This window comes from Microbacterium sp. LMI12-1-1.1 (genome assembly GCF_040676455.1).
Lineage (GTDB): Bacteria > Actinomycetota > Actinomycetes > Actinomycetales > Microbacteriaceae > Microbacterium.
The window spans coordinates 342441-399309 of the sequence record NZ_JBEGIA010000001.1; the positions used below are offsets into that span (position 1 = coordinate 342441).

50 protein-coding genes and 1 pseudogene (2 of these 51 only partly in view) are annotated in these 56869 nt (G+C 69.9%); 26 read left to right on the plus strand and 25 right to left on the minus strand.

The window, feature by feature from the left end:
- Window positions 1-1257, plus strand: the 3' portion of a protein-coding gene (locus tag MRBLMI12_RS01540; protein ID WP_363353308.1) for a GAF domain-containing protein. The gene continues 471 nt to the left of window position 1, outside the view; the window shows 1257 of its 1728 coding nt (coding positions 472-1728); its start codon lies off the left edge, out of view; its stop codon occupies window positions 1255-1257.
- The gene (locus tag MRBLMI12_RS01545; RefSeq protein WP_363353310.1) at window positions 1254-1889 is read left to right on the plus strand and encodes a response regulator transcription factor; all 636 of its coding nucleotides are present in this window, start codon (window positions 1254-1256) and stop codon (window positions 1887-1889) included. The genes MRBLMI12_RS01540 and MRBLMI12_RS01545 overlap by 4 nt, the downstream gene beginning before the upstream one ends.
- A 39-nt stretch (window positions 1890-1928) precedes the next feature.
- Here MRBLMI12_RS01545 and MRBLMI12_RS01550 read toward each other — a convergent pair whose 3' ends face one another.
- Window positions 1929-2828, minus strand: a complete 900-nt coding sequence (locus MRBLMI12_RS01550) for a universal stress protein (protein WP_363353312.1) — start codon at window positions 2826-2828, stop codon at window positions 1929-1931.
- A 178-nt stretch (window positions 2829-3006) separates the two neighbouring features.
- Between MRBLMI12_RS01550 and MRBLMI12_RS01555 the strand changes: the two genes are divergently transcribed.
- The gene (locus MRBLMI12_RS01555; RefSeq protein ID WP_363353314.1) at window positions 3007-3759 is read left to right on the plus strand and encodes an SDR family NAD(P)-dependent oxidoreductase; all 753 of its coding nucleotides are present in this window, start codon (window positions 3007-3009) and stop codon (window positions 3757-3759) included.
- 65 nt (window positions 3760-3824) lie between these two features.
- On the opposite strand, the pseudogene ppsA reads toward MRBLMI12_RS01555, so the two are convergent.
- A pseudogene (ppsA, locus tag MRBLMI12_RS01560) lies at window positions 3825-6209 on the minus strand (phosphoenolpyruvate synthase).
- Between the two features lie 229 nt (window positions 6210-6438).
- Here ppsA and MRBLMI12_RS01565 point away from each other — a divergent pair.
- Both MRBLMI12_RS01565 and MRBLMI12_RS01570 read left to right on the plus strand, forming a co-directional pair.
- A complete protein-coding gene (locus MRBLMI12_RS01565; protein ID WP_363353316.1) occupies window positions 6439-6963 on the plus strand; it encodes a flavodoxin family protein in 525 nt (174 codons plus the stop codon).
- A gap of 79 nt (window positions 6964-7042) precedes the next feature.
- On the plus strand, window positions 7043-8068 hold the full coding sequence (locus MRBLMI12_RS01570) for a CPBP family intramembrane glutamic endopeptidase (RefSeq protein ID WP_363353318.1): 1026 nt from the start codon (window positions 7043-7045) through the stop codon (window positions 8066-8068).
- A 511-nt stretch (window positions 8069-8579) separates the two neighbouring features.
- On the opposite strand, the gene MRBLMI12_RS01575 is transcribed toward MRBLMI12_RS01570, so the two are convergent.
- Entirely contained in the window at window positions 8580-9503 is a 924-nt protein-coding gene (locus MRBLMI12_RS01575) for a LysR family transcriptional regulator (protein WP_363353320.1), read from the minus strand.
- 77 nt (window positions 9504-9580) lie between these two features.
- Here MRBLMI12_RS01575 and MRBLMI12_RS01580 point away from each other — a divergent pair, with 77 nt between their 5' ends.
- Both MRBLMI12_RS01580 and MRBLMI12_RS01585 read left to right on the plus strand, forming a co-directional pair.
- Window positions 9581-11314: an L-aspartate oxidase gene (locus MRBLMI12_RS01580; protein WP_363353322.1), complete on the plus strand. Its 1734-nt coding sequence runs from the start codon at window positions 9581-9583 to the stop codon at window positions 11312-11314.
- A gap of 139 nt (window positions 11315-11453) precedes the next feature.
- Window positions 11454-11807 carry a hypothetical protein gene (locus tag MRBLMI12_RS01585; protein WP_363353324.1) on the plus strand — a complete coding sequence of 118 codons (354 nt, stop codon included), beginning with the start codon at window positions 11454-11456 and terminating at the stop codon, window positions 11805-11807.
- A gap of 84 nt (window positions 11808-11891) precedes the next feature.
- Here MRBLMI12_RS01585 and MRBLMI12_RS01590 read toward each other — a convergent pair whose 3' ends face one another.
- The 4 genes from MRBLMI12_RS01590 to MRBLMI12_RS01605 all read right to left on the minus strand — a co-directional run bounded on the left by MRBLMI12_RS01590 (window position 11892) and on the right by MRBLMI12_RS01605 (window position 19613).
- Window positions 11892-12320 carry a VOC family protein gene (locus MRBLMI12_RS01590; RefSeq protein ID WP_363353326.1) on the minus strand — a complete coding sequence of 143 codons (429 nt, stop codon included), beginning with the start codon at window positions 12318-12320 and terminating at the stop codon, window positions 11892-11894.
- A 67-nt stretch (window positions 12321-12387) separates the two neighbouring features.
- The gene (locus MRBLMI12_RS01595; protein ID WP_363353328.1) at window positions 12388-16068 is read right to left on the minus strand and encodes an error-prone DNA polymerase; all 3681 of its coding nucleotides are present in this window, start codon (window positions 16066-16068) and stop codon (window positions 12388-12390) included.
- A gap of 664 nt (window positions 16069-16732) precedes the next feature.
- Window positions 16733-18889 (minus strand): DNA polymerase Y family protein, encoded by a 2157-nt coding sequence (locus MRBLMI12_RS01600; protein WP_363353330.1) that lies wholly within the window; start codon window positions 18887-18889, stop codon window positions 16733-16735.
- Window positions 18771-19613: a hypothetical protein gene (locus MRBLMI12_RS01605; protein ID WP_404907145.1), complete on the minus strand. Its 843-nt coding sequence runs from the start codon at window positions 19611-19613 to the stop codon at window positions 18771-18773. The genes MRBLMI12_RS01600 and MRBLMI12_RS01605 overlap by 119 nt, the downstream gene beginning before the upstream one ends.
- Window positions 19614-19739: 126 nt before the next feature.
- On the opposite strand from MRBLMI12_RS01605, the gene ppk2 reads away from it, so the two are divergent.
- A complete protein-coding gene (gene ppk2 / locus MRBLMI12_RS01610; RefSeq protein ID WP_363353332.1) occupies window positions 19740-20546 on the plus strand; it encodes a polyphosphate kinase 2 in 807 nt (268 codons plus the stop codon).
- Between the two features lie 51 nt (window positions 20547-20597).
- Here the strand turns inward: ppk2 and MRBLMI12_RS01615 are convergent, their stop codons facing one another.
- The 3 genes from MRBLMI12_RS01615 to MRBLMI12_RS01625 all read right to left on the minus strand — a co-directional run bounded on the left by MRBLMI12_RS01615 (window position 20598) and on the right by MRBLMI12_RS01625 (window position 23416).
- Window positions 20598-21095 (minus strand): HNH endonuclease, encoded by a 498-nt coding sequence (locus tag MRBLMI12_RS01615; protein WP_331910360.1) that lies wholly within the window; start codon window positions 21093-21095, stop codon window positions 20598-20600.
- A 359-nt stretch (window positions 21096-21454) separates the two neighbouring features.
- On the minus strand, window positions 21455-22261 hold the full coding sequence (locus MRBLMI12_RS01620) for a M23 family metallopeptidase (protein WP_363353334.1): 807 nt from the start codon (window positions 22259-22261) through the stop codon (window positions 21455-21457).
- A 453-nt stretch (window positions 22262-22714) separates the two neighbouring features.
- On the minus strand, window positions 22715-23416 hold the full coding sequence (locus tag MRBLMI12_RS01625; protein ID WP_308869867.1) for a metal-dependent transcriptional regulator: 702 nt from the start codon (window positions 23414-23416) through the stop codon (window positions 22715-22717).
- A 140-nt stretch (window positions 23417-23556) separates the two neighbouring features.
- Between MRBLMI12_RS01625 and MRBLMI12_RS01630 the strand changes: the two genes are divergently transcribed.
- Window positions 23557-23919: a DUF5655 domain-containing protein gene (locus MRBLMI12_RS01630; RefSeq protein ID WP_363353336.1), complete on the plus strand. Its 363-nt coding sequence runs from the start codon at window positions 23557-23559 to the stop codon at window positions 23917-23919.
- 459 nt (window positions 23920-24378) lie between these two features.
- Here the strand turns inward: MRBLMI12_RS01630 and MRBLMI12_RS01635 are convergent, their stop codons facing one another.
- Window positions 24379-25212: an endonuclease domain-containing protein gene (locus MRBLMI12_RS01635; RefSeq protein ID WP_363353338.1), complete on the minus strand. Its 834-nt coding sequence runs from the start codon at window positions 25210-25212 to the stop codon at window positions 24379-24381.
- Between the two features lie 685 nt (window positions 25213-25897).
- Between MRBLMI12_RS01635 and serC the strand changes: the two genes are divergently transcribed.
- The gene (serC, locus tag MRBLMI12_RS01640; RefSeq protein ID WP_363353340.1) at window positions 25898-27013 is read left to right on the plus strand and encodes a phosphoserine transaminase; all 1116 of its coding nucleotides are present in this window, start codon (window positions 25898-25900) and stop codon (window positions 27011-27013) included.
- Here serC and MRBLMI12_RS01645 read toward each other — a convergent pair.
- Window positions 26989-27666, minus strand: coding sequence for a TetR/AcrR family transcriptional regulator (locus tag MRBLMI12_RS01645; protein WP_363353342.1), 678 nt, complete (start codon window positions 27664-27666; stop codon window positions 26989-26991). The genes serC and MRBLMI12_RS01645 overlap by 25 nt on opposite strands.
- 202 nt (window positions 27667-27868) lie before the next feature.
- Here MRBLMI12_RS01645 and MRBLMI12_RS01650 point away from each other — a divergent pair, with 202 nt between their 5' ends.
- The 6 genes from MRBLMI12_RS01650 to MRBLMI12_RS01675 all read left to right on the plus strand — a co-directional run bounded on the left by MRBLMI12_RS01650 (window position 27869) and on the right by MRBLMI12_RS01675 (window position 35697).
- Window positions 27869-29521 carry an ABC transporter substrate-binding protein gene (locus MRBLMI12_RS01650; protein WP_363353344.1) on the plus strand — a complete coding sequence of 551 codons (1653 nt, stop codon included), beginning with the start codon at window positions 27869-27871 and terminating at the stop codon, window positions 29519-29521.
- Window positions 29522-29596: 75 nt separating this feature from the next.
- On the plus strand, window positions 29597-30421 hold the full coding sequence (locus MRBLMI12_RS01655) for an ABC transporter ATP-binding protein (RefSeq protein ID WP_363353346.1): 825 nt from the start codon (window positions 29597-29599) through the stop codon (window positions 30419-30421).
- Window positions 30418-31227, plus strand: coding sequence for an ABC transporter ATP-binding protein (locus tag MRBLMI12_RS01660; protein WP_363353348.1), 810 nt, complete (start codon window positions 30418-30420; stop codon window positions 31225-31227). Before MRBLMI12_RS01655 ends, MRBLMI12_RS01660 begins: the two co-directional genes overlap by 4 nt.
- Complete coding sequence (locus MRBLMI12_RS01665; RefSeq protein WP_363353350.1) at window positions 31224-32303, plus strand: ABC transporter permease; 1080 nt, start codon at window positions 31224-31226, stop codon at window positions 32301-32303. The genes MRBLMI12_RS01660 and MRBLMI12_RS01665 overlap by 4 nt, the downstream gene beginning before the upstream one ends.
- A gap of 2 nt (window positions 32304-32305) precedes the next feature.
- Window positions 32306-33358, plus strand: a complete 1053-nt coding sequence (locus tag MRBLMI12_RS01670) for an ABC transporter permease (RefSeq protein ID WP_363353352.1) — start codon at window positions 32306-32308, stop codon at window positions 33356-33358.
- The gene (locus MRBLMI12_RS01675; RefSeq protein ID WP_363353354.1) at window positions 33355-35697 is read left to right on the plus strand and encodes a glycoside hydrolase family 3 N-terminal domain-containing protein; all 2343 of its coding nucleotides are present in this window, start codon (window positions 33355-33357) and stop codon (window positions 35695-35697) included. Before MRBLMI12_RS01670 ends, MRBLMI12_RS01675 begins: the two co-directional genes overlap by 4 nt.
- An 81-nt stretch (window positions 35698-35778) precedes the next feature.
- Here the strand turns inward: MRBLMI12_RS01675 and MRBLMI12_RS01680 are convergent, their stop codons facing one another.
- Window positions 35779-36636 carry a DUF3027 domain-containing protein gene (locus tag MRBLMI12_RS01680; protein WP_363353356.1) on the minus strand — a complete coding sequence of 286 codons (858 nt, stop codon included), beginning with the start codon at window positions 36634-36636 and terminating at the stop codon, window positions 35779-35781.
- Complete coding sequence (locus tag MRBLMI12_RS01685) at window positions 36620-37003, minus strand: cold-shock protein (RefSeq protein WP_194413393.1); 384 nt, start codon at window positions 37001-37003, stop codon at window positions 36620-36622. Before MRBLMI12_RS01685 ends, MRBLMI12_RS01680 begins: the two co-directional genes overlap by 17 nt.
- A gap of 144 nt (window positions 37004-37147) precedes the next feature.
- Here MRBLMI12_RS01685 and MRBLMI12_RS01690 point away from each other — a divergent pair, with 144 nt between their 5' ends.
- The 3 genes from MRBLMI12_RS01690 to MRBLMI12_RS01700 are packed head-to-tail and all read left to right on the plus strand — an operon-like array spanning window position 37148 to window position 40830.
- A complete protein-coding gene (locus MRBLMI12_RS01690; RefSeq protein ID WP_331910384.1) occupies window positions 37148-37411 on the plus strand; it encodes a multidrug ABC transporter ATPase in 264 nt (87 codons plus the stop codon).
- Between the two features lie 5 nt (window positions 37412-37416).
- Window positions 37417-39138 carry a helicase-associated domain-containing protein gene (locus MRBLMI12_RS01695; protein ID WP_363353358.1) on the plus strand — a complete coding sequence of 574 codons (1722 nt, stop codon included), beginning with the start codon at window positions 37417-37419 and terminating at the stop codon, window positions 39136-39138.
- A 51-nt stretch (window positions 39139-39189) separates the two neighbouring features.
- Complete coding sequence (locus MRBLMI12_RS01700; protein ID WP_363353360.1) at window positions 39190-40830, plus strand: DNA repair helicase XPB; 1641 nt, start codon at window positions 39190-39192, stop codon at window positions 40828-40830.
- A 60-nt stretch (window positions 40831-40890) separates the two neighbouring features.
- Here the strand turns inward: MRBLMI12_RS01700 and MRBLMI12_RS01705 are convergent, their stop codons facing one another.
- Window positions 40891-42684, minus strand: coding sequence for a bifunctional metallophosphatase/5'-nucleotidase (locus MRBLMI12_RS01705; protein ID WP_363353362.1), 1794 nt, complete (start codon window positions 42682-42684; stop codon window positions 40891-40893).
- A gap of 284 nt (window positions 42685-42968) precedes the next feature.
- Here MRBLMI12_RS01705 and MRBLMI12_RS01710 point away from each other — a divergent pair, with 284 nt between their 5' ends.
- Complete coding sequence (locus tag MRBLMI12_RS01710; protein WP_363353364.1) at window positions 42969-43796, plus strand: SDR family oxidoreductase; 828 nt, start codon at window positions 42969-42971, stop codon at window positions 43794-43796.
- Window positions 43797-43856: 60 nt separating this feature from the next.
- A complete protein-coding gene (locus tag MRBLMI12_RS01715; RefSeq protein WP_363353366.1) occupies window positions 43857-44405 on the plus strand; it encodes a TetR/AcrR family transcriptional regulator in 549 nt (182 codons plus the stop codon).
- 26 nt (window positions 44406-44431) lie between these two features.
- Here the strand turns inward: MRBLMI12_RS01715 and MRBLMI12_RS01720 are convergent, their stop codons facing one another.
- The 3 genes from MRBLMI12_RS01720 to MRBLMI12_RS01730 are packed head-to-tail and all read right to left on the minus strand — an operon-like array spanning window position 44432 to window position 47282.
- The gene (locus tag MRBLMI12_RS01720; RefSeq protein ID WP_363353368.1) at window positions 44432-45139 is read right to left on the minus strand and encodes a pyrimidine reductase family protein; all 708 of its coding nucleotides are present in this window, start codon (window positions 45137-45139) and stop codon (window positions 44432-44434) included.
- Window positions 45139-46047, minus strand: coding sequence for a dihydropteroate synthase (folP, locus tag MRBLMI12_RS01725; protein ID WP_414686156.1), 909 nt, complete (start codon window positions 46045-46047; stop codon window positions 45139-45141). Before folP ends, MRBLMI12_RS01720 begins: the two co-directional genes overlap by 1 nt.
- Window positions 46044-47282, minus strand: a complete 1239-nt coding sequence (locus MRBLMI12_RS01730) for an NAD(P)/FAD-dependent oxidoreductase (RefSeq protein WP_363353370.1) — start codon at window positions 47280-47282, stop codon at window positions 46044-46046. Before MRBLMI12_RS01730 ends, folP begins: the two co-directional genes overlap by 4 nt.
- 228 nt (window positions 47283-47510) lie before the next feature.
- Between MRBLMI12_RS01730 and MRBLMI12_RS01735 the strand changes: the two genes are divergently transcribed.
- The 3 genes from MRBLMI12_RS01735 to MRBLMI12_RS01745 all read left to right on the plus strand — a co-directional run bounded on the left by MRBLMI12_RS01735 (window position 47511) and on the right by MRBLMI12_RS01745 (window position 50403).
- Entirely contained in the window at window positions 47511-48203 is a 693-nt protein-coding gene (locus tag MRBLMI12_RS01735; RefSeq protein ID WP_308869889.1) for a response regulator transcription factor, read from the plus strand.
- Window positions 48204-48430: 227 nt separating this feature from the next.
- On the plus strand, window positions 48431-49975 hold the full coding sequence (locus MRBLMI12_RS01740; RefSeq protein ID WP_363353372.1) for a sensor histidine kinase: 1545 nt from the start codon (window positions 48431-48433) through the stop codon (window positions 49973-49975).
- 140 nt (window positions 49976-50115) lie between these two features.
- Window positions 50116-50403 carry a WXG100 family type VII secretion target gene (locus MRBLMI12_RS01745; protein WP_349428162.1) on the plus strand — a complete coding sequence of 96 codons (288 nt, stop codon included), beginning with the start codon at window positions 50116-50118 and terminating at the stop codon, window positions 50401-50403.
- Between the two features lie 86 nt (window positions 50404-50489).
- Here the strand turns inward: MRBLMI12_RS01745 and groL are convergent, their stop codons facing one another.
- The 5 genes from groL to MRBLMI12_RS01770 all read right to left on the minus strand — a co-directional run bounded on the left by groL (window position 50490) and on the right by MRBLMI12_RS01770 (window position 54545).
- Window positions 50490-52109: a chaperonin GroEL gene (groL, locus tag MRBLMI12_RS01750; RefSeq protein WP_349428163.1), complete on the minus strand. Its 1620-nt coding sequence runs from the start codon at window positions 52107-52109 to the stop codon at window positions 50490-50492.
- Between the two features lie 189 nt (window positions 52110-52298).
- Window positions 52299-52499, minus strand: a complete 201-nt coding sequence (locus MRBLMI12_RS01755; protein WP_045298154.1) for a cold-shock protein — start codon at window positions 52497-52499, stop codon at window positions 52299-52301.
- A 130-nt stretch (window positions 52500-52629) separates the two neighbouring features.
- Window positions 52630-53199 (minus strand): LytR C-terminal domain-containing protein, encoded by a 570-nt coding sequence (locus tag MRBLMI12_RS01760; protein ID WP_363353375.1) that lies wholly within the window; start codon window positions 53197-53199, stop codon window positions 52630-52632.
- A gap of 68 nt (window positions 53200-53267) precedes the next feature.
- Window positions 53268-53516 (minus strand): DUF3263 domain-containing protein, encoded by a 249-nt coding sequence (locus MRBLMI12_RS01765; protein ID WP_308869894.1) that lies wholly within the window; start codon window positions 53514-53516, stop codon window positions 53268-53270.
- 9 nt (window positions 53517-53525) lie between these two features.
- A complete protein-coding gene (locus MRBLMI12_RS01770; protein WP_363353378.1) occupies window positions 53526-54545 on the minus strand; it encodes a DUF2332 domain-containing protein in 1020 nt (339 codons plus the stop codon).
- Window positions 54546-54736: 191 nt separating this feature from the next.
- Between MRBLMI12_RS01770 and msrB the strand changes: the two genes are divergently transcribed.
- Together msrB and MRBLMI12_RS01780 are read left to right on the plus strand one after the other, a co-directional pair.
- Window positions 54737-55153 carry a peptide-methionine (R)-S-oxide reductase MsrB gene (gene msrB, locus MRBLMI12_RS01775; protein ID WP_363353380.1) on the plus strand — a complete coding sequence of 139 codons (417 nt, stop codon included), beginning with the start codon at window positions 54737-54739 and terminating at the stop codon, window positions 55151-55153.
- A complete protein-coding gene (locus MRBLMI12_RS01780; protein ID WP_363353382.1) occupies window positions 55153-55689 on the plus strand; it encodes a nitroreductase family protein in 537 nt (178 codons plus the stop codon). The genes msrB and MRBLMI12_RS01780 overlap by 1 nt, the downstream gene beginning before the upstream one ends.
- Before the next feature lie 117 nt (window positions 55690-55806).
- Here MRBLMI12_RS01780 and bcp read toward each other — a convergent pair whose 3' ends face one another.
- Both bcp and MRBLMI12_RS01790 read right to left on the minus strand, forming a co-directional pair.
- Complete coding sequence (gene bcp / locus MRBLMI12_RS01785; RefSeq protein WP_363353384.1) at window positions 55807-56280, minus strand: thioredoxin-dependent thiol peroxidase; 474 nt, start codon at window positions 56278-56280, stop codon at window positions 55807-55809.
- A 38-nt stretch (window positions 56281-56318) separates the two neighbouring features.
- Window positions 56319-56869: the 3' portion of an HpcH/HpaI aldolase/citrate lyase family protein gene (locus tag MRBLMI12_RS01790; RefSeq protein ID WP_363355705.1), read on the minus strand. 301 nt of this gene lie beyond the right edge of the window; 551 of the gene's 852 nt are visible here — the last part of the coding sequence; its start codon lies off the right edge, out of view; it ends in the stop codon at window positions 56319-56321.

A 56869-nucleotide genomic window follows, 5' to 3' on the forward strand; every position in this document is an offset into this window, starting at 1 on the left:
TTCGGAAATCTCTATCTGACGAATCACCGCGACGGCGGCTTCAGCGAAGAGGATGAACAGCTGCTGGAAGCACTGGCAGCGACGGCGGGATTCGCGATCGGGAACGCGCGGCTCCTCGCAGAAGCGAAGGTACGTGCGCACTGGATGACGGCTGCGGCCGAGCTGTCCGCCGCCATCCTGTCGACCTCGACCACGACCGCTCTGGATCTCCTCGTGACACGGGTGCGCGAGGTCTCCGGGGCCGAGCAGGTCACCATCCTCCTGCCGAGCGAGGACGATGGCCGGTTCCGTGTGGCCGCGACGAACGGCGAGGCGGAAGCCGTCCTGCGTGCCACGGAGATCGACCCCAGCACGGTGTTCGCCGGCCGGGTGCTCGACGACCCTCGGCCGCACACGCAGCCGCGGCGGCCCATCGACGCAGACGACCCCCTTCTCATCGTCCGGGAGGGAGTGAGCGGTCCGGTGATGGCGATCCCGCTGCAGAACGGGCCGCTGTTCTGGGGAGTGATGTGCATCTCTCGCGGTCCCGACGACAGCCGGTTCTCGCCGGCGGAGACCGAGGGTGCCGTGGATCTCAGTTCGCGAGCGAGCATCGCGCTCGAGCTCGCACGCGCCGGAGAGGAGGCCCAGCGCGCGCTCCTCGCCGACGATCGACGCCGGATCGCGCGCGACCTGCACGACCACGTCATCCAGCAGCTCTTCGGTGCCGGACTCGGACTGCAGGCCCTCGCCAGCAGCGTGGGTCCAGGCCCTGCGGCGGACGGAATCAGCGAGACGATCGACCAGCTCGACGACGCGATCGCCCAGATCAGAACCGTCATCTTCGCGCTCTCGCACCGCGACGACACATCCGTTCGCCATCGCGTCCTCGACGTGGTCGGCGAGGTCTCGAGCGGGGCGCGCCGGCCGCCCGCGATCCGATTCAACGGTCCCGTCGACCTCCTCGTCCGCGACGAGCTCGCAACCGACGTCGTCGCCGTCGCCCGCGAGCTCCTCTGCAACGCGATCCGCCATGCTCAGGCGGACCATGTCTCGCTCGACGTCACGGCGTCCGATGACCGGGTGGCCGTCGTCGTCGAAGACGACGGTGGAGGTATCCCCGCGGACGCCGCACTCAGCGGACTGGACAACCTCCGCCAGCGCGCAGAGCAGCGGCGGGGCGCCTTCGTCGTGGAGTCCTCGCCCGTGGGTACGACGGTTCGCTGGATCGCCCCGACCGGGTCGGCATCCGGCACCAGCCTGAAGGAGAGCGGATGATCACCGTCTTTCTCGTCGACGATCACGAGATCGTCCGCCGCGGACTGGCGGGGCTCGTCGGCGCGCAGCCCGACATGGAAGTGATCGGCGAAGCCGGCACGGCGCGTCAGTCCCTGGGCAGGATCGAAGCGACCCAGCCCGACGTGGCGGTGCTCGATGTGCGGCTGCCCGACGGCAGCGGCATCGACGTCTGCCGGGACGTGCGCTCGCGTCTGCCGTCGGTGGCGTGCTTGATCCTCACTGCCTACGACGACGACACCGCCGTCTCGGCCGCGGTGCTGGCGGGTGCAGCCGGCTACGTACTGAAGAACATCGGCGGATCCGGCCTGGTGGATGCCATTCGCGCCGTGGCCGGCGGGCGCACTCTGCTCGACCCGGACGCCGTCACGCGTGCGAAGGCCGGCATGCATGATCGAGCGGACGAGGATCCGCGTCTGGGCTCACTGGGGCTGCGGGAGCGGCAGACGCTCAAGCTGATCGCCGACGGTCTGACGAACCGGCAGATCGGCGAACGGCTCGGCATCGCGGAGAAGACGGTGAAGAACTACGTCTCGTCGATGCTGAGCAAGCTCGGTCTGGAGCGCCGGACCCAGGCCGCGATCTTCCAGCTCGAGCACCCCGATCCGGATTAGCCCCGTCCTGCGCCTCCTGTGCCGGACACCGCGATGAGCTTAGAGCGCCTGTTGCAATCCTGAGCCCGGACCGTCCGCCGAGGCGGCAGACGGCGTGAGATCCCGCTCGATCCTCCCCGCCCGCACCGGCGGCACGACGCACACCGGGCAGTCCGCCCTCCACAGCACCTCCTGCGCGACCGAGCCGAGCAGCGTTCCGGCCAGCACTCCCCTGCGATGCGTTCCGATGAGCAGCAGAGACGATCTCGAGGCGAATCGGAGAAGGCCCGCAGATCGGCTGTCGCGGATCAGCTCCTTCGTGACCGAGAGGGTGGGGCGCCGGCGCGCCACCTCTCGGGCGGTGTCGTCGAGTATCCGACGGTGTCCATCGATCACCACCGCCGGGTCCACCGTGAGCGCGGTGCCGTAGTCGAAGGTGGGGCTGGGCATCAGCCACGAATGCACCAGGCGCAGCCCCGTCCCTGTCGTGCTCGCTTCCCCGATGCCGAAGTCCAGTGCAGCGTCCGAGGAATCGTCGTCCGCGATGCCCACCGTCACGGGATCATCGCCCTCGGTCCACCCGGCAGGAACGATGCACACCGGCGTCTGGACACGCAGGCTCAGACGCAGCGGTGTCCAGCCGTTCGCGGCGGCTCGTATCGGGTGCCCGGTGTGGATCCCGATCACGACGAGGTCCGCTCCTTGCGCGGCCTCCGCGAGCGACGCGGTCACCTCCCCGTCGAGGCGATGCAGTTCGACCTCGAGGCCGGGAATGCGCTCCCGCAGGGCGGCCTCCGCCTCCGCGAGGCGCTCGACGCCCGGAGTGCGGTCCTTCGTCGAAGGCGAGGCCACCAGGACGACATCGACCTTGGTCATCCCGCGAGCCGAACGCGCCGCCGTCCAGTTGAGCGCCGAGACCGCCGCGGGGCTGCCGTCATAGCCGAGGACGATGCGTTCCATGGGAGTCTCCCTTCCCCGGTGCCGGAGTGGCTCCTCTCTTGAACGTAGCCAGGCCGATCTCGCGGGGCCGGGACGTAGGTCCCGCCGTGCGGACGCCCGCCGCCGCCACGCAGGACCAAAGCCCCGCGAATGGTCCTGCGGACGCGGTCGACTGTGGGGACAGGGAGAGGACGACATCATGTCTCATGTGGCGAACCGTTTCACCGGATGCACCATCATCGTCACGGGCGGAGGGGCGGGCATCGGCAGGGCCACGGTCGAGCGACTCGTCGCAGAGGGTGGTCGAGTCGTCGCGGTCGACGTGTCGGCGGACCGCCTGACCGCCCTGACCGACGAGGTCCAGGGCGACGTCACGACCGTCGCCGCCGACATCACCGATCCGGCGTCGACCGCTCGAATCCTGGATGCCGCCGGACCGAGGATCGACGGGCTTGCGAACGTCGCGGGGATCATGGACGGCTTCGAACCGACCGCCGAGATCGCCGACGCGACATGGGATCGTGTGCTGGCCGTGAATCTGACGGCCATGATGCGGCTGACGCGCGCCGTGCTCCCTCCGATGCTCGTGCGGGGCATGGGAAGCATCGTCAACGTCGGCTCCGAGGCGGGTCAGCGCGGCTCCGCCGCCGGCACGCCGTACACGACGTCGAAGCACGCCGTGAACGGATTCACCAAGAGCACCGCTTTCTTCTACACGCCGAAGGGCATCCGCTGCAACGCCGTCGCGCCCGGACCCGTCGCAACCAGCATCGAGGCGCCGTTCCACTCCGAGTGGGCCGGGGAGCGTCTCGGACCGCTGTTCCAGACCAATATCCCGCGCGTCGCTCGTCCCGAGGAGCTCGCCGCCGCCATCACCTGGCTGCTGAGCGACGACGCGTCGAATGTGTCGGGCGCCATCCTCTCGGTCGACGGCGGCTGGGCCTCGATCTGACCAGCCGCCTCCGGGCGATCACGACCACGACCACGAGTGCGGCCGTGGTCGTGGTCGGCTGCGTGTCAGACCTTGACCGCGGACAGTTCCGCCAGCCGCAGCCATGTCGCGACGATGGCGTCGGCGTTGAGCGACATCGAATCGATGCCGCGTGCCAGCAGCCACTCGGCCAGGTCGGGGTGGTCCGAGGGACCTTGGCCGCAGATCCCGATGTACTTGCCACGCCGAGTGCACGCTTCGATGGCGCGTTCGAGCAGATCGAGCACCGCCGGGTCGCGCTCGTCGAAGGACGCGGCGACCAGGGCGGAGTCGCGGTCGACGCCGAGGGTCAGCTGGGTCAGGTCGTTGGAGCCGATGGAGAACCCGTCGAAGTGATCGAGGAAGGCATCCGCCAGCAGCGCGTTGGAAGGGATCTCGCACATCATCACGACCTCGAGCCCGTTCTCGCCACGGCGAAGGCCGTTCTCCGCGAGGAGGGCGACGGTCGCCGCAGCCTCGTCGACGGTGCGGACGAACGGGATCATGATCTTGAGATTCGTGAGCCCCATCCGATCGCGGACGTGGCGCAGCGCCTCGCATTCCATGTCGAAACAGGCCCGGAAACTCGGGGTGGTGTAGCGGGATGCCCCGCGCCATCCGAGCATCGGATTCTCTTCGTGGGGTTCGAAGAGGTCACCACCGAGAAGACCGGCGTACTCGTTGGTCTTGAAGTCGCTCATCCGGACGATGACAGGCTTGGGCGCGAACGCGGCGGCGATGGTCGAGACGCCCTCCGCCACCCTCTGGACGAAGAAGTCACGGGGTGAGGGGTAGGCAGCCGTCCGCTGCGCGACCTCGCTCTTCAGCGGCTCCGCCAGCGAATCGAACTCGGCGAGCGCGCGCGGGTGGATGCCGATCGCGCGGTTGATGATGAACTCCAGCCGCGCGAGGCCGACGCCGCGGTTGGGCAGCTGCGCGAGAGTGAACGCCTGGTCGGGCACGCCGACGTTCAGCATGAGGTCCACCGCGAGCTCTGGGATCCGATCCAGCGGAGTCTCCTCGATGGCGTAATCGAGGATGCCTCGGTACACGAGCCCGTCGTCGCCCTCCGAACAGGCCACGGTCACGCCGGTCCCGTCGGTCAGCGTCTCGGTTCCCGTCCCCGTTCCCACGACGGCGGGGATCCCCAGCTCGCGCGCGACGATGGCGGCGTGACAGGTCCGGCCGCCGCTGTCGGTGACGATCGCCGAAGCCATCCTCATGATCGGCTCCCAGTCGGGGTCGGTGCGGTCGGCCACCAGCACGTCGCCGGTCTGGAAGAGATGCATCAGGCTGAGGTCGTGCATCACCCGCACCGGGCCGTGGCCGATCTTCTCACCGACGGCGCGACCGGATGCGAGCACATCGCCACGCGCTCGGAGCACGTACCGGCGCAGCACACTGCTGTCTCTCCGCGTGACGACGGTCTCAGGCCGGGCCTGAACGATGTACAGCGAGCTGTCCACGCCATCGAGCGCCCATTCGATATCCATCGGGTGGCCATAGTGGGATTCGATGGCGAGGGCGCCGCGCGCCAGCTCCTCGACCTGCTCGTCCGTGAGGCTGAATCGCGAACGGTCGCCGGCGGCGACGTCGGTGAGGACCGTGCTATCGCCGACTCGCGTGCCCGCCGCATATCGGAGCGCGACCGCCTTGGTCCCCAGCTCACGGCGGAGGATCGACGGCCGCGCCGCGCGGAGAGCCGGCTTGTACACGTAGAACTCGTCGGGATTCACGGCCCCCTGCACCACGGTCTCGCCCAGACCGTAGGCGCCCGTGATGAAGACGACATCGTCGAAGCCGGACTCGGTGTCGATCGTGAACATCACGCCCGAAGCGCCGACATCGGATCGAACCATGAGCTGCACGCCGGCGGAGATCGCGATGTCGTCCTCATCGAATCCCCGTTGCGCCCGCTAGACCAGCGCACGGTCGGTGTAGAGGGAGGCGAAGACGCCTCGAATGGCCTCGAGCACGTTCTCGATGCCGTCGATGTTGAGGAACGTCTCCTGCTGTCCTGCGAAGGAGGCGTCGGGCAGGTCTTCCGCCGTCGCAGAGGATCGCACCGCCCAGGTGACCTGGTCGGGATGGGCCTGCTCGGCGACGAGCGTCGCGTACGCCGCGCGGATGTCGTCGTTCAGGCCGGCCGGGAACGGCTGACCCTCGATCCAGGTGCGGATGCGCGCCGCCACCACCGCGAGTTCACGGACGTCGCTGGTATCCAGGTCCGCCAGCTGGGCGCGGATCCGTGCCGAGAGATCGCCGTGCGCGAGGAAGGCGCGGTACGCGTCAGCAGTGGTCGCGAAGCCCCCTGGGACACGGACGCCCGCGCTGTGGATACGCGAGACCATCTCGCCGAGCGATGCGTTCTTGCCGCCGACTCGTGGCAGGTCCGACATCGTGATGTCTCGGAACCAGAGCAGATTGGACATGTCGTGCGTCTCCTATGACTAGAGCCGTGAGCCGAGCGCGGGAGGAGGCGGCCAGAAGCCAAACCTGACCGCGGCGCGATCACAGCGTGTGCGCTCCTGTGGCCATGCTCTTCACGCGCCCACGGGAGCGCAGGGTCGAAGGTCCCGCCGCGGACGGCGGGACGTTCGGCCCAGTCATCGCCGAGCCGATCCCGGAGTCTGGGTGCATCAACGACGGAAGGAGCGGACGGTGAACGCACTGATCGTGTACGAGTCGATGTTCGGGAACACGCGCAAGCTCGCGGAGGCGATGGCAGGGGCGCTGGAGACGACGGGGGCCGAGGTCACCGTCTCACCCGCCTGCGAGGCACCGGCCGACCTGAGCGACTACACGCTGGTCATCGTCGGAGCGCCCACCCACGCGCACAGCCTCCCCCGGCCGAAGTCTCGTGCCGAGGCCGTGGAGTGGGCGGTCGATCCGACGAAGAAGCTGAGCCTCGAGGAAACGGCCCGCTCAACGGGAGTGCGCGAGTGGCTCGAAGGGATCATGCTCGTCGGCAACCCCCGATTCGCCGTGTTCTCGACGCGAGCCGACATACCTCGGATCTTCTCGGGGGATGCGACCGCGGCGATCACGAAGGGGCTCCGCCGCCGTCTCGCCGACGCCGACGCCCACGCCGACTTCCTCGTAGGTCTGGACAACCGGCTCCTCGAGGGCGAGGAGAGTCGGGCGAGCGAGTGGGCCGGCGGACTGGTCGCCGTCCCCAGCGCATAGCGCGGCGCCATCATGAGCACCCTGCGTGCACTCGGCATCCTGCGTCCCCCTGCCCTCCCCACGCGGTGAGGGACGCCGGATGAGCGCGTACGGCACGATCGAGCGCGGTGCGGCCGCGCGAACGGTCGCATTCGTGACCATCGCGTTCGGGATCTCGTGGAGCCTGTGGTTCCTGCATCCGGTCGTCGCTCACGACCAGACCCTCGCACTCACTCTGGACCAGCTCGCGACCTTCGGGCCGGCGGTCGCGGCATTGCTGGTGGCCGGCCACCGGGTCGCCGCCGGCGGCACGGATGCTCAGCCCCCGCGACTGCGCGTCATCGTCGCGGCGCTCGCAACCTTGACAATCACTGTTCTGCTCCTCTCCCCGCGATGGGCGGATGTGTCATCCCCGATGGCGGCCGCGCTGCTGGTCGTGCTGATCACGATTCCCGCAGCGCTCGTCTGGATCGCGGGAAGCCGCAACCCTGGCTTCGCGAAGCTGCTGTCCAGCATCCTGTCGCCGCGTTCGCCGTGGTGGACATACCTCGTCGCCGTCCTGCTGTTCCCCGTGGCGAGCGCGCTGGGCAGTGGCCTGGTCACCCTGCTCGGCGCGGACGTCGGCTCGCAGCCGCTGGTGCTCGCGGAGGGGTCGTGGACCGGCATCCTGATCGTCTTCGGCGTCACTCTGCTCTTCGGCGGGCCGCTCGGCGAGGAGATCGGATGGCGCGGATGGCTGCTTCCGACGTTGCAGGCGCGCCTGAGCCCGCTCCTCGCCAGCCTGATCGTGGGTGTCGTCTGGGGACTCTGGCACCTCCCGCTGCACCTGCGAGGCGTGTACGACGCCGGCATGGGCACGGGTCCGGCAGGCTTCGCCCTCCGCGTCGCCAGCAGCTGCCTGCTCGCGGTGATCTTCACCTGGCTGTACAACCGGTCGCGCGGCGGCCTGCTCGTCGTGATCCTGCTGCACACCTCGGTGAACAACACCTCGGGATACTGGCTGCCGGTGAATATCGGTCTCACGGCGGTGCTGCTCGTCATCGCCACCCTCATGGTGGTCACCGACCGGATGTACGTCCGTCCCCCGCAGGCGTCGCAACGCCGCAGCACTTGGATCCCGGCATGACCGGGCACGAGCCTCACCGCCCTCACGACGGGCGAAGGCCTGCGGCGGAGGCTGCGAGGCGGCGGGGCCGGACTCGCGCAGCGCAGACGCGATCGCCCTGCGCGCGCTGACGTCGACTCACCCACGGCGGGCCCGAGCGTGCGGCCCGCGAGGTTCGACCGGCCAGGATCGCGTTGTGGGATCGGGCGGATGGCGGCTCGGAGGATCGGGACCTTCGACCCTGTTCGCCGGCGGGATCCGGGAGTGGAATGGGATCGACGGAACGAGGTTGGACAGGTCGACAGACGACAAGCACGGTGTGGAGCGGGGTCAGAGGTGGACGCCATGCGCGACCTCCCCCGTTCTCTCCGAGGGCGTCGAGGGCTTCGGTGTCCTGGACGCGGCGCTATGCGCACCTCGACGACCTGTGCGGCATCCGGGGGGATGCCGCACAGGTCGCAACTCCGGCATGAACGCGCGGCTGAGGCGACCCGGCTGTACTGGCGGCCGCTGAGGACGCGGGCCGATCGCGTCACGCCAGGCGGGTGGTCGCCTCTGGCCGCGCTGCGAGGGCGGCGGCGGTGCGGACGATCGTCTGCTGCATGACATCGACGGCCGGCGTGGGGGCGATGTCGGTGACACGCGCGATGCTGATCGTGCGCGTCAGCGTCGGCTCCGCGAGACGCACCGCCCGCAGCCCCTTGCGCTCGATCATCACCATCGCCGGGACGATCGCGACGCCGATCCCGCGCTCCACGAACCGGAGCACGGCATCCATCTCCGCGCCCTCGATGACCGCGCGGGGCGACAGTCCCGCCGCCTCGAAGGCGGCATCGGTGGTGCTGCGGAGATCGTACGTCGAGCTGAAAGCGACCTGCGGCAGATCGGCGACCTCACGGAGCGTGATGCTGTCGCGCGCGGTCAGCGGCGGTGCGTCGCCGGACGAGATGACGACGAGCTCCTCGAGCAGAAGGGGGGTCACGGTGAATCTCTCGGTGGATGCACCACCCGACGTCGTGACCAGCGCGAGGTCCAGCTCGCCGCCGGCGAGAGCGTCGAGCAGCCCGCGCGAACCCCGTTCGGTGATGTGCAGCTCGATCGCGGGGTGCGCGGCGTGGAACGCCCCCAGCACCTCGGCGACCAGGCTGATGCAGAGCGTCGGCGTGGCGCCGAGGCGCACGCGCCCGCGCCGCAGCCCGGCCAGCGCATTGAGCTCCCGGCGGACGGATTCCGCGTCGGCGAGCATGCGGCGCGCCAACGGGAGGAGCGACTCACCGGCCGAGGTGAGCGTGCTGCCCGCACGCGCACGGTGGAACAGCTCCGCGCCGAGATCCTGCTCGAGCGTGCCGATCTGACGGCTGAGGGACGGCTGAGCGAGGTGCAGCTGCTCGGCGGCCCGCGTGAAGTTGCCGAGCTCTGCCACGGTGACGAAGGCGCGGAGCTGTTCGAGATTCACGTTTCATAGCGTAGTGCTATGGATGCGAGCAGAAAGATGCATTGGAGTAATCGTCTCGATGTTCTTACCGTGGAGGGGTGAGCACTTCAGAGCGCCAGCTTTCCACCACCGTCCTCGTCATCGGCACCGGGGGCTCCGGACTCCGCGCTGCCATCGAACTCGCCGAGGCAGGCGTCGACGTCATCACCCTCGGCAAGCGTCCCAAATCGGACGCCCACACCTCGCTGGCCGCCGGTGGCATCAACGCCGCCCTCGGCACCATGGATGCCGACGACAGCTGGCAGCAGCATGCGGCCGACACCCTGAAGGAGAGCTATCTGCTCGCCAACCCCCACACCGTCGAGGTCGTCACCTCGGGCGCCGCCCGCGGCATCGAAGACCTCGAGCGGTACGGCATGCCGTTCGCCCGCGAGGACGACGGACGCATCTCGCAGCGATTCTTCGGCGCGCACACGTACCGTCGCACCGCCTTCGCGGGCGACTACACCGGCCTCGAGATCCAGCGCACACTGATCAACCGCGCGGCACAGCTGCAGGTGCCCATCCTCGACACCGTGTACGTCACGCGCATCCTCGTCAACGACGACGGCGCGGTCTTCGGCGCATACGGCTTCGACCTCGAGGACGGCACGCGCTACCTCATCCACGCGGATGCCGTGATCCTCGCGGCGGGGGGACACAACCGGATCTGGCGGCGCACCTCCTCGCGACGCGACGAGAACACCGGCGACTCGTTCCGTCTCGCCATCGAAGCCGGCGGCCGCCTGCGCGACCCGGAGCTCGTCCAGTTCCACCCGAGCGGCATCATCGAACCCGAGAACGCGGCGGGCACCCTCATCTCGGAGGCTGCACGCGGCGAGGGCGGCATCCTGCGCAACGGCCTCGGCGAGCGCTTCATGCACCGCTACGACCCGGAGCGGCTCGAGCTCTCCACACGCGACCGTGTCGCACTGGCCTGCTACACCGAGATCAAGGCGGGGCGCGGCACCCCGAACGGCGGCGTGTGGCTGGATGTCTCGCACCTGCCGCGCGAGACGATCATGACCCGTCTGCCTCGCGTGTACCAGACGATGCTCGAGCTGCAGATGCTCGACATCACCCAGGAGCCGATCGAGATCGCGCCCACCGCCCACTACTCGATGGGCGGCGTCTGGGTGCGGTCCTCGGATCACTCCACCGACGTCCCCGGTCTCTACGCCATCGGCGAGGCCTCCTCGGGCCTGCACGGCGCGAACCGCCTGGGCGGCAACTCGCTCATCGAGCTTCTCGTGTTCGGGCGCATCGTCGGGCAGGCCGCCGCGGACTACTCCGCGTCGCTGCCGGCACAGCGTCGTTCCGCGTCCGCGGTCGCCGCGGCTCGCTCGGAGATCTCCGACCTGCTCGCCGCGTCGGGGACCGAGAACGTGCGCGCGCTGCAGCGTGCCATCCGCGACACGATGACCGAGCACGCCGGGGTCGTGCGTGACGAGCAGGGCCTTCAGACCGGTCTCGCGGAGCTCGACGCCATCGAGGCACGCATGGCCGACATCGGCGTGCACCCCGACATCGCGGGCTACCACGACCTCGCCCACGCGTTCGACCTGAAGTCGGCGGCTCTCGCCGCACGCGCGACCCTCGAAGCGGCGCTCGAACGCCGGGAGACCCGCGGCTGCCACAACCGCAGTGACTACCCCGACATCGACCCGGAGCTGCAGGTCAACCTCGTCTGGTCGCCGACGACCGGTGTCGTCCGCGAGCCGATTCCCCCGATCCCGGCCGAGATCGCGGCGCTCATGCGCGAGGTGTCGGTCGCCGGGAAGCTCGTCGAGTAGCGCCGTACGGCGGCCACCGCGGCACGCCTCCACTCTTCACACCCGCAGGGTCAGGGGAACTCTCGGTCAGCTGTAGCCCGTTCGCCGACATGCTGCAACCCCCAGAGGCGTCTGGGGGGCATGCGAGTAGAAAGGCAGAGTGAAGAGAGTGACGTACGCGGGAAGCGAATTCGTGACCGGGGATGACATCGCGTCGGCACTGCTCAGCTGCGGTCGGGCGCTGGCGGAGGCCGGCGAGGCCGAGGCCGTGACAGTTCCGTCATGGGAGGAGGGCGGCACGATCACCGGAGTGATGATACTCATCGGCCCGGCGAGCCAGATCGTCGTCCAAGACGCCCATGTCGACGCGGATGAACTCGTCGACGCCACCGCCATAGCGCGGCTGAGCGCGATCGAGCGCCGTCTGAGGCCGGTTGCGGCCTTCGACGTCGACGGCCGGACTGACGGCTGGGACGGCGACAACCGCAGTCAGGCCTGGGACGGCGAGATCTGACGGCTTGAGCATCCCGCTCCCGCAGCGAGCGGGATGCCGACGCGTGCGAAGGCACGGACGTTGTGGTGCGCCGTCGACCACACGCTACTGCAGACAGAATTCGTTGCCCTCGGGGTCCCTCATCTGGAAGTAGGTCTCGGGCCACGGACCCCAGGTCTGGTCGACAAGGCGCACGACCTCGGCCCCCAGGGCGACGAGTCGATCCTTCTCGGCGTCGAGCTCTTCGCGCGTCGGATGCCGGCCGGGTGTGGCACTGATGTCGAGATGCAGCCGGTTGCGCCCGCGTTTCGCGTCGTCGGCGTGGTGGAAGAACAGCCTCGGTCCCACACCTTCGGGATCCTCGGCCAAGCCGCGCTTGGCGAGGTCCGTCTCCGTCAGTCCGGCGGCGAGCAGCTCGTCCTTCAGCGGGTCGTCCCAGGTTGCCTCGGGATAGCCGAACACGGCGGCCCAGAAGCGGGCGAGCGCCGGAGGATCGTCGGCGTAGAACGTGATGTTCCCGAGTTTGCCGGCCATGACGACCTCTCTCCCGCGGCGTCGGCGCCGCGACATCCGTCACGCTATCCCTCCCCCCTGACACGCCTCAGCGGAAGTCCCTCGCGCGGTGCTGCACGCCCACGCGGAGGTCTTCGAACCGGTCGGCGATGAGGTTCGTCACCCCCTCGGCCGAACGCTCCAGAATGCCGCGGGCGATGAGCGCCGGCGAATCGCGCACGACCCGGCGATACCTGTTCCAGACCCCGAGCGAGCACACGACGTTCACGAGGCCATGCTCGTCCTCGAGGTTGAGGAAGGTGATTCCGGATGCCGTGGCCGGCCGCTGCCGGTGGGTCACGAGTCCGGCGACCTCGACGCGGCGACCGACCTCGTGGCTGCGCAGTTCGCGAGACGTCAGGACGCCGCGACCGTCGAGCCCGGAGCGGTAGTGCGTCAGCGGGTGGTCGTCGGTCGAGATGCCGGTGGCCCAGAGATCGGCGGCCAGCCGCTCGTAGCTGGTGGGATCGGTGAACAGCGGCGGCTGCACCGCGATGAGGGAGTCCGGCAGGAACTCGGGGCGATCCTGCGCTGCGGATCCGGCCAGCCAGATCGCCTCGCGTCGGCTGAGGCCGAGGCACTCGAACGCCCCCGCGGTGGCGAGCGCCTCGACCTGCGTCGCCGTGATGCTGGTGCGCCGCACCAGGTCGCGCTGGTCGCGGAACTGGCCACCGGCCTCGCGTGCCGCGACGATGCGCTGCGCGACGGTCGCGCCGATCCCCTTGACCCCGGCGAGGCCGAGTCGCACCGCGTACCCGCCGTCGCGCCGATGCGCCGCCGACTCGTCGGGTGCGTCGAGGTCGAAGAGCCCGACCGGCGGCTGGTCGCGTTCGAGGCAGGAGTCCAGGCCGGTGGGCTCCGCTCGTTGAGCGGAGGGCGCTCTAGCGCCCGCAGACGAAACGCCTCGGACATCCGCAGACCTCGGGTCGGTGGATTCCGGTCGTTGAGCGAAGGGCGCTCTGGCGCCCGCAGACGAAACGCCCTGGACACCCGCAGACCTCGGGTCGAGGTCGTCCGCGTGCTCGCTGCGTTTCGTCTCGCTCGTTCCTCGCTCGCTCAACGACCGGGGGGAGGATGGCGCTCCTTGGCTCGACGACCGGGAGGAGGATGGCGCTCCATCGCTCAACGACCGGGAGGCGGGCTCCACGCCCTCGAGCACGGCCTCGGCGCCCGACAGGTGCAGGTCGGGGCGACGCACCTCGACCCCGTGGTGGCGTGCGTCGCCCACGAGGGTCGCCGGCGAGTAGAAGCCCATCGGCTGCGCCCGCAGCAGCCCGGCGAGGAACGCCGCCGGGTAGTGCAGCTTGATCCACGAGCTGGCGTACACGAGCAGCGCGAACGACAGCGAGTGCGACTCGGCGAATCCGAAGTTCGCGAACGCCTGGATCTTGGCGTAGATCGCGTCGGCCTCCTCCCCCACGAGTCCGTTCTCGGCCATGCCCGCGTACAGCTTCTCTTTCAGCGAATCGATGCGCTCCACTCCGCGCTTCGATCCCATAGCCCGTCGCAGCAGGTCGGCGTCCTCGCCGGTGAGCCCGCCGACGGCCATGCCCATCTGCATGAGCTGCTCCTGGAACACCGGGATGCCGAGCGTGCGCTCGAGCACCGGCACGAGCTTGGGGTGGGCGTAGATCACCTTCTCCTGCCCGAGCTTGCGCTTGACGAACGGGTGCACGGCCCCGCCCTGGATGGGCCCGGGGCGGATGAGCGCGATCTCGATGACGAGGTCGTAGAACCGCCGCGGCTGCAGGCGCGGGAGGAGGCCCATCTGCGCACGCGACTCGACCTGGAAGACGCCGATCGAGTCGGCGCGGCACAGCATGTCGTAGACCGCCTTCTCCTCCTTCGGGATCGTCGACAGCTCCCAGTCCTCCCCCGTCGAGGCGCGGATCATGTCGAAGCAGTACTGCAGGGCCGCCAGCATCCCGAGCCCCAGCAGGTCGAACTTCACGAGGCCCATCCAGGCGGCGTCGTCCTTGTCCCACTGGATCACCGTGCGGTTCTCCATGCGGGCGTGCTCGATCGGCACGACCTCGCCCACCGGCCGGTCGGTGAGCACCATGCCGCCGGAGTGGATGCCGAGATGCCGCGGCGCCTTGAGGAGCTCGGACGCGAACTCGAGCACCTGATCAGGGATGTCGTGGCCGGCGCCCGTCTCCAGGAGCGCCCCCCACCCTTCGATCTGCTTCGACCAGGCGTCCTGCTGCCCCGGCGAATGCCCCAGCGCCTTGGCCATGTCGCGCACGGCGTTCTTGGGCCGGTACTGGATGACGTTCGCGACCTGCGCGGCGCGGTCGCGCCCGTACTCCTGGTAGACCCACTGGATGATCTCTTCCCGACGATCGGAGTCGAAGTCGACGTCGATGTCGGGCTCCTCCTCGCGCAGGCTCGACAGGAACCGCTCGAAGGGCAGGTCGTAGCCGATCGCGTCGACCGCCGTGATGTCGAGCAGATAGCAGATCGCACTATTGGCCGCCGACCCCCGCCCTTGACACAGGATGCCGCGGCGCCGCGCCTCCTGGACGATGCCGTGCACGATCAGGAAGTAACCGGGGAAGTCCTTCAGCTCGATGACACCGAGCTCCTTCTCGATGCGCGCCCGGTTCTCCTCGGTCAGGTGGGGGTACTTGCGCGGCACGGCATCCCACACGAGCTTGCGCAGCCACGACATCGGCGTGTGCCCCTCGGGCACCTTCTGCTTCGGCAGCGCGGGCTTGGCCTTGCGCAGCGGAAAGGCGAGCTCGTCGGCGAGCGTCACGGTGCGGGCGACGGCATCCGGGAACCTCACGAACCGCTCCGCCATCTCGGCGCCCGACCGCAGGTGCGCCCCGGCGTGGGCCGGAAGCCAGCCGTCGAGCTCGTCGAGTCCGCGGTTGGCACGCACCGCCGCGACGGCCGCGGCGAGCAGCTGCCGCTTCGGGACGGCGTAGTGCACGTTGTTCGTCGCCAGCAGCGGCAGCCCGCGCTCGCGCGCGAGCCCCGCGAGCACGTCATTGTCGCGGGAGTCGAGCGGGTTGCCGTGGTCGATGAGCTCGACGTGGACGGCGTCGCGCCCGAACAGCGTCACGAGGCGGTCGAGCTCGTGAGCCGCGGCATCCGCCCCCGCCTTCCCCGGCGCGGATGCCAGCGCGCGGCGCACGGCGCCCTTGCGACAGCCGGTGAGCACCGCCCACTCCCCCGCCGCCTGCGCGGCGAGCTCGTCGAGGCCGTAGACCGGACGCCCCTTCTCGGCCCCCTGCAGCTGCGCGTGCGTGATCGCGCCGGCCAGCCGGTGGTAGCCCTCCTCGCCGCGGGCGAGCACGAGCAGATGCGCGCCGGCCGGGTCGGGCTCACCGTTCTGCGGCTTCGGCAGCTCGAGCGACAGCTCGGCGCCGAACACGGTCTTCAGCTGCAGCGCCTCGGCGGCCTCGGCGAACCGGACGATGCCGTAGAAGCCGTCGTGGTCGGTGATCGCGAGGGCGTGCAGTCCCAGGCGCTCGGCCTCTTCGGCGAGCTCCTCCGGAGAGGAGGCGCCATCGAGGAACGAGTACGACGAGTGCGCGTGCAGCTCGGCGTACGGGATGGCGTCCGCCGGACGCTCGATCTCGGGTGCGACATACGGCCCGCGCTTATGCGACCACGCCGGGCTGTCACCGCCGTCCGCACCGACCGGCGGTGCCTCGGGCCTGCGACGGCCGCTCAGCACGCGCTCCATCTCGGACCACGGAACGCCCGGGTTGTTGAAGCCCATCAGCCCTCACCCCGATCCCGGTCGTTGAGCGAGGGAGCGCCCGCGACCGAGACGAAACGCCTCGAACCTCACTGCTACGCCCGGCCCGGAGCGTTTCGTCTCTGCGTTTCGACTCGCAAGCTCGCTCAACGACCGGGACAACGATCTCGGTCGTTGAGCGAGGGAGCGCCAGCGACCGAGACGAAACGCCGCGAGCCTCACTGCGACGCCCGGCCCGGGACGTTTGGTCTCTGCGTTTCGACTCGCAAGCTCGCTCAACGACCGGGACAACGATCTCGGTCGTTGAGCGAGGGAGCGCCAGCGACCGAGACGAAACGCCTCGAGCCTCACTGCGACGCCCGGCCCGGAGCGTTTCGTCTCTGCGTTTCGACTCGCAAGCTCGCTCAACGACCGGGACAACGATCTCGGTCGTTGAGCGAGGGAGCGCCAGCGACCGAGACGAAACGCCTCGAGCCTCACTGCGACGCCCGGCCCGGAGCCTTTCGTCTCTGCGTTTCGACTCGCAAGCTCGCTCAACGACCGGGACAACGATCTCGGTCGTTGAGCGAGGGAGCGCCAGCGACCGAGACGAAACGCCTCGAGCCTCACTGCGACGCCCGGCCCGGAGCCTTTCGTCTCTGCGTTTCGACTCGCAAGCTCGCTCAACGACCGGGAGCCAAGCTCCCTAGTCATAGGTGGCCTCCGCGGTCCACGCGTCGCCGTCGCACACCAGCAGCCACGCCGATCCGTCGGCGTCGACGACCTGGAACCGGTACGCACGCCGCGAGCGCGCGGCATCCCATCCCCGCTCGACCACGGGCCACGGCCCCGCCCAGGCCTCGATCGCCCGCCGGCGCCCGCTCTCGATGAAGAACGCGGGGACGGCTGCGACGTTGCCCCGCTCGTCGACATCGACCAGCTCGCCCCCGAGCGCGCGCACGTCGACCGGCACCGGATCGGCGAACACCGTCGTCGGCAGCGGATCGGGCAGGCTCCCCGGCCATGGTCGCGCACGCTGCGCCGCGAGGCCGCCGGCGCCTGTCGCCTGCCGGTCGCGCTCGTCGCGGTCGCCCCAGGGCACGAGCACCTGGCGCTCCGCCAGCCATCGCCCGCCGCCGATCGCGGGGGTCAGCACACCCCGGTGCCCGAGCATCGCCTGCACGCGCGACAGCGCATGGTGCACCCGCTCCTCGGGGCCGCCCCCGAACAGCGCGGGGGCGTGATGGGATGCCGCGTCCACAGTCTCGGGCGAGATCCGCACCAGGGCGACCCCGCTGCGCAGCCCGCGCCCCGCGGCGTCCCCGGTGCCGACGTCTTCGGCGAGCTGCCACCGCACGCGGTCGACGACCGCGGCGGCATCGAACGAGCCGGGATGCAGCCACACCCGCTCGCTGCGCTCCCCGCGGTCGCCGACGAGTTCGACCCGCAGCTCGGTGCACACGAGGTCCACCGCGCCCAGACCTGCGATGAAGTCGTCGGCGGTGACGCGCATGGCGAACGCCACCTGATCGGCGATCTCGAGCGGCGGCTCGAACGCGACCTCGCGCTGCAGCTCGGGCGGCGGCGTGCGCGGCTGCACCGGCCGCGAGTCGTGCCCCGCGGCGAGGGCGTGCAGCCGGACGCCCCGCTCGCCGAACCGCTCGCGCACGCGGTCGGGCTCCATCGCGGCGAACCCGCCGAGCGTCTGCACGCCCAGCCGCGCGAGGAGTCCCACGAGGTCCGCTGCATCCTTCGTCCCGGCTGCGCCCGCACCGATCATCGCCGACGCGTCGAGCACGGCGACCGACAGCGGCGCGAGGAACCCCGCCGCCCCACCGGCGGGCACGACGAAGACCGGGTCGTCGGCGCTCGTGCCGCCGCGCGCCGCCTGCTCCGCGGTGAACGGGCCGTCGGCGATCCCCGCCCGGACTCCGTCGAGGCCGGCATCGCGCAGCGCGCCGATCAGCATGCGGGCGGCCTCGGTCTCGCCGCCGTAGTACCGCGCCGGGCCGCGGGCGCGCAGTGCGCACAGCCCCGGCCGCACCAGCTGGACGCCGGGCGCCCGCTCCTCGATCAGCGACACGATGGGCGCGAACGCGCGGTGATCGCGCGCGGCATCCGCGTCCACCAGCGTCAGCCCCGGGCATCGCGCCTGCGCGTCGCGCCGTCGCTGCCCCCGGCGCACCCCCTCGGCACGCGCGGACGCCGAGCATGCGACGACGAGATTGCGCTCAACGACGGCGATCGGATGCCGCGACCTGTGCTCCGCACCCGACGGCGACCCGCCAGACGCGGCCGCTCCAGAACCGGCCGCACCCGACGGCGACCCACCAGACGCGGCCGCTCCAGAACCGGCCGCACCCGACGGCGACCCACCAGACGCGGCCGCTCCAGAACCGGCCGCGCCCGGCAGCGCCGCGCCAGACACTGCCCGCCCAGACGACGCCGCGCCAGACGACGCCGCGCCAGGCAGCGCCGCGCCAGACAGCGCCCCGCCCGACGGCGGCCTGCCGGACCGAGCGCCCCGCCTTGTACCTGCCCGCGCCTCCGGACCCGCGCCCGGCCGATCCCCCGTGTCGCGCTGCTCCGCGACCTCGTCCGACTCGGAGCCCGGACGCTTCCCGGACGCGGCCGACTGCGTGCCCGGCCGCTGCGCGGCCGCACCCGCCTCCCGCTCGAGAGCCGTGACCGGCCAGTCGGGAAACCACAGCACGAGGCTCCGAACGGGCGTTCCCGGCGTCATGTCACCCCACCGCCCTGACCCGATGACCGAGCGAGACCTCGTACGCCGAGGCGGCGGCCGGATGCAGCGACTCGACAGGACGCATCCGCTCGGGCGCGGCGGAGACGTGGCCCGCCGCATCCGGGAGCATCACGCGAGCTCGCCGGGATCGCGGCCAGCGGCGGCTCGAGGAGGTGAGCGTCACCTCGCGACCCGAGAGATAGCCGTACCCGCGGCCGACGCCCTCCCATGCCGGCTCACCCACCTCGATCACGGCCTCTGCCTGCGGCCACGGCCCCTGCACGAGCAGCACCGCACCGCGATCGCGCAGCCGCGCCGCCAAGCGGGAGATCTCGCCGTCGGCGGCGCGCCCGGACGGACGCACCGCGACCACCGGCAGCACCTCGGCGACGGTCGAGGTCACCGCGAGCCAGCGCGCCCCCGGATCGGGGATGAGCACGAGCCGCGACAGATCGACCCCCAGCCCCTCGGCCGCCTCGGCGCCGAGCCGCGGCATCCCGACCACACCGCACCAGGACCCGGACTGCGACGGCTGGGCGAGCAGCGCCAGCAGCACCGACGTCGACCGCGGGAGGGAGTAGGCCGATCCGGGACGCAGGCCGCCCCCGGGAAGCAGCGAGGCGAGGGCGGGATGCACCGGCAGCACCGGCGCGTCGAGCCGGCGTCCCTGCACCCGCTCGAGCTGAGCGCGCAGCTGTGCGACGGTGTTGGTCGATCCTTGGCCCATGCCCGCGTCTGCCGAAGCCGTTCTCCCCGCGCGGAGGGCGGCAGGTTCGGGGGCCGTCGGCTCATGCCCGACGGTCTCGTGCACGTGCTGTGCCGTGAGCTGCACGATCGCCCCCATTCCCACATTCTAGAACAGATGTTCTAGTCATTCAACCGCTGGGAACGAGCGTACCTTCCACTTCCGACAGTTATGTTCGATTCCACCACCCGTTCCACCGCGAATGCAGCGTGTAGCCTCAGGGCCATGAGCGAACCGAGGATCCCACGGAAGGCCTACGAACAAGAGCTCCGTCGCCTGCAGGCTCGACTGGTCGACATGCAGGCATGGGTGCAATCCAGCGGAGCGCGCATCGTGGTGATCTTCGAGGGGCGCGATGCCGCCGGCAAGGGATCCACGATCAAACGCGTATCGGAGTATCTCAACCCGCGCGTCACCCGCATCGTCGCTCTGCCGACGCCGACCGAACGCGAGCGAACCCAGTGGTACTTCCAGCGCTATGTGCCTCACCTGCCGGCCGCTGGCGAGATCGTGCTGATGGATCGCTCCTGGTACAACCGCGCCGGCGTGGAACACGTCATGGGCTACTGCACGAACGCCGAGTACCACCGCTTCCTCCACCAGGCGCCCATCTTCGAGCGCATGCTCGTCGAAGACGGCATCCTTCTCCTCAAGTACTGGTTCAGCGTGTCGGCCGCCGAACAGCTGCGACGGTTCCGCTCTCGCGCCGACGACCCGACACGACGGTGGAAACTCAGCCCCAACGACGTGCTGTCGATCACGAAATGGGAGGACTACTCCCGCGCGAAAGACAGCATGTTCGTGCACACCGACATCCCGGAGGCGCCCTGGCACGAAGTGCCATCGGTGGACAAGCGCCGCAGCCGGATCAACATGATGTCGCATCTGCTCTCGCGCATACCGTACGAGGTCGTCGAGCGCGACGAGGTCATCATCCCGCCGCAGGCCCCCTCGCACGGATACGAACGACCGCCGCGCAATATCGAGAACTACGTTCCCGACGTCGCGTCCACACTCCTCGACGAGAGTTGACCCGCCGGGGCATCCAGCGGCGCGCTCTTGCCCGCGCGCTCCGCCCTAGGATCACGCCGCCAGTGCGAGATACGGCTCCCACCGCGGATCGGTCCGCTCGGTGCCCCGCACGGTCCACTGCCCTCCACGCGGCGGGCGCGGGAGGAAGCGCAGCTCCCAGTTCATCTCCTGCGGTGTGCGATCGCCCTTGACGTTGTTGCAGCGCAGGCAGCATGCGACGAGGTTCTCCCACGAGTCCGCTCCGCCGCGCGAGCGCGGAAGCACGTGGTCGATCGTCGACGCCGCCTTGCCGCAGTAGCCGCAGCGGTGGTTGTCACGCCGCAGCACGCCGCGCCGCGTCACCGGCACATGGCGACCTCCTGGTACCCGCACATAGCGGGTCAGGATGATCACGGCGGGGCGCTCGTACGAGCGTCTGGTGCCCCACACCGGATCTGTCTCGGTGTGTTCCACGACGGTGGCCTTCTCGTTCATCACGAGCACGAGCGCCCGTTTGAACGACACGACCGCGAGCGGTTCGTAGCCCGCATTCAGCACCAGAGTGCGCATTGATCATCCTCTCGAATGGCCGGGACGGCTTCTCGGTTATTCGACATGCGACGATCAAGGGCGCAGGGGCATGAAAAAAGGCGCTGTCTTATAGACAGCGCCTTGGCGCCACGGCAATGCCGCGGCATCCACTCGTGCAATGCCGAAGGACGAGGCGTCCAAGCGCATCCATGGTTCGGATGCGTGGTGTGCAGCCCATCGGCTCCCTCCGCTCTCTCAGCGTCGGGATTCAGGCTAACGCACCCAGCGGACACCGGGGCGGTGAAGCCGGTGAACGATGGCGGGCGTGTCGAACAACGAATGCCCACTCCCCTGAAGGGCAGTGGGCATTCGCGGTGATGCGACCGCAGGGATCAGCGTCAGCCGGCGTTGGCCTGCAGCCACGCCCAGGGATCGACGACCGAGCCGTTGATGTGGACCTCGAAGTGCAGGTGGTTCGCCGTGGAGCTTCCGGTGCTGCCGACGAGGCCGATCAGCTGGCCCGCTTCGACGGTCTGGCCGACCGAGACCTGACGGCTGCCGTACGTCATGTGCCCGTAGAGGGTGTTCACCTGCTGACCGCCGATGACGTGGTCGATCGAGATTCCGACGCCGTAGCCGCCGTAGCTCTCCTGCGACACCTTGACGACGCCGGCAGCAGCCGCATAGATCGGGGTGCCCTGGGGCGCGAGCAGGTCGACGCCCTGGTGGTAGCCCGAGTCCCAAAGGCCGCGACCCTTGGTGAAGTTGAGGATCGGCCAGCGCACTTCGCCGGTTCCGGGCGAGGTGAGGGCGATGTTGATCGGAACGGACGAGCGCGATGAGGTCGACGCGAGCTTCGCGACCTGGCGGGCGCGTTCGGCCGCAGCCTCTTCGGCCTTCTTCTTGTCGATCTCTTCGGCGGTGGTGGCCGCGTAGCTCTCGCGCGACAGCTCGCTCGCGTTCGCATCGGATGCCGCGACGAACGTCTGCGCGTCATCGACCGCCATCTGCTGAAGGGTGACGGCCTCTTCAGGGCCGGCTCCGGCAGTCGCGGCGAACGCGGGGATGGCCACCGTCGCGACGAGTCCGCCCACCATCGTCAGCACGACAAGGCTGCGCAGCGGCTTGGCCACGCGGCCCTTGGTCGACGGTGCGGACGATGAGGTCGCGCGCGCGGTCGTCGGCTTGGACTTCGCGGGTGGCACGGCTCGGGAGCGTCGCACGGGGGTCTTCCGGTTGCGCTCACGACGGTTGGGGTCCGTCGCCGCATGCTCGGGCACGATCGCGTGCGAATCTATCTCTTCAGCCAAACTTGGTCCTCCGGCGCCTCTGCGCCGAGGCGCCTGGCTCGTCAGCACTCGATGTCGGGGCACGATGTGCGGGCTGCACCGCGTGGACGACGAGCCGGTGAGGCAATCCATGCGGGGTCCGGTCGGCGGGCTTCTCGCCTGGTGGACTTCTTGAGGCTACCCGAAGGTCACGTTTATGTCACGCTCCACGCCTGGCAATCTCCGCACAGTGCGTTTACGGATGCCGCGGGCCAGGAAGCGCCGTCATTCCGCAAGGGGCTCGGCCCGGCATCCGTTTTCCGTCAGCAGGGTGCTCGGTCCGGCATCCGCTTTCCCTCAGCGAGGCGCTCGGCCCGGCATCCGCTTTCCTCAGCGGGTCTCGTCGACGAGGAAGATGTGCGACGCGATCTCGACCGGAAGCTCGAGGCCCTCGTCGTTGCCCTGCATCTGCACGAGCACGTAGCCCTCGTTGTAACGGTAGTCGCCCACGGCGCCCGGCACGACGCCGGCACCCTTGAGCTGCTGCAGCAGCTCGGGGTCGACCTGCGCGGGCTCGGCGAGGCGGCGCACCGTGCCGGTGATCGGCTCGCCGGCGTCATTCAGCCGGCGCACCAGGCCCACAACACCCTGCTCGAAGCCGTTCGTCGGCACATCGCCGAGCTGGTCGAGCCCGGGGATGGGGTTGCCGTACGGCGACTCGGTGGGGTGGCCGAGCAGCTCGACGAGCCGGCGCTCCACCTGCTCGCTCATGACGTGCTCCCAGCGGCAGGCCTCTTCGTGCACGTAGGCCCAGTCCAGCCCGATGACATCGGACAGCAGGCGCTCGGCGAGCCGATGCTTGCGCATGACGTCGACGGCCTTCTGCCGGCCGGCAGCGGTGAGCTCAAGGGAACGGTCCTCAGAGACGACGACGAGCCCGTCGCGCTCCATACGGCCGATGGTCTGCGACACCGTGGGGCCCGAGTGCCCGAGGCGCTCCGAGATTCGTGCCCGCAACGGCACGATGTTCTCCTCTTCGAGCTCGAGGATCGTGCGCAGGTACATCTCAGTGGTGTCGATCAGATCGGTCATCGCGGTGTCCTCAGTGTTGTCAAGGGGCTGAGGACAGCCTATCCTCTGCCCCCGACGCTCAGGCCGGCCCCCGGGGAGTCCTCCGCCGAGCTCGAGCTGCCAGCGCTGGAGAACCGGGACCGTCGGAATAGTGTTGCGCCATGACTCAGCCGATGCCCGGGGAAGAGTTCTTCGCCCCCGACGAGAAGGCGGTCTCGATCTACCGCGCGCTCGCCCGGCCGCTCGTCGGACTCGAAGGCGTCGAGGTCGTGGTGTCGAAGAGTCAGGTGGCATTCCGAGCCCGTCGAGGGTTCGCCTACGCGTGGGCACCCGGACGTTACGTGAAGAGTGACGTGCCAGTAGTCGTGTCCATCGCGCTTGGGGAGGAACTGCGCTCGCCTCGATTCAAGGAGGTCTCTCATCCGTCGTCGACGTGGATGCACCATCTGGAACTGCGCATGGTGAAGGATGTCGATCGCGAGCTGATCACCTGGATCGAGCGCGCCTATGAAGAGGCTCGCTAGCGTTCTTGCGCATCTCCACTGATCGACACCCGCACCGCGGCGGGCCTGTTGGGCGATGCGTGAGCGCGCCGCCGCGGCCGGACGCACTCGTCGCGGCATCCAGTCCCCGTCCGGTCCCCACGCCCTTCCACAGGTCAACCGCCCTTCCACAGGTCAACCGCCCTTCCACAGGTCAACCGCCCTTCCACAGGTCAACCGCCCTTCCACAGGTCAACCGCGCTTCCACAGGAGGTTCAGACGTCCGTTCTCCTGTAGAGGCGCGGTTGACCTGTTGACGGAAGCACGCACACGCCCCCGTTCGCTGCCATCGGGTCAATCCAGACGCGAAGCAGGTGCAGCGTCCCACTTGATCCCGCGAAACAGGTCGATCACGCTTCTACAGGGAACTCGCGCACCCGCCTCGTGTAAAGGCGCGGTTGACCTGCCTGCGGCGGATGACGGAGCTCGGTCGTGCGTGCCTCACACCGCCCGATGAAGCCCCTGCGCGACCGCACGCATGATGAGGTCCTGCACCTCATGCCAGCGTTCGATCACCTGCACGTAGGTCACTCGGATCACGTGATAGCCGAGCAGCATCAGCGCAGCGTCGTGCGCGACATCCTCGGCTCGCTGCAGACCGACGTGATGCCCGCCGTCGATCTGCACGACGAGGCGGTCACCGATCAGGAAGTCGACGTGGTGCCCCTGGATCCAGATCTGGCAGCGAACCGGATGCCGCAGCCATCTGAGACGCACGGCGAAGAGCGTCTCCAGCCCCGAGTCCGAGAACGGGCCCGCCGCATTGAGCACCCGGCGCGCCGCGGGTCGCAGGCTCACGCGCGCGAGTTCGCCCTTCGCCACCAGCCCGTTGTTGAGCGCGGACTCCCACACTGCCAGTGCCCGCTCGTATGGCTGACAGCTCGCCACGATGACGAGCGTGTTCAGGATGCTGTCCTCCAGCGCACCCGGGACGCGTGGCTCGGCGGGAACCGACCAGTGCACCGTGGCCTTGCCGTCAGGCAGGTTCAGCCGCGACGCGGTGGGAGGAGCGCCGACGTGCGCCCCGAACTCCCCCAGCACCCAGAGACCGAGCCGTTTCGCGCGGGTGACACACGTCAGCACGACACCTGCTCGGGCCGCCGCGAGGAGATACGGGTCGGCATCCCCCACTGCCACCCATCCGCGCCGAGGACTCGTGAGCCGTCCGTCAGCCAGCGCCGCGGCGATCGCGTACCGGCTCGTCCCTGCGTCCACGAGCGCGGTCGTGCGGACGACCCCGCCGCGGTCTTTCACTTCGTCCCGGAGATCTGCCATCCCCGCAGAGTCTCGGATCCTCAAGGGCTCGACCGTCGGCCACGGCTGTTTTCGGGACAACTCGGCCCGACAGCATCCGTTCGCTCCTCTGTGGAGGCGGCGGCGAACAGGTCCACCGCGCTTCCACAGGAGGTCGGCGGCGCAGTTCTCCTGTCGCGGGCCGGTTGGCCTGTTGCACGCAGGTGCCGGGCCCTCGGAGGTCGCGCCGCGCCAGCTGCCGCCGGTTCACACGTGAGTGGCGACAACGCCACCCCGTTCGACAGGTCAACCGCGCGTCCACAGGACATCTGCGGCCCCGGTTCTCCTGGAGAAGGCCGGTTGACCTGTGGGACGACGGGTGCCGACAACACCCGCGACGAGACGCCGGCACCCGGGACGACGGATGCCGGAACCCGGGACGACGGATGCCGACACGCTCGACGACGGATGCCGACACCCGCGACGAGATACCGGCACCGCTCCGCAACCCGCCCCCTCGCCCGCGACTGGCGACACCTCCCGCTCGCCGTTCAACAGGTCAACCGCGCTTCCGCAGGAGATCCGCGCCCCCGATTCTCCTGTGGAGGGCCGGTTGACCTGTTGAAGACGCGGCGGAGGCCCGGCGGGCGCGGCGCGATCGCGAGCCGCAGCGTCACAGGCTGTCACGGGGACGGGGCGCCGGCGCGCGGCTCTCTAGAATCGACGCATGGCCCACGTCCTCCTGCCCCGCGAGATCCTCCCCACCGATGGACGCTTCGGGTGCGGCCCGTCGAAGATCGCGCCCGCCCACATCGAGGCGCTCGCAGGACCCGGAGCGGCGCTGCTGGGAACGTCGCACCGTCAGGCGCCCGTCAAGGACCTGGTGGGCCAGGTGCGCGCCGAGCTGAGCCAGCTGTTCCGTCTGCCGCACGGCTACGAGGTCATCCTCGGCAATGGCGGCTCGACCGCATTCTGGGATGCCGCGGCCTTCGGCCTGATCGAGAAGCGCAGCCAGAACCTCGTGTTCGGCGAGTTCGGCGGGAAGTTCGCCGCCGCGGCGAAGACGCCGTGGCTCGATGCTCCCGACGTCCGCAAGGCCGAGCCGGGCACCCGCACCGTCGCTGAGGCGGTCGAGGGCGTCGACGTCTACGCCTGGCCGCACAATGAGACCTCTACCGGCGTCTCGACCCCGGTCACACGCGTGCACGGCGACGAGGGCGCCCTCACCGTCATCGACGCGACCAGCGCGGCGGGCGGCATCGACTTCTCGGTGCACGAGGCCGACGTGTACTACTTCGCTCCGCAGAAGAACCTCGGCTCCGACGGCGGCCTGTGGTTCGCGCTCGTGTCGCCGGCGGCGATCGAGCGCATCGAGCGCATCGCGGCGTCGGACCGCTACATCCCCGAGTTCCTCAGCCTCAAGAACGCTCTCGACAACTCGCGCCTCAACCAGACCCTCAACACCCCGGCGCTCGCGACGCTGTTCCTCCTCGACAAGCAGCTCGACTGGATCCTCTCGTCGGGCGGCCTGCAGTGGGCGGATGCCCGCACGCGCGAGTCGTCGCAGGCGCTGTACGACTGGGCCGAGGCATCCGCCTTCGCGACGCCGTTCGTCGCCGATGCGGCCGACCGCTCCCCCGTCGTCGTGACCATCGACTTCGACGAGTCGGTGGATGCCGCGGCCGTGGCCAAGAGCCTCCGAGCGAACGGCATCGTCGACACCGAGCCCTACCGCAAGCTCGGTCGCAACCAGCTGCGCGTCGCGACGTTCGTGTCGATCGAGCCCGACGACGTGCGTCAGCTCATCCGCTGCATCGACTACACGGTCGAGCGACTGGGCTGATCCGCGTCCTCGCCGGCGGCGTCGGCGAGCGGTGACGGTGACGGCGACAGCACCGCGGAGACGATCGCCTCGATGGCGAACTCCGAGGCGTGCGCCAGGTCGACGGCGTCGGGGTCGAGCAGCCACTGCACCTGGAGCCCGTCCATGACGGCCAGGATGCTCGTCGACGCGAAGCCGACGGTGTCGGGCGCTGTGATGCCGCGCTCGGCGCACACGACCGCGAACGCGTGCGCGACCTCGGCCCGCAGCGTCCGGTAGCGCTTCTCGAAGAAGTCGCGACCGGGGTGGTCGTCGGTCACCGACTCGGCCGAGAGCACGACGTAGGCCTGCACGATGCCGGCCCGGTGCGCATTGACGAATGCCGTGCGCACGAGGTGGCGGAAGAGCGCCAGGCCGTCAGGGATGTGCTGTTCATCGAGGTCTGCGACATCGGTCTCGTCCCGGTGCTGCAGCACTTCGAGGAGCAGTTCGTGCTTCGAGCCGAAGTGGTGGAGGATGCCGGCGTGGGTCATGCCGACCTGGTCGGCGATCTCCTGGAGCGTGCCTCCGGTGAAACCCTTGCTGCCGAAGATCTCGACGGCGGCATCGAGGATGTCGCGTCGCTTGGCGAGTGTCTCGGGCCGCGAGCGCGGCTGCCGACGCTGTCCTGCCATCGGTCGGCACCCCCTTCTTCAGCCGGTGTCCCGAGTGCGACTTCGCCGGCGCCTGTGAGTCTACGCACGGCCTTCCCATGCGCTGCGGACAACCCTAGTTGCAAAAGTTACTTACTTGATTGTAAGTTGATCCGGCAATCACCCTGACGCCGTCGTCACTTGCGGGAGACACGACGTCGTGCTCACACATCAAGGAGAAGCAATGAGGCTCAGAACAACGTTCGCCGCCGTCGGTGTCGCCGCGGCGCTGGTGCTCACCGGCTGCGCCGGTGGGGGTGGCAACGACGCCGACTCCGCCGGAGCGGCGCTCACGATCGCCAAGCCCGACGGCGCGATCACCACCGAGTCGAACAACCCGTACCTGGGCGACTCGTCCGCCTCGAAGTACGCCTACGGCAAGGTCATCTTCGAATCCCTCGCACTCGTCAACCCGACAGGCGACCTCGGCACCACACCGTGGCTGGCCGAGTCCGTGACGTGGAACGACGACTACACCCAGCTCACCGCGGTCGCCCGCAGCGGCGTGACCTGGAGCGACGGCGAGGAGTTCACCGCCGACGACATCGCGTTCTCCTTCAACCAGGTGCTCGACGGCAAGCTCAACGACACCAACGCACTCGACATCAAGAGTGTGAGCGTCGACGGCGATACCGTCACGATCGACTTCAACAGCTCGAAGTACACCCAGCAGGCCCGCGTGCTGCACTTCCAGATCGTGCCCGAGCACATCTGGAGCGAGATCGGGGACCCGAACACCGACCCTCTCACCGGAGAGGGCCAGGTCGTGGGCACCGGACCGTACGTGCTCGACTCGTGGACGACCGAGTCCGTCACCCTCACCGCGAACCCGGACTACTGGGGTGGCGAGCTGGCCGTGCCCGAGCTGCACTACGTCTCCTACGGCGACAACGCGGCCCTTACGACCGCGCTCGCCACCGGCGAGGCGGACTGGGCGCAGGCGTTCATCCCCCAGATCGAAGACAGCTACCTGTCGGCCGATCCCGACAACAAGTTCCTCGCGTCGCCTACCGCGGGCGCCGGAACGCTGTTCATGAACCTGCAGACCAAGCCGTTCAACGACCCGGCACTCCGTCAGGCGCTCGCCTGGACGATCGACCGTCAAGCCTACGTCGACATCGCGCGCGAAGGCGCGAGCGAGGTGGTCTGGAGCGTCACCGGTCTCGGCACGCTGCTGGATGACGAGGTCCTTCCCGAGTACGCCGGACAGAACTACTCGGTCGACGTCGACAAGGCCCGCGCGATCCTCACCGACGCCGGCTACACCTGGGACGGCGACGCGCTCATCGACCCGGACGGCGAGCCGGTCTCGTTCTCCATCTCGGTCCCCGCGGGCTGGAGCGACTGGAACACCGAGCAGGCGCTCATCGCCGAGGAGCTCAAGGAAGGCCTCGGCATCGACGTCAAGGTCGACCAGCCCGACTGGGGCGGCTGGGATGCCGCCCGCCAGGAGGGCACGTTCCAGGCGATCATCCACTGGCTGGAGGACACCGGCAACGCGTACGGCCTGTACACCTCCACGATGGACCCGAAGTGGATCGTCGACGGCAAGGCTGCGTTCAACTTCGGCCGCTTCGACGACCCCGCGGTGACCGACGCGCTGAACACCTACGCGAACGCTGCGTCGGACGCCGATCGTGAAGCCGCTCTCGCGGTGATGCAGACGGCGTTCGTCGAGAACGTGCCGGCGATCCCGCTCGGCGCGCACCCGCTCCTGGGCGAGTTCAACACGCGCAACTACGTCGGATGGCCGTCGGAGGACGACCAGTACGCCTCGGCCGACCCGACGCAGCCCGCGATCGTGCAGATCCTCACGCAGCTGCAGCCCGCCGAATGACACACCGCAGGCGGGGCGGATGCGCAGCATCCGTCCCGCCTGCACGTCAGCCCTCACGAAAGCGAACCAGCACCGATGAGCGAATCGCTGCTCTCCGTCCACGACTTCTCGATCGTCTACGACGTCGATCCCCCGGTACGGGCGGTCAAGAACGTCACCCTCGAACTCCAGCGCGGTGAGATCCTCGGACTCGCCGGCGAGAGCGGATGCGGCAAGACGACCCTCGCCTACGGCGTCCAGCGCCTGCTCAAGCCCCCGGCCGTGATCACGAGCGGCTCCGTCGTCTTCCACGACGCGACCGGCGAGGACGTCGACATCAACAGCCTCGAGGCCGAGGAGATGCGCCGCTTCCGCTGGGACAAGATCTCGATGGTCTTCCAGGGCGCGATGAACTCGCTGAACCCGGTCGCGACCATCGGCTCCCAGCTGGAGGACGTCTTCGAGGTCCACCGCCCCGCTCTCTCCCGCTCGCAGCGGCGCGCGGCCGTCGTCGAACTGCTCGAGATCGTCAAGGTCGGCGCGCAGCGCTACCGCTCGTACCCGCACGAGCTGTCCGGCGGCATGCGACAGCGCGTCATGATCGCGATGGCGCTCGCGCTTCGCCCCCAGCTCATGGTCATGGACGAGCCGACCACCGCCCTCGACGTGCTCGTGCAGCGCGAGATCCTGCGTCAGATCTCGCACCTGCGTCACGAGTTCGGATTCTCGGTGATCTTCATCACCCACGACCTGCCGTTGCTGCTCGAGATCAGCGACCGCATCGCGATCATGCGCGACGGCGAGATCGTCGAGCTCGACACCGCGGAGCGGATCTGGACCGACCCCCAGGACGAGTACACCCGTACGTTGCTGGCCTCGTTCCCCAGACTCACCGGAGAGAGAGGGGTGGTCCACCGATGACCGTCCTCGAGTTCGACGGCGTCACGAAGGTGTACTCCGTGCGCGGCGCCGGCCAGATGAAAGCGCTCGACGACGTGAGCTTCACGCTCCGCTCGGGCCAGACGATCGGCCTCGTCGGCCAGTCCGGAAGCGGCAAGTCGACCATCGCGAAGATCCTCACCCAGCTCGAGACGCCTACGAGCGGCGAGGTGCGTCTCGACGGCGAGCCGATCCCCCGTCGGGGCAAGGGCCTGCGCGCGTACCGTCAGCAGCTGCGGATGGTGTTCCAGGACCCCTTCGCGTCGCTGAATCCGTACCACTCGATCCGCTACGCCATCCAGCGGCCCCTCCAGCTCGACGACGTCGTCCCGAAGGGCCAGCTCGACGACGAGGTGCGCCGGCTCCTCAGCCGCGTGCGGCTCGACGCCGACGCAGTGATCGACCGCCGGCCGCACGAGCTCTCGGGGGGTCAGCGCCAGCGCGTCGCGATCGCCCGGGCCCTGGCATCCCGCCCGAGGCTGCTCGTGGCCGACGAGCCCGTCTCGATGCTCGACGTGTCGATCCGCCTCGGGGTGCTCAACCTGCTCGCGGATCTGCAGCGCGAGGAGGGGCTGGGAGTGCTCTACATCACGCACGACCTCGCCACCGCCCGGCACTTCAGCGACGAGATCCTCGTGCTCAACCAGGGGCGGGTCGTCGAACGCGGACCCGCCGACGACGTGATCCTGCGTCCCGACAACCCGTACACCCAGGAGCTGCGCGCGGCATCCCCCGATCCCGACTCCTACTTCGCGCACGCTGCAGGCATCCTCGGAGGTGAGAAGTGAGCGCCGTGGCACCCCAGCTTCCGGCCCCGGGCTTCGACGCGATCGAGGAGGGCACGACCGCGACCAGTGCCGTCAAGGGCCGCACCCGCGTCCCCTGGCGCTTCCTCGGCAACCGCACCCTGTTCTACCTGTTCACGCTCTGGGCTGCCATCACGATCAACTTCTTCCTGCCGCGCCTGATGAAGGGCGACGCGGTGAGCGCGTACCTCGCGCGCAACCGCAACGTCACGCCCGAGGCGGCGGAGGCTCTGCGCGCCCTGCTCGGAATGGATACCGACACCTCGCTCTGGCAGCAGTACGTCGATTACTGGGGCCTCCTTCTCCGCGGCGACCTCGGCATCTCGCTGCTGCACGGCATGCGGCCGGTGACCGAGGTGGTCGGCCAGTCCCTGATCTGGACGGTCGGCCTCGTCGGCTTCGCGACGCTCCTCGCATTCGCGATCGGCACCATCGGCGGCGCCATCGTCGGCTGGCGCCGAGGCAGCCGACTCGACGTCCTCATCCCCATCACCACCTTCTTCAGCACCATCCCCTACTTCTGGCTGGGTCTGCTGGCGATCTCGGTCTTCTCGGTCGCGCTCGGGTGGTTCCCGATCGGCAAGGCCTACGGCGTCGGCGTGGCGCCGGAGTGGTCGTGGGAGTTCATCGGCGACGTGCTCCATCACGGCTTCCTCCCCGCGGCGACGATCGTCATCGCCTCGCTCGGCGGCTGGATGCTGGGCATGCGGAACATGATGCTCACGGTGCTCGACGAGGACTACGTCACCGTCGCGCAGGCCAAGGGCATGCCCAACGACCGGGTGCTCTGGCGCTATGCCGCTCGCAACGCCGTGCTCCCCCAGATCCAGAGCTTCGCGCTGGCGCTCGGCTTCATCGTCGGCGGCACGATCGTGATGGAAGTGGTGTTCAGCTATCCCGGCGTCGGCAAGCTCCTGCTGGACGCCACCAACGCGAAGGACTACGCCCTGATGCAGGGGGTGTTCCTCGTGCTCACGATCTCGGTGCTGCTGGCGAACCTCCTCGCCGACGTCGCCTACGCGTTCCTCGACCCGCGCACGCGCCAGACGGAGGCCTGAGCATGAACACGATCGTCAACGACACGACAGCGCAGCGTCCGGCGAACACGCCGGCGACGGCCACCGTCCGCAGCCCCGCCCCGGCCGGCAAGGCGCCGGGCAAGCCGACCTTCTGGTCCAAGCTGGGCGCCGCATTCGCGATGTTCCGCAACAGGAAGTCGATCACGGGCCTGTCGATCCTCGGGTTCTTCGTGCTCGTCGCGATCTTCGCCGATGTGCTGGCCCCGTACTCCCCCACGAAGGTCGACAACACGGCGCGCCTCCAGCCGCCGTCGGCGGAGCACTGGCTGGGTACGACGCACATCGGCGAGGACGTGTTGAGCCAAGTCATCCACGGCACCCGCGGCGTCATCGTGGTGGGCTTCCTGGCAGCGATCATCGCCACGGTCATCGCGATCGTCGTCGGTGTGCTGTCGGGCTACCTGCGCGGGTGGCGCAGCGAGGGCCTGTCGGCTCTCACGAACGTCTTCCTCGTGATCCCCGGCATCCCGTTGATCATCATCGTGGCGTCGATGTTCGAGGATCCGCCCCTCATCCTCGTCGCGGGGGTACTGGGCCTCATCGGCTGGGCCTGGGGCGCGCGCGTGCTGCGCGCCCAGACGATGTCGCTGCGCAGCCGGGACTTCGTGCAGGCCGCCCGGGCCAACGGCGAACCCCTGCGACGGATCATCGCCGTCGAGATGCTCCCGAACCTCATGGCGCTGATCGCCGCGAGCTTCGTGGGCACCGTGACCGCAGCGATCATCGGCCTCACGACCCTGTCGTACATCGGCATCATCCCGGTGACGACCTACAACTGGGGCACGATCCTCAACTGGGCGAGCGCGCAGGGCGCCTTCCGCCAGGGCCAGTGGTGGTGGTTCCTGCCTCCGGGTCTGTGCATCGCCGCCATCGGGGTGGCTCTCTCGCTGATCAACTTCGGCATCGACGAGTACGTCAACCCGCGCCTGCGGTCCGCCGGTGAGCGCGCCCGCGCCATGAAGAAGAAGGGCATGAACGTGAACGACACCGTCACCGTCGTGCGCACCGACATGAAGACGCAGGAGGACGCGTGACCACCGCGACCAGTCCCGCGTACCTCGACGTCTCGCTCCCGGTTGCCGATCGCATCGCCGATCTCCTGGGCCGCATGACGGCAGAGGAGAAGATCGGCCAGATGCTGCAGCTCGACGCGCGCGAAGATCTCGAGGATCAGGTCGTGCGCATGCACGCCGGGTCGATCCTGCACGCCTCGCCCGAGAAGGTGCTGCGCGCCCGCGAGCTCACCTTGCAGACGCGCCTGCGGATCCCGCTCCTCGTCGCCGAGGACTGCATCCACGGCCATTCCTTCTGGGAGGGCGCGACGATCTATCCCACCCAGCTCGGCATGGCGGCGTCGTGGGATCTCGGACTGGCCGAGCGCGTCGCACGCGCGACCGCGGTCGAGGTGTCGGCCACCGGCATCCACTGGACCTTCTCGCCGGTGCTCTGCATCGCGCGGGATCTCCGCTGGGGCCGGGTCGACGAGACATTCGGCGAGGATCCGTTCCTCATCGGCGAGCTCGCATCGGCGATGGTGCGCGGCTATCAGGGCGGTGGCCTCGACGACCCCACCGCGATCCTCGCGACGGCCAAGCACTTCGCCGGCTACTCCGAGACGCAGGGCGGCCGCGATGCGAGCGAGGCCGACATCTCGCAGCGCAAGCTCCGCTCGTGGTTCCTGCCGCCGTTCGAGCGGGTGGCGAAAGAGGGATGCCGCACCTTCATGCTCGGATACCAGAGCATCGACGGCGTGCCCATCACGGTCAACGACTGGCTGCTCAACGACGTGCTGCGCGGCGAGTGGGGATACACCGGAACCCTCATCACCGACTGGGACAACGTCGGGCGCATGGTGTGGGAGCAGAAGGTGCAGCCCGATTACGCGCACGCCGCCGCTGCCGCCGTGCTCGCCGGCAACGACATGATCATGACCACGCCCGGCTTCTTCCAGGGCGCTCTCGATGCGCTGCGGCACGGCCTCATGACCGAGGAAGCCCTCGACCGCGCGGTGACCCGCATCCTGCTGCTCAAGTTCGAGTTCGGCCTCTTCGAAGACCCGCGCCTGCCCGACCGCGAGCGCATCGCGGCGGCGGTCGGCTCGGCCGAGCACACCGCGCTCAACCTCGAGGCGGCACGTCGATCCCTCGTGCTGCTGCGCAACGACGGCACGCTGCCCCTCGCCGGTGGCGTGACGGCGGACGATTCCGGACGAGTCCGGGTCGCGGCATCCGGCCCCCGCCGCATCGCGGTCGTCGGCCCCCTCGCCGACGATGCGCAGACGCAGCTGGGCGACTGGGCCGGATCGTCCGGCCAGGTGGACTGGATCCCCGACGGCCACCCCCGCGGGATGATCACGACGGTGCTCGACGGCCTGCGCGCGCATGCCCCCGCGGACTGGGAGATCCGGCACGCGCGCGGTGCCGACATCCTCACCCTCGAAGAGGACCCCGAGGGCGCGTTCTTCCCCGACGGGCAGCCTCGACCCCAGGTCGTCGTGCCGAGCCCGCCGGACGCGGCGCTCATCGCGGAGGCGGTGGCCGCGGCCGAGGGCGCCGACTACGTCGTCGCCGTGGTCGGGGATCGCATCGAGCTGGTCGGCGAAGGCCGATCGACCGCGACGCTCGAGCTCGTCGGCGGCCAGCTCGCCCTGCTCGAGGCGCTCGCCGCCACCGGCACCCCGCTGGTGGTGGTGCTGCTCGCATCGAAGCCGCACGTCCTGCCGCAGACGGTGATGGATGCCGCGGCCCTGATGTGGGCGGCGAACCCCGGAATGCAGGGCGGTCAGGCTGTGGCGGAGTTGCTGCTGGGGCTCATCGAGCCGACCGGTCGCCTGCCGATCTCGTTCGCCCGCCACGCCGGCCAGCTGCCGATCTACTACAACCGGATCCGCGGCCAGCACGGCGACCGCTACGCCGATCTGACGCAGAGTCCCGCCTTCGCGTTCGGCGAGGGCCTGTCGTACTCGACGGTGGAGTACTCGGGCCTGCGGATGGTGGATCCCGCGCCGGACCGCGAGGGTAGGGTGCGCGCGCTGGTCGAGCTGCGCAACAGGGGCGAACGCCCCGCGCACGAGGTCGTGCAGGTCTACGTGCGCGACCCCTTGGCCTCTGTCAGCTGGGCCGACAAGGAGCTCAAGGCCTATCGGCACGTCGATCTGCGGCCCGGCGAGACCGCCACGGTCGAGCTGTCGCTGCCGGTGGCCGACTGCACGATCGTGGATGCCGCCGGCAGGCGCCTCGTCGAGGCCGGCGAGTTCGAGCTGCTGGTCGGGCCGTCCTCACGCGACGATGCCCTCCTCAGCGCCCGATTCCAGGTCGCGGACGCCGCGGCACCGTCCACCTCGTCCGACCGACGCGCCGTCGAGCACCGCTGACGCCGACGCGAGAGGGTGGATCACCGCCGCGCTGCGGGCAGCGGTGATCCACCCTGTCGTCGTGCTCCGAGGAGCCAGGCCTCAGGACTCGTCGGCGTCGTCGTCCTCTTCTGAGTCCTCGTCGTCCGAGTCGTCGTCCGAGTCGTCCTCGTCGGACCCCTCGTCGTCGTCGAGGTCGTCGGACTCGTCGTCGTCATCGCGGTCGTCGTCGAAGTCGTCGTCCTCTTCGTCGTCCTCGTCGAAGTCGTCATCCTCGTCGGAGTCGTCGGCGTCCTCGTCATCGTCGGCACCGGCCTCGGCGAGTTCGTCGATGTCGACCCCGTCGACGTCGCCGGCGTGGAGGATGGACGATCCGTCGTCGTCGAAGTCCGACGCATCGAGGTCATCGACGTCGTCGAGGTCTTCGTCCTCGTCGTCCTCGTCATCCTCGGCGTGGGCGGCCTCGGCCAGCGCCGCCTGCGCGGCGTGGTAATCGGCGAGGCGCACGGCCCACGGCACCCAGTCCGGCGCGAGCAGCGCGCCGTCGCCCGGCAGAAGCTCCACCTCGAGCACAGTGGGCTCGGCATCGTCGACGCGCGCGAGGCTCACGGTCCAGAACCACCCCGGGTAGCCCGAGAGGCGGTTCGCGAAGCGGAGCGAGACGACTCCTCCGGCTTCCACGCGATAGTCCGCGGGTTCGCCGATCGACGTCTCGGGAGTGATCTCGCGCAGCGCCGCGAGCGCGAGGTCGTGAGCGGCGAGCAGCTGCGGATCGGGCTCGATGACGGCAGCCTCGTCCGGCTCGACGACGGCAGCCTCGTCCGGCTCGACGACGGCAGCCTCATCCGAAGTGTCGGATGCGGCATCCGTCACTGCCGACTCGTCCGATGGCGCATCAGACGCGGCGTCCGCTGCGGCGACGACGTCGGCAGGATCGGCCGGATCAGGCGTCGAGCTCATCAGCCACCTTGCGCAGCACGGCGGCGACCTTCTTGGCGTGCGCGCCGCTCGGGTATCGGCCGTGGCGGAGGTCGCCGCCGATGCCGTCGAGCAGCTTCACGAGGTCCTCGATGATGATCGCCATGTCGTCGGCGGGCTTGCGGGAGCGCTTGGCGAGGCTCACCGGGGCCTCGAGCACGCGCACCGACAGCGCCTGCGGGCCGCGCTTGCCGTCGGCGATGCCGTACTCGAGCCGCGTGCCGGCCTTGGGTGCGGGCGTGCCGGGAGGCAGGGCGGTGGCGTGCAGGAAGACGTCCTGACCGTCTTCAGAGGTGATGAAGCCGAACCCCTTCTCCTCGTCGTAGAACCTGACCTTGCCGGTGGGCATCGAAACCTCGCTGGATCGGTCGCCGCGAACACCGCGGCGAAACAGAGCATGACAAAAGCGGGGTCTTCCAACCCCGGTACCCAGCCTAACGGACCGGTGCACATTCGGATCGTGGCGCCGACGCCAGCGAGTAGGCTGGAGCGGATGAGCACAAACCCTGCCGGCGACGTTCCCGTCCGCCGCATCGACCGCATCCTGGCCTTCATGTCGCTGGGCCTGCTCGTGCTCTCGATCCTGAGCTTCTTCGCGATCATGATCGCGTCCGCCGCCGGCGCCGACATGAGCACCGGCGTCTGGCCCCTCGTGGGCGTGCTGGTGTACGTCGCTCCTCTCGTGGCGTTCGCACTGCTGCTCGCGGTCTTGATCATGAGCTTCGTGCGGAGGGCTCGAGCCAACCGAGGAGGCTGACACGCTTGGTCTCCGACGCGCGCGCTCTTGCGACGCGGCTCGCCGAACTCGGTGACGCCGCGCTCGCCCGGACGCTCGCGGCGCGCGGCGTCTCGGCACAGAGCGGCTGGCACGACTTCTTCGACGCGGCCGAGGGGCTCCTCGATCCCACGTCGGTCGACCGCGCGCTGACGCATCTCGACCGGCGCGACCTCATCGCCCTGCACACCGGAGCGGGTCCGCTCGACGGCGCGCCCGCGCGTCTCGCGCTCGTCGATGCGGAGGGCATCGCCTACACGGCGGTCGTCGAGCGGGTCGCTGCGGCCGCCGACGCGACTCCGAACGCCTTCCGCCCCGTCCTCGCACCCGCCGACCCGGTGCCGGCCGAGCCACGCGCCGCCGCGGCCGCCGCCGAGCGTGCGTTCACGACCGCCGGCTCGCTCGCCGACATCCTGCTGGCGTGCCTGCACGCTCCGCTCGCACGCACGGGGGCCGGACCGATCAGCGCAGTGGACCGCCGGCGGCTGACGGATGCCGGCGCCATCGAGTTCGCCGAGGACCTCGAAGACCTGCTCGCCTCCGCCGCCGACGCGGGACTCGCGGACGCCCGCGAACGCGAGTGGACCGTCACCGACGCGGGCGAGCAGTGGCTCGAGACCCCGACGCCGGAGCGCTGGGAGACCATCGCCGAGGGATTCCGCGCCGCGCTGCCCGACGGGCTGCGCACCCCGGCGCACGGCTTCCTCGTGCCCGACGCGTGGCCCGACATCTACCCGCTCGACCCGGAGTGGCCGGCACGCGCCGACAGGCTGCGCCGCATCGGCGTGCGCTGGGGGTTGTTCGGCAGGGACGACCCCGCCGCCGAGTTCGCGTGGACCACGGCGCTGCGGGCCGGCGAGCCCGCGGATGCCGGCGCCATGGCCGCCTACCTCCCCGCCGAGATCGACCGTGTCTATCTGCAGGCCGACCTCACGGCGATCGCCCCTGGTCCGCTCGCGCCCGCCCTCGACCTGCGCCTGCGTTCCATCGCCGTGCGCGAGTCCCGCGCGCAGGCGTCGACGTACCGGTTCACCGCGGCGTCGGTGGGCGCTGGCATGACCGAAGGTGAGACCGCCGATTCGATGCGCGCCTTCCTCGCCGAACTGTCGCTGACCGGCATCCCTCAGCCGCTCGACTACCTCATCGAGAGCACGGCCGCACGCCACGGGCTCGTGCGCGTGAGCACGGACCACCTCACCGGGCGCACGCGCGTGGAGAGCTCCGACCCGGGCCTCCTCGACGCGATCGCGATCGACCAGGCGCTGCGCCCGCTGGGCCTCATCGCCGACAGCGGCCTCCTCACGTCGCGGGTGGCTCGCGACGCCGTCTACTGGAGCCTCGCCGACGCGCGCTACCCGGTCGTCGCGCTCGACGCGGACGGTGCGGCCGAGTCGGTCCACCGCCGGGCCGCGGTCGCGCCGTCCGTGCCCTCGGCGGCTCCGGAGGCGACGTATGCCCGCCTGATCCGCACGCTGCGGGGCGGGCACGGCACTCAGGGCGAGGCGGGCTGGCTCGAACGCGAGCTCGAGCAGGCCGTGCGCGCCCGCGCCGAGATCCTGGTGGTCGTGCGGATGCCGGACGGGTCGGAGCGCTCGTTCGTGCTGGAGGCGGCCGGCCTCGGCGGCGGACGCCTGCGCGGGCGGGATCGCGCCGCGGACATCGAGCGCACCCTCCCGGTGTCGAGCATCGTGAGCGTCGGCGCGGCGTGAGTCCATCCAGGGTGCGCCGGTCGCCGGCGAGCCCCGGTAGACTGGCACGTTATGGCTGACGGCCCCCTCATCGTCCAGAGCGACCGCACGGTTCTCCTCGAGGTCGCGCACCCCGATGCGGAGAGCGCGCGGCACGAACTCGCGATCTTCGCCGAGCTCGAACGCGCCCCCGAGCACATCCACACGTACCGCATCACCCGGCTCGGGCTGTGGAACGCACGGGCGGCCGGTCACGACGCCGGAGACATGCTCGCAACGCTCGATCGCTGGTCGCGCTTCCCGGTGCCGCCGTCGGTGTCGATCGACATCTCCGAGACGGTGGGCCGCTACGGGCGCTTGGTGATCGAACGCAACGAAGAGGGCGAGCTCATCCTCCGATCGACGGATGCCGCGGTCCTGGCCGAGGTGTCCAAGAACAAGCGCATCCAGCCGCTGCTGATCGGCCGCCCCTCCCCCGACGCCTTCGTCATCGACGCGTGGGCGCGCGGCCACATCAAGCAGGAACTGCTGAAGATCGGCTGGCCCGCCGAGGACCTCGCGGGGTACACGCCGGGCACGCCGCACCCGATCGACCTCGCGGAGGACGGCTGGCACCTGCGGCCGTACCAGCGGCAGGCCGTCGACATCTTCACGCAGGGCGGGTCGGGCGTCGTCGTGCTGCCCTGTGGCGCCGGCAAGACTCTCGTCGGCGCGGCGGCGATGGCCGACACCAAGACCACGACGCTCATCCTCGTGACGAACACCGTCAGCGCCCGGCAGTGGCGCGACGAGCTGCTCAAGCGCACGTCGCTCACCGCCGAGGAGATCGGCGAGTACTCCGGTCAGGCCAAGGAGATCAAGCCGGTCACGATCGCGACGTACCAGATCCTCACCGCCAAGCGGAAGGGACAGTACGCCCACCTCGCCCTCCTCGACGCCCTCGACTGGGGCCTCATCGTGTACGACGAGGTGCACCTGCTGCCCGCGCCCGTGTTCAAGCTCACCGCCGACCTGCAGGCGCGGCGGCGGCTCGGGCTCACCGCGACGCTCGTTCGCGAGGACGGCCGCGAGGGCGACGTGTTCAGCCTCATCGGCCCCAAGCGGTTCGACGCGCCATGGAAGGAGATCGAGGCTCAGGGCTTCATCTCGCCGGCCGTCTGCTACGAGGTGCGGGTCGACCTGCCCGCCGGGGACCGCCTCGAGTACGCCGCGGCCGCCGACGACGAGCGGTACCGCCTCGCAGCAACCGCACCCGCGAAGATCGGCGTCGTGCGCGACCTGGTGGCGCGCCACGAGGGCGAGCGCATCCTGATCATCGGCCAGTACCTCGATCAGATCGACGTGCTCGCCGAGGCGCTGAACGCCCCCAAGATCACGGGCCAGACCCCGATCGACGAGCGGGAGCAGCTGTACCAGGCGTTCCGCGTCGGCGAGATCTCGGTGCTGGTGGTGTCGAAGGTCGCGAACTTCTCGATCGACCTCCCCGAGGCATCCGTCGCCATCCAGGTGTCCGGGTCGTTCGGCTCACGCCAGGAGGAGGCGCAGCGGCTCGGACGCCTGCTGCGTCCCAAGCAGTCGAACCACACCGCCAGCTTCTATACGCTGATCGCCCGCGACACCGTCGATCAGGACTTCGCTCAGAACCGGCAGCGGTTCCTCGCCGAGCAGGGCTACGCCTACACGATCCTCGACGCGCACTCACTCGCGGCCTGAGCCCCAGAGAACGCCGAACGGCCCGGCGGTGCGATGCAGCGCCGGGCCGTTCGTCCGCGTTTACTGCTTGATGATGCGGTCGAGCGTTCCGGGCGCGTACGGGCTGTTCGCGCTGAGGTACGCAGCGAACGCGTCGATGTCGAGCCCGCCGTAGTACACGTTGCCCGCCGCCAGGAACGTCGGGAACCCGTCGCCGCCGCCCGCGAGGAAGTTGTTCGTCACGACGCGATACACCGTCGTGTCGACCAACGGCTCGCCGTTCAGCGTGACCGTGCCGAGCGTGGTGCCGGAGTACGTGTAGGCGAAGCCCTCGCTCACCTGCAGGATCTTCGGCTGGGCGGTGTTCGGGCCGCTCCACTGCTGCACCAGCAGCTCCTTGATCTGGGCACCGGTGAGGTCCAGCGACACGAGGTAGTTGTTGAACGGCTGCACGTTGAACGCCTCCTCGTAGGTGACGTCACCCGGGGCTTCGCCCCACGCCGACGCACTGTATGTGAGATCGGTGCGGATCCCGCCGGGGTTCATCAGCGCGATCTGCGGTGCGGCGTACGGCCCGATGACGCTCGGGTCGGCCAGCTGGGCGTCGGCGATCAGATCTCCGAGCGCCGACTCGCCGCCCGCGTTGGGCACGCGGTTGATGTCCGAGGCGATCGAACCGATCACCTCGCTCGCGATCGGCGCGACCAGTTCCTTGTACTTTGCGATCAGATCGGTCTCGGCCGGGTCCTTGTCCACGTTGCGCGTCACGAGCATGTTCTCGCTCGTGACAGACGTGCGCACGATGTCCTGCGTGCGGCGGTCGTACGAGAGATTCGTCTCGGTGTACAGGCGCCCGAACGAGGAGGCGGACGTGACCATGCGGCTCTGGCCCGCGGGGTCCGGGATGTTGCAGACGTACGGCGCGTGGGTGTGCCCCGACACGATCAGGTCGATCGCCGGATCGAGGTTCTGAGCGATGGGGATGATCGGGCTGTTCGCCGCGATCTCCGCCCCGTTGCCGCAGGCCGCGTTGTAGGCGGCGCTCGACGGAGGTGTGCCGCCCTGGTGGATCAGCACGACGATCGCGTTCACGCCTTGGGCCCGGAGCACCGGCACCAGGGCGTTCGCGGTCTCCACCTCGTCCTTGAAGTCCAGGCCGGCCACGCCGGAAGCGGTGACGATGTCGGGGGTCTCCTCGAGCGTCATGCCGATGAAGCCGATCTTGGCTCCTCGCACATTCTCGATGGAGTACGCGGGGAGGATCGTCTCGTTCGTCCCGTCGTAGACGACGTTCGCCGCGAGGAAGTCGAAATCGGCCCCGGCGAAGGAGCCGTCCGGGCACGAGTTCTGGTTGTTCGCGCCGTCGCCGTCGTCGATGCAGCCGCCGTTCGCCATGCGCAGCAGCTCGACATAGCCCTCGTCGAACTCGTGGTTGCCGACGGCCGAGACGTCGAGGTGGAGCGCATTGAGCGCCTCGATCGACGGCTCGTCGTGGAAGGCGCCGGACAGCAGCGGCGAGGCCCCGATGAGGTCGCCTGCCGCGACGGTGAGGGAGGTCTTCTCGTGCCCCTCCCGCGCCTGTGCGAGGTGGGTCGCGAGGTATTCGACGCCGCCGACCCCGGGAGGGGCGAGAGTGTCGGTGGTCACGCCGCCGGGCAGGTTCAGCCGGCCGCTGGAGCCAGCGGGGGGCTCGAGGTTGCCGTGGAAGTCGTTGAACGACAGAAGCTGGATCTCGATCTCCGGGCCGTTCGGCTTGTTCTTCTCGCCCGGAGCGGCGCTGGCGGCTCCGGGACCGGCCAGTGCGAGCGCCACGGCAGTCGCGGCGATGACCGCTCCTCCAGTCAGGCGCGAGATGGATGTCGTGCGCGTGTGCACAGGGCCCTCCCCTTCTCTGGCGGACGCCTCCGCCCGCCGTATGCACGCGTCCTCGTGGGCGCGATCAGGATGAACCTAATACAGAGCACGCGGGTGCGACAGAGCCGGTGCCAGGATGCCGTGCACCTGTTATCGGAGACGTCGCGGCGAAGTCGCCGAATCGCACGGGCGCGCAGAGCTATCGAGCCATGGCGAACCTCTTGCACTACATAAATAGTACGTCTACACTACGTTCGTAGTAGGCGTGATGAATCAGGCGCCCACGACGGGGACGGAGGGACGACATGCCGACAGCACTCGTCACCGGAACGAGGCGCGGGATCGGAAGAGCGGTCGCCCGTCGGCTCGCGGGGTCGGGATGGACGGTCTTCGCGGGGGTCCGCGACCTCGCCGATTGGAACGACGTCACGGTGGCGGACGAGCACATCACCCCCGTCAGCCTCGACGTCACCGACCAGGCGCGTATCGACGCCCTCGCCGACGCCCTGCCCGATCGTCTGGACGCGCTCGTCAACAACGCCGCATTCGCCGTTCTGGGACCGGTCGAGACGCTCACCACCGCGGATCTTCGGCGACAGTTCGAGGTCAACGTCGTGGGCACGGTCGCCGTCACCCGGGCGGTGCTCCCCCGACTGCGCGCGGCAGCGGGCAGGATCGTCTTCGTCTCGTCGGTCGGCAGTCGGTCGGTCATCCCCATGGAGGGCGCCTACTGCGCCTCGAAGTGCGCCGTGGAGGGGATCGCCGATGCTCTCCGGGTGGAACTGCGCCCCTGGAACATCGCCGTGTCCGTGGTCGAACCCGGGCCTACCGACACCGAGACCTGGCGCGAGGTCGACACCATGATCGACGACATGGAGACGCGGATGTCGCCGCGGGATCGCGACCTCTACGCGCGGCACGTCGTCGGGCTGCGGAACAACATTGCGCGAATGGGATCCGCTGCGGCACCACCCGACGCCGTCGTTCGCGCCATAGAACTTGCGTTGACCGTGCGGCGGCCACGCGCACGCTATGTGGTCGGGGCTCCGGCACGGGCGATGGTCGCCATGCACGCACTTCTTCCGACCCGCACCGGAGACGCGATCGGCGCCCGCATCGCGGGTCTGACGTGAGCCACTGAGCCCGGCCGACGCGATGGCGCTCTGCGCCCAGCCGTCGCCTATGGTCAGAACATGGCTTCAACGAGAGACCGCGCCCTGGACGCCGCGGTCGCGCTCGTGGGTGAGCAGGGCATAAGGGCGTTGACGCACGCCCGAGTCGACGAGCGGGCGGGGCTGCCGAGGGGGTCTACCTCGAACTGGTTCCGCACGCGTGACGCACTCATCGCCGGGGTCGTGGCGTGGATCGCCGAGAGCGAGCGAGCCGATCTCGCCTCGGACGCGAGGCCCTCGATCGAGACGCCCGAGCAGCTCGTCGACGCGCTCAGCGGTGCGATCGCGCTGCAGACCGGGCCACTCGCCTCGCGGACGAAGACGCGGTACGCGATCTTCCTCGAGTGCGCCGGCGATGCCGAGCTGCTGGCCCCCCTGCTCGCTCAGCGTCGGGTCTTCGTGGACTGGACCATCGCCCTGCTGACAGCCGTCGGCGCGCGCTCTCCCCGGGACGCGGCCCGCACGCTGATGGCGACCGGCGAGGGGCTCGTCCTTCATCGCATGACCGTGGATCCGGATGCCGAGATCCGGCCCGTCATCGAGCGCGCCGTGCGCGCCGCGCTCGACTGAGGCAGGCCCGCGCCTGCCCGGCGGCGTCACACCGCGACGTAGCGCAGGAAGACGAATCCGTCCTCGTCCGTCATGACTCCGGCGAGCGCGAACCGGCGATCGGACTCGGCCGCACCCTGTGCGATGCGTCCCGCGTCGCCGCCCACGAATCGGGGTGCCACGGTGAGGCAGACCTCATCGACCAGGCCGGCGTCGAGCAGCGCGCCGAAGAGGTGCGGGCCACCCTCGCACAGCACCTGATGCCATCCCCGGCGGGCGAAGGCGTCGAGCGCGGCGACGAGATCGACCGACGCCGCGCCGCACGGCAGCACCTCGGCCACCGCTGCGAAGAGATCGCCGCGGGCGTCGGCGGCGGCATCCGTCGTGACGATCAGCGGGCGCCCCGTCGCCTCGGCGAACACGGAATCGTCTGGCTCGAGGTGCAGGCCGCCGCTGACCACGGCGAGGGCCGGCTGATCGGCGAGGCCGTGCGCACGCCGCCACTCGACGTGGTCGGCGTCGACCTGCAGTCCGCCGTAGCCCTCGGCGCGCACGGTCCCGGCGCCGACCACCACGACGTCGGCCATCGCGCGCAGCACCTGCATGAGCGTGCGATCGGTGTCGCCGCCGAGGGCGCCGCTCTGCCCCCCGAGCGTGACGGCGCCGTCAGCGCTCGAGACGAAGTTCATGCGCACCCGCGGCTCGGCCCGGTCGGGCAGCTCATATGCGACGAAGAGCTCGTGGCGGGTCGGCATCAGGCGTTCCCTTCGGCGCGGGCGTTGTGCAGTTCGAGAACCGGCTCGCGCCAGCCCAGGATCGCCTCGACCATGCGCATCGCGTCCACGGTCTCGCGCACGTTGTGGGCGCGGACGATCCGGGCGCCGTGGAGCACGCAGTACACCGCCGCGGCGAGCGAACCCGAGAGACGGTCGCCGCGGTCACGATCGAGCGTCTCGCCGACGAAGTCCTTGTTCGAGAGAGCGACGAGGAGCGTGGATCCCAGCGCGGTCAGCTCGTCGAGCCGCCGCGTCAGCTCGAGCGAGTGACGCGTGCTCTTGTTGAGGTCGTGGCCCGGATCGAGCACGATCCGCGCGTCGGGCACGCCACGTTCGCGCGCGAGCTCGCGCCGGTCGGCCAGGAAGCCGGCGATGTCGCCGATCACGTCGTGATAGCGAGGCAGCGGATGCGGGGTCCGGGGCGCGGCAAGGCTGTGGGCGATGACGACGCCCGCGCCGCCCTCCGCGATGACGTCGGCCATCGCCGGGTCGTGCAGGCCCGTCGTGTCGTTGATGATCGCGGCACCGGCCTCGATGGCGGCGCGTGCCACCTCGGGCTGGAACGTGTCGACGCTCACGCGCGCGATCGGCGCCAGCTCGCGCACCACGGGCACGACGCGTGCGATCTCCTCCTCGACCGGCACCGGGGGTCCGGGCGCGAACTTCACCCCGCCGACGTCGACGATCTCCGCTCCCGCCTCGGCGGCGGCGGCACCGGCTGCCACCGCGGCGTCGAGGGCGAAAGTCGCACCACGGTCGTAGAAGGAGTCCGGCGTGCGGTTCACGATCGCCATGACCGCGACGTGCCGCGCGAGGTCGAGAGGGCCGCCGGGAAGATCGAGCACTCCCGTGAGCAGCGCGGGGGCCGAATCGGGAGCGAGGGTCACGGAAGAAGGCTAGTCAGTGGCACGTCCGCATTCTGCAGGCGCTCCGCGTCGAGCCGTTCGCCCGATCGGATCAGCGCCTGCACGGTCTCGTTCACGTCCCAGACGTTGACGTTCATACCCGCGACCACGCGACCCCTGCCTGTGGAATCGGGGGCGTCGACCCAGAACGCGATGAACTCCCGGCCCGCGAGATCCCCGCGGACGACGAGCTCGGCATCCGTCATGAGCGGCGCGTAGCCGGACAGCTCCATGCCGAGGTCGAACTGATCCGTGTAGAAGTACGGGATGTCGTCGAAGGATGCCGGCTCGCCGAGCATCGACCGCGCCGCGACCTTGCCGGCGTTCAGCGCATTCGCCCAATGCTCGCTGCGCAGATGCCGCTGCAGCACCGGGTGGAACGGGTTGGCGACGTCCCCCGCCGCGTACACGTCGGGTGCGCTGGTGCGCAGTGCCGCATCGGTGAGGACGCCGTTCAGGATGTCGAGGCCGGCCGCCTCGGCGAGCGCGGTATCGGGTGCGGCGCCGACGCCGACCAGCACCAGGTCTGCGGGAAGCGTCTCACCGTCGACGACGACGCCTTCCGCTCGGTCGGATCCCGCGATGCGCTCCACCGCGACCGACGTGCGCAGGTCTACGCCGTGCTCCAGGTGCAGACCCCGGAAGACCTCCCCCATCTCGGCGCCGAGCGCGGCCGCGAGCGGCACGTCGTCGCGCTCGAGGATCGCCACGTCGTTGCCGAAGCCACGCGCGGTGGCGGCGACCTCCATGCCGATCCACCCCGCACCGATGACCACCAGCCGCCTGCCCCCGTCGCGCAGCTGCGCGGCGAGCGCGTCCGAGTCGTCGAGGCGACGCAGCGTCACGACGCCGGGCAGCTCGTGGCCGGGCAGCGGGATCATGCGCGGCGTCGCACCGGTCGCCAGCAGCACGGCGTCGTAGCCCAGTCGTGTCCCGTCCTCGAGCTCCGCCGTGTGAGCGGCGGCGTCGAGCGCACGCACGGCCACGCCGGTGATCAGCCGGATGCCCCGCTCGGCGTACCACTCGGCGGGGTGCAGGATGACGGCATCCGTCCCCTCGCTCCCCGCGAGGTACCCCTTCGACAGCGGGGGTCGCTGGTAGGGCGGATGCGGCTCTGCGGCGACGACCGTGATGTCGCCGTCGAAGCCCTCGTCGCGCAGGGCCTCGGCCGCCGTACCGCCGGCAAGGCCCCCTCCGATGATCAGCATGTGGCTCATGACGGCTCCTCTCGTCGACGTGCGGGCGTCAGGGGAAGCGCGCGGACGGCAGACGTCACCTCGATCCATCGCGCAACAGCAACGGCTCGCCTGGCCCTGACGCTACCCTTCCTCGCCCCCGCAGTGGCCGCTCGAGGTTCGAGATCCGCCGCACCGACGCGTGGACGAATTCGGGGCCGCGTCGCAGATATCCAGACGCCGCATGGATTCCGCCGACATAATGAGGGCATGACCGCACCGCGCATCCTCGTCGTGGACGACGAACCGAACATTCGCGATCTGCTGATCACGAGCCTGCGATTCGCCGGATTCCAGGTACGGGCCGTCTCCAACGGCGCTCAGACGATCTCGGCCGTCCTCGAAGAGGAACCGGACCTCATCATCCTCGACGTGATGCTGCCCGACATGAACGGGTTCAGCGTCACCAAGCGCCTCCGCGGCGCCGGCTACACGGCGCCCATCCTCTTCCTGACCGCGAAGGACGAGACCGAGGACAAGATCACCGGCCTCAACGCCGGCGGTGACGACTACGTCACCAAGCCCTTCAGCCTCGACGAGATCGTGGCCCGCATCCAGGCGATCCTGCGCCGCACGATGCAGGCGGACGAGGAGTCCGTGATCCGCGCGGGCGAGATCACGATGGACCAGGACACGCACGACGTGCAGGTCGGCGAGGCCTCCATCGACCTCAGCCCCACCGAGTTCAAGCTGCTGCGCTACCTCATGCTCAACCCCAACCGCGTGCTGTCGAAGGCGCAGATCCTGGACCACGTCTGGGAGTACGACTTCAACGGCGACGCCGGCATCGTCGAGAGCTACATCTCGTACCTCCGCCGCAAGATCGATCCGCACTCGTCGGAGCCGCTCATCCAGACCAAGCGCGGCTTCGGCTACATGCTGAAGGCCGGCAAGACCGCCTAGCGGCGGCGAGCAAGGGGGACGATCTGGCGCAGAAGCCCGACGCGATCACCCGGTGGTGGCGCGGCACGAGTCTGCGCGCGAAGGTCACCGGGGTCACTGTCGCGCTCCTCGCGGTCGGCCTCATCGCCGCCGGCGTCGGCACGGCGGCGTTCCTGCGCAACTCGCTGATCGACGGCGTCGACACGCAGGTGGACTCGCTCGCCCGCACGGATGCGGCAGGCCCACTGATGGATCTGAGCGCCAACGAGGGGAATCTCGAGGCCGAGCCGATCACGAACGCGCCGCCGACGGATTATTTCGTCGCGGTCTACGAACCGACCCACGGCAAGCTGCTCGAGACCGCGGGAGGGCGAGGCGGCCCGGAGCCGGCGTTCCCTTCGGCGTTCCCCCTGGACGTCGCGCAGTCGCAGGAGCTGCGGATCGCGACGCTATCCTCCGAGGACGGCGACACGGAATTCCGCGCAACCGTCACGGTGCAGGAACTGGCCAACACAGGACTGCTCTACACGCAGATGGTCGCCGTCCCCCTCGCTACCGTGAACCGCACGATCGCCTCGTACATCGGCATCTACAGCATCCTCGCCATCCTGATCCTCGTGGGCGGGGCGGTGGCCACCCGCTACCTCGTCACCCTCACCTTCCGCAGCCTCGGCCAGGTCGAATCGACCGCCGACGCGATCGCCGCGGGCGATTTCAGCCTGCGCATGACCGACATCGAGCCCACGACGACCGAGGTCGGGCGCCTCAAGACCGCCATCAACGCGATGCTCGACCGCGTCGACGCCGCCATCACGCAGCGCGATGCGACCGTGCGGCAGATGCGGCGGTTCATCGGCGACGCCAGCCATGAGCTGCGCACCCCGCTGGTGACCGTGCGCGGCTATGCCGAGCTGTACCGCATGGGAGCCGTGCGCGGCGACGAGGACGTCGCGCAGTCCATGGAGCGCATCGAGAAGGAGGCGATCCGCATGGGGCTGCTGGTCGAGGACCTGCTGGCCCTCGCGCGCCTCGACGAGCGCCGCGACGTCGTCATCGGTCCGGTCGACCTGCGCCCCGTCGCCCGCGATGCCGCACTCGACGTCCGTGCTGCCTCCCCCGCACGCCCGGTCACCGTCATCGACACCACGGTCGAGCATCCTGCGCGGCCGGTCGAGGAGGAAGCGGCAGGCGTCGCCGACGAGAAGCGGCGCACCGGAAGCACTTCGGCGATCTCCCGGGCCGGCGCGACGCTGTCGCTGCTGCGACGGCGTCCGAAGCCCGTGCCGGCGACCGGAGCGGCGGCATCCGCCCTGCCCCCGCTGCTGCCGGATGCCGACGGCACCGCCCCTGCGGACGGGCTTCCGCCCATCGTGCTCGGGGACGAGAACCGGATCCGCCAGGTCGTGACGAACCTCCTCGGCAACGCGCGACGGTTCACCGCCGACGACTCGCCCATCGAGCTGCGCGTCGGGACGGACGCGCGCTCCCGCATGGGCTGGATCGAGATCGTCGACCACGGCGAGGGCGTGCCGGATCAGATCAAGGACAAGATCTTCCAGCGCTTCTGGCGGGCCGATACGTCGCGAACGCGTGAGACGGGCGGCTCCGGGCTCGGTCTGTCTATCGTGGCATCGATCGTGGAGGCGCTGCACGGCTCGGTCGACGTCGTCGACACCCCAGGCGGCGGCGCGACGTTCCGCGTCGCGTTCCCGCTGGCCGACGCCCGCGCCGCTGCGGAGCACCTCGACGTCCTGACCCAGCCGATGCCGCGCCTGGCCGACGCGTCGGAGTGACGCGCCTCCTCCCCCGCCGGCGATTCCGCGCCTCCGTCCCCAGATGACGACGGATGCCGTTTCCCGCGCATCCCCGGCCCCTAGCGTGGCGTCACCGCGGGTTCGGCATCCGGCCGCCGCACGTTGATCAGGAGTCCCGAATGGCCGTCTTCACCGTCGACAGCGACAGCATCCTCACCTCGACCGCCACGGTGCGCGGCACGATCGACCGGCTGCAGGCGGAGTCGAACGCGATGCTCTCACAGCTGACCCAGCTGCAGTCCTCGTGGACCGGCTCTGCCTCTGCGGCATTCGCGGGTGTCGTCGAGCAGTGGCGCGCCACGCAGCGCCAGGTCGAGGAGTCCCTCGCCAGCATCAACGCGTCGCTCGCCGCCGCCGGCCGCCAGTACGCCGACACCGAACTGGCGACGACGAGCCTGTTCCGCTGATCTTGTTCCGCTGATCCCCCCCGAACGCAGAACGGCCCCTCCGCGAGGAGGGGCCGTTCTGTGAACGCGTTACGCGAGGGGCGGGATCAGAAGTCCATGCCGCCGGTCGGGTCGCCGGCCGGAGCCGAGACCTTCTCCGGCTTGTCGGCGACGACGGCCTCGGTCGTGAGGAAGAGGCCGGCGATCGACGCAGCGTTCTGCAGCGCCGAACGGGTCACCTTGGCGGGGTCGATGATGCCCTGTGCGAACAGGTCACCGTACTCGCCCGTGGCGGCGTTGAGGCCGTGGCCCGCGGGGAGCTCCGACACCTTGTTCGCCACGACGCCCGGCTCGAGACCGGCGTTGAGGGCGATCTGCTTCAGCGGGGCCTCGATCGCGACACGCACGATGTTGGCACCGGTCGCCTCGTCACCGGTCAGCTCGAGGGCGTCGAGCGCCTTCCGGCCGGACTGGATGAGGGCGACACCACCACCGGGGACGATGCCCTCCTCGACGGCCGCCTTCGCGTTGCGAACGGCGTCCTCGATGCGGTGCTTGCGCTCCTTGAGCTCGACCTCGGTGGCCGCGCCCGCCTTGATGACGGCGACGCCACCCGCGAGCTTGGCGAGGCGCTCCTGAAGCTTCTCGCGGTCGTAGTCGCTGTCGGTGTTCTCGATCTCGCGACGGATCTGCGTGACGCGACCTTCGAGCTGTCCGGGGTCGCCGGCACCCTCGATGATCGTGGTCTCGTCCTTGGTGACGATGACCTTGCGCGCACGGCCGAGCAGGTCGAGGGTGGCGTTCTCGAGCTTGAGACCGACCTCCTCGGTGATGACCTGGCCGCCGGTGAGGATCGCGATGTCCTGCAGCTGCGCCTTGCGACGGTCGCCGAAGCCGGGAGCCTTGACGGCGACCGACTTGAAGATGCCGCGGATCTTGTTGAGCACGAGGGTCGCGAGAGCCTCACCCTCGACGTCCTCGGCGATGATGACGAGCTCCTTGCCGTCCTGGATCACCTTGTCGACGACGGGCAGAAGGTCCTTGATGTTCGAGATCTTCTGGTTCGCGATGAGGATGTACGGGTCCTCGAAGACCGCCTCCTGGCGCTCCGGGTCCGTGACGAAGTAGGGGTTGATGTAGCCCTTGTCGAACCGCATGCCCTCGGTGAGCTCGAGCTCGGTGCCGAACGTCTGCGACTCCTCGACGGTGACGACGCCTTCCTTGCCCACCTTGTCGATGGCCTCGGCGATCAGCGCGCCGATCTCCGGGTCAGCGGCCGAGATCGATGCCGTGGCAGCGATCTGCTCCTTGGACTCGACCTCCTTGGCGGACTCGAGCAGCTCGGCGGTGATGGCGGCGACGGCCTTCTCGATGCCCTTCTTGAGCGAGATGGGGTCGGCGCCGGCTGCGACGTTGCGCAGGCCCTCGCGCACGAGCGCCTGGGCGAGAACGGTCGCGGTGGTCGTGCCGTCACCGGCGACGTCGTCGGTCTTCTTGGCGACCTCCTTGACGAGCTCCGCACCGATCTTCTCGTACGGGTCGTCCAGCTCGATCTCCTTGGCGATGGAGACACCGTCGTTCGTGATCGTGGGTGCGCCCCACTTCTTCTCGAGCACGACGTTGCGACCGCGCGGGCCGAGCGTCACCTTGACGGCGTCGGCCAGGATGTTGAGGCCGCGCTCGAGGCCGCGGCGGGCCTCCTCGTCGAAAGCGATGATCTTTGCCATGTGTGTGTCGTCCCTCCGGAACGTTGGCTTTGGGTATTAGCACTCAACAAACACGAGTGCTAAATCATTCTGGCACTCGACCCTATCGAGTGCAAGCCGCGGTGACGGATGCCGACATACGAGGAGACGGGATGCCTCGCGGCATCCCGTCTCCTGGGTCATGTCAGCGCCGGGCGCTGGGTCGGCTGGTCAGACGACGCGCACCGACTCCGCCTGAGGGCCTTTCTGGCCGGAGCCGACCGTGAACTCCACGGTCTGACCCTCTTCGAGCACGCGGAAGCCCGACATGTCGATGTTCGAGTAGTGGACGAAGACGTCCTGGCCGTCGGCGACGGTGATGAAGCCGAATCCCTTCTCGGCGTTGAACCATTTGACGGTGCCCTGGGTCATGCGAATCTCCTGTAGCCGGCGGTGCAGGGCTTCATCGTATGCAGGCGAAAACTCGGCCTCGGCGTGATTCGTCACTTGTTGACACGCAGGAATACAAGTGTTTACCGGCGCGAAACACGACGCCCGGCGATCAGGGAGTGGGTGCGGGCGTCTGCCCCGCGGCGGTGCGGTCGAGGCCGATCACGACCGTCAGCTGAGGGACATCGGGCGAGGTGGCCGGATAGGCCTCGCTCTGCTCGATCTCCGCGCCGCCGATGACGCCGGCGAGGCCGGCCGCAGCCGCTTCGTCGGCAGGATCCACGTAGAAGACGGTGGTCGTCGGGAAGTCCTGCGAGCCCGCTTCACCCGCCGTGACCTTGTCGTCGGCCCATCCAGCGCCCACGACGACGTCCTTCATCTGCGTGGCCAGTCCCTGCTCGGGAGTCGCGTTGAGGATCATCACGTCGTAGTTCATGTCGACCACCGGCGTGACCTCGGGGACGGGCGCCACCGTGGGAGTCGGCGTCGGCACGAGCTCGATGCGGCCGGACGCCAGCAGCGTGCCGAAGATCCCGATGACGATGAGCACGACGGTGGCCAGCGCCGCCCACAGCAGCACGACCCAGCCGCGCATCCGCGGGTTCTCCGCCCGGTGGGCGCCCACGCGGTCCGTCTCCGGCACATCGTCGAAACGATCCCGAGGGAAGCTGGTGGTCGGCACCCGTCGATGCTACCCGGCGAACGCCGGGCGTTCCGTCTGCGACAGCCGGTCCGGGCCCGAACCGCGACTCAGCGCGCGTCGGCGGCGCGGGCGGCGCGCTCGTGGAGGCGGACCTCACGCAGCCGCCGCAGCCGCTTGACGAGCATCGGATCGTGCTCCTGCGCCTCGGTCGTGTCGATGAGTCGCCCGAGGAGCTGGTAGTACCGTGCCGGCGAGATCCCCAGCTCGGCGCGGATCGCCTCCTCCTTGGCTCCCGCGTGCCGGCGCCATTCGACCTCGAAGTCGAGGATGGCGCGGTCGCGGTCGGTCAGAGGCACGCGTCCACGCTAGCCCGCGGCATCCGTCTCTCCGGTGCGCCACGCGCGCCAGTGCACGAACGAGCCGAGCGGATCCACCGCCGCGAGCGCCTCGCCGTCCCGGCCGAGCACGAAGCCGCCCCACGCGTCGGGGTCCACGGGCGACCGCCACCCCTCGTGCAGGGCCGGCGGATCGATCGTGATCCACACGGCGTCCAGTCGCCGCACGGCCTCGATGAGGCGCTCGCGCCCGGCACGCGGGATGTGCGGGAGCACGCCGGGGGTCGTCACGACGAGCGTCGCGCCGGCCGGCGCGGCCCCGGCGGCGGCGTGCAGCACGTCCGGGTCGGACGCGTCACCCGCCCGCAGCAGTGGTGGGTCGGCCGCGGCGATGTCGAGGGCTGCGGCGATGCGGTCGGCTCGCCCGGCCTCTCCCGGCCACACGAGGCTCGTGAGGAAACGGCGATCGCCGGCGTCGGCGGCGTCCAGCGGATCGAGGTCGATCCCGCCGCGCCACACCACCTCCGGCATGCGCAGGGGCGGATCGCCGGTGATCTCGCACTCCAGCACCACCGTCGACTGCCCGCCGGCAGGATTCAGCGCCACGACGCCGCCACCGCTGCGGTAGCGGTACGAGTAGCGGTCGGGATAGAGGCACAGTCCCGCGCTCGCGCCGACCTCCAGCAGCGCGATCGGCCCGGGGATCGTCGCCAGCGCGGGGAGCAGGACGGCACACCGCATCGGCTCGTTGGTCTGCAGGCGCCGCACGGATGCCTCGGCCACGGTCTGGTCGGCGTGGGCTCGCAGCCACGCGGCCCACGCCGCGAAGCCTGCCTCGGGCGCGCCGAGCATGCGCGTGACCGCGAAGACGAGCGGCGGCTGCCGGCGCGTGGCCGGGATGCGCGCGAGGATCGCGGCGACCTCCGGATCGGCCGCCACACCGCCGGCCCAGCCCGCGTAGAGCTGCGAGCGCCCGGGGGCCTCGTCGCGCGCGAAGCGCGCGTACCGCTCCACGACCGCCGCGGTCTCGGCATCCGGGTCCTGGGTCATCCCGCCATCCTCCCCCACGGTCCTGCTCTCCGGGGTTTGGGGCGCCCGGTGAACGTTCGGGGCGCACGCGACGCGCCCCGAACGTTCCTGGCGCGCCCCATACCCCGCCACCCGACGACCCGCTGCGCCACCGGCTGGGGTTGAATGGAACCAGGAGTGCACGGGCCGGATGCTGTGCCCAGGAGGAGACCATGAACTACGCCGTCGACAAGAGCGACGCCCAGTGGCGTGAAGACCTGACCGCCGAGCAGTACGCGGTTCTGCGCGAAGCCGGTACCGAGCGGCCGTGGACCGGTGAGCTGCTCGACGAGGGCCGCGCCGGCCTGTACACGTGCGCGGCGTGCGGCGCCGAGCTGTTCCAGAGCGGCACGAAGTTCGACTCGCACTGCGGGTGGCCGAGCTTCTACGAGTCGATCCGTCCCGAGGCGGTCGAACTGATCGAGGACAGCAGTCACGGGATGGTGCGCACCGAAGTGCGCTGCGCGAACTGCGGCTCGCACCTCGGCCACGTGTTCCCCGACGGCTTCGGCACCCCGACGGGCGACCGCTACTGCATGAACTCGATCTCGCTGCAGTTCACGCCGGGCGACGACGCCGGGACCGTCTGATGCCCGGAGCACTGGAGGCTGCCCTCGCGCGCCGTTCGTGGTCGAAGGTGACCGACGAGGCGCCGACCCACGCCGAACTGCTGCAGTTCGTGGCGGCCGCGGGCCGAGTCGCCGACCACTCGTCGCTGCGGCCGTGGCGGCTCATCGAGCTGCGCGGCGAGGACCGCGAGCGGCTGGGCCGCGCGATCAACAAGGCGCAGGGCGACAAGGGCGTCTCGTCGAAGCCGCTGCGCGCACCGCTGCTCATCGCGGTCGTGGCGAGCTACCGCAGGAGCCACAAGGTGCCGCGCTGGGAGCAGGAGGCCGTGGCCTCGGGCGTCGCGCACATGCTGAGCCTGCTGCTCGACGACGCCGGCTGGGGCGTCTTCTGGCGCACCGGCCACTACACGCGTGCGAAGGCCGTCGCGAAGGCCCACGGTCTCAAGAAGAACGAGGAGCTGCTCGGCTGGCTCTACGTCGGCGGCAAGCCGCCGCGCTCGCGGCCGGAACGGCGCAAGGCCGTCGACGCCCGCGCGTTCGTCACCCGCATGCCCTGAGGCAGGCGCATCGTCGCCCTGGCGCCACGTGGGCGCCCGGGAGGCGGGCGGATCGAGACGGATGCGGCGCTCCGCGCTCCCTGCCGGGAGGGCGTCGGCGGCCGGGCCGAACCCCGCTCAGGCGGCGAGCTGTGCCCGGAGGCGGTCGACGTGGCCCTGCGGGTCGACGCGGTACTCGGCGGACTCCACCGTGCCGTCGGCGGCCAGCACGAAGGTCGAGCGGATGAGACCCACGCGCTCCTCGCCGCCCACGACCTTGGTGCCCCAGGCGCCCCACGCCTCGGCGACGGCGTGGTCCTCGTCCGAGAGCAGCGGGAAGTCCAGCTGCTCGGCCTTCGCCCACTCCGCGAGCCGCTCGACCGAGTCGGGCGAGATGCCGACGACGGCCACGCCGGCGGCCTGGAGCGAGGCGAGGTTGTCGCGGAAGTCGCAGGCCTCGGTGGTGCAGCCGGGCGTGAAGGCGGCCGGGTAGAAGTACACGATCAGGCGGCGCCCGGCGAAGTCCTCCGGGCGCACGACGGTGCCGGTGGAGTCGGGAAGAGCGAAGCCGGGGTTCCGGTCGCCTTCGTGCGGGCGGATGTCGTCGGCCATGTCATTTGTCCCTTCGAGGGTCGGGGGTGGTGCGGCGGTCACGACGTCGGGTGGACGCCGAACGCCATCGCAAGCTTCTCGATCTTCTGCGCCCGACCCAGGCGAGGCAAGTCGCTGCCGTCGCGGATGACGCGGCCACGGCCCTCGAAATCGGCCAGGAAGTCCAGTGCCCACTCCACCTCGCTCGGGGTCGGGCAGATCACCTCGTTGATGACGGGCGCCTGCTCCGCGGCCAGGCACAGCTTGCCGGTCATGCCCATCGAGACGGTGATCGCGGAGTGCTCGCGCAGCGTCGGCATGCTGTTGCCGACGGTGGGGCCGTCGATGGGGCCGGGAAGGTCGCCCACGCGACTGGCGACGACCAGGCGGGCGCGCGGGTAGGCCATGGCCTCGGCATCCGCGCTCATGCCGGTGTCGCGCCGGAAGTCTCCGCTGCCGAACGCGAGCCGGAACGCGCCGCGCGCGCGGGCGATGTTCGCGGCATCCTCCATGCCCAGCGCCGACTCGATCAGCGCCACCACGGGCACGCTGGCGCGCAGGCGGTCGAACGAGCTCGTGACCTGGTCGGGCGACTCGGTCTTGGCGAGCA

Coding starts and splice junctions, on each gene's coding strand:
- MRBLMI12_RS01545 (WP_363353310.1), top strand. CDS start 1,254: ATGATCACCGTCTTTCTCGTCGACGATCACGAGATCGTCCGCCGCGGA.
- MRBLMI12_RS01550 (WP_363353312.1), bottom strand. CDS start 2,828: ATGGAACGCATCGTCCTCGGCTATGACGGCAGCCCCGCGGCGGTCTCG.
- MRBLMI12_RS01555 (WP_363353314.1), top strand. CDS start 3,007: ATGTCTCATGTGGCGAACCGTTTCACCGGATGCACCATCATCGTCACG.
- MRBLMI12_RS01570 (WP_363353318.1), top strand. CDS start 7,043: ATGAGCGCGTACGGCACGATCGAGCGCGGTGCGGCCGCGCGAACGGTC.
- MRBLMI12_RS01590 (WP_363353326.1), bottom strand. CDS start 12,320: ATGGCCGGCAAACTCGGGAACATCACGTTCTACGCCGACGATCCTCCG.
- MRBLMI12_RS01595 (WP_363353328.1), bottom strand. CDS start 16,068: ATGGGCTTCAACAACCCGGGCGTTCCGTGGTCCGAGATGGAGCGCGTG.
- MRBLMI12_RS01600 (WP_363353330.1), bottom strand. CDS start 18,889: ATGCGGCGGGCCACGTCTCCGCCGCGCCCGAGCGGATGCGTCCTGTCG.
- MRBLMI12_RS01605 (WP_404907145.1), bottom strand. CDS start 19,613: ATGGGGGCGATCGTGCAGCTCACGGCACAGCACGTGCACGAGACCGTC.
- ppk2 (WP_363353332.1), top strand. CDS start 19,740: ATGAGCGAACCGAGGATCCCACGGAAGGCCTACGAACAAGAGCTCCGT.
- MRBLMI12_RS01615 (WP_331910360.1), bottom strand. CDS start 21,095: ATGCGCACTCTGGTGCTGAATGCGGGCTACGAACCGCTCGCGGTCGTG.
- MRBLMI12_RS01625 (WP_308869867.1), bottom strand. CDS start 23,416: ATGACCGATCTGATCGACACCACTGAGATGTACCTGCGCACGATCCTC.
- MRBLMI12_RS01630 (WP_363353336.1), top strand. CDS start 23,557: ATGACTCAGCCGATGCCCGGGGAAGAGTTCTTCGCCCCCGACGAGAAG.
- MRBLMI12_RS01635 (WP_363353338.1), bottom strand. CDS start 25,212: ATGGCAGATCTCCGGGACGAAGTGAAAGACCGCGGCGGGGTCGTCCGC.
- serC (WP_363353340.1), top strand. CDS start 25,898: ATGGCCCACGTCCTCCTGCCCCGCGAGATCCTCCCCACCGATGGACGC.
- MRBLMI12_RS01645 (WP_363353342.1), bottom strand. CDS start 27,666: ATGGCAGGACAGCGTCGGCAGCCGCGCTCGCGGCCCGAGACACTCGCC.
- MRBLMI12_RS01650 (WP_363353344.1), top strand. CDS start 27,869: ATGAGGCTCAGAACAACGTTCGCCGCCGTCGGTGTCGCCGCGGCGCTG.
- MRBLMI12_RS01655 (WP_363353346.1), top strand. CDS start 29,597: ATGAGCGAATCGCTGCTCTCCGTCCACGACTTCTCGATCGTCTACGAC.
- MRBLMI12_RS01660 (WP_363353348.1), top strand. CDS start 30,418: ATGACCGTCCTCGAGTTCGACGGCGTCACGAAGGTGTACTCCGTGCGC.
- MRBLMI12_RS01670 (WP_363353352.1), top strand. CDS start 32,306: ATGAACACGATCGTCAACGACACGACAGCGCAGCGTCCGGCGAACACG.
- MRBLMI12_RS01680 (WP_363353356.1), bottom strand. CDS start 36,636: ATGAGCTCGACGCCTGATCCGGCCGATCCTGCCGACGTCGTCGCCGCA.
- MRBLMI12_RS01685 (WP_194413393.1), bottom strand. CDS start 37,003: ATGCCCACCGGCAAGGTCAGGTTCTACGACGAGGAGAAGGGGTTCGGC.
- MRBLMI12_RS01690 (WP_331910384.1), top strand. CDS start 37,148: ATGAGCACAAACCCTGCCGGCGACGTTCCCGTCCGCCGCATCGACCGC.
- MRBLMI12_RS01700 (WP_363353360.1), top strand. CDS start 39,190: ATGGCTGACGGCCCCCTCATCGTCCAGAGCGACCGCACGGTTCTCCTC.
- MRBLMI12_RS01710 (WP_363353364.1), top strand. CDS start 42,969: ATGCCGACAGCACTCGTCACCGGAACGAGGCGCGGGATCGGAAGAGCG.
- MRBLMI12_RS01715 (WP_363353366.1), top strand. CDS start 43,857: ATGGCTTCAACGAGAGACCGCGCCCTGGACGCCGCGGTCGCGCTCGTG.
- MRBLMI12_RS01720 (WP_363353368.1), bottom strand. CDS start 45,139: ATGCCGACCCGCCACGAGCTCTTCGTCGCATATGAGCTGCCCGACCGG.
- MRBLMI12_RS01730 (WP_363353370.1), bottom strand. CDS start 47,282: ATGAGCCACATGCTGATCATCGGAGGGGGCCTTGCCGGCGGTACGGCG.
- MRBLMI12_RS01735 (WP_308869889.1), top strand. CDS start 47,511: ATGACCGCACCGCGCATCCTCGTCGTGGACGACGAACCGAACATTCGC.
- MRBLMI12_RS01740 (WP_363353372.1), top strand. CDS start 48,431: ATGGATCTGAGCGCCAACGAGGGGAATCTCGAGGCCGAGCCGATCACG.
- MRBLMI12_RS01745 (WP_349428162.1), top strand. CDS start 50,116: ATGGCCGTCTTCACCGTCGACAGCGACAGCATCCTCACCTCGACCGCC.
- groL (WP_349428163.1), bottom strand. CDS start 52,109: ATGGCAAAGATCATCGCTTTCGACGAGGAGGCCCGCCGCGGCCTCGAG.
- MRBLMI12_RS01755 (WP_045298154.1), bottom strand. CDS start 52,499: ATGACCCAGGGCACCGTCAAATGGTTCAACGCCGAGAAGGGATTCGGC.
- MRBLMI12_RS01770 (WP_363353378.1), bottom strand. CDS start 54,545: ATGACCCAGGACCCGGATGCCGAGACCGCGGCGGTCGTGGAGCGGTAC.
- msrB (WP_363353380.1), top strand. CDS start 54,737: ATGAACTACGCCGTCGACAAGAGCGACGCCCAGTGGCGTGAAGACCTG.
- MRBLMI12_RS01780 (WP_363353382.1), top strand. CDS start 55,153: ATGCCCGGAGCACTGGAGGCTGCCCTCGCGCGCCGTTCGTGGTCGAAG.
- bcp (WP_363353384.1), bottom strand. CDS start 56,280: ATGGCCGACGACATCCGCCCGCACGAAGGCGACCGGAACCCCGGCTTC.